Consider the following 57032-nt stretch of genomic DNA (forward strand, 5'->3'; position numbering starts at 1 on the left):
GCCACGATCTTATCCACAGCCTTGGTCGCCGCGACCATGCCAAACGTCGCCGTGACCATCATCACCGCACCAAACCCACCGGCGCAGTCGAGCTTGACGCCGTCGCCGACAAAACTCTTCTGCAGGCAAATGCTGCCGTCCGGCTTCGGATAACGCAGTTGCTCGGTGGAGAATACGCAGGGCACGCTGTAGTGGCGGGTCACGGTGCGGGAGAAACCGTAGTCGCGGCGCAAGGTGGAGCGCACCTTGGAGGCCAGTGGATCGTTGAACGTACGGTTGAGGTCGCAGACCTGGATCAGCGTCGGATCGATCTGCCCGCCCGCGCCGCCAGTGGTGATGATCTGGATCTTGCGGCGCTTGCACCAGGCGATCAGCGCAGCCTTGGCGTTGACGCTGTCGATGCAGTCGATCACGCAGTCGATGTTCGGCGTGATGTACTCGGCCATGGTGTCGCGGGTGACGAAGTCCGCCACCGCGTGCACCGTGCAGTCGGGGTTGATCCCCCGCAGCCGCTCGGCCATCACTTCGACCTTGGGTTTGCCTACGGTGCTGTCCAGGGCGTGCAACTGGCGGTTGGCGTTGCTGACACAGACATCGTCCAGGTCGAACAGCGAGATCTCGCCCACGCCGCAACGGGCGATGGCTTCCGCCGCCCAGGAACCGACGCCACCGACGCCGACGATCGCCACATGGGCCGCCCGCAGGCGTTCCAGGCCCTCAATGCCATACAAACGGGCGATGCCGGCAAACCGTGGATCTTCTGTACTCATGACCATTACCCCAAAAACCGGCGCGCATTATAGGGCTTTGTCTCGGCAATTTAAGCAAAACCTCTGTGGGAGCGAGCTTGCGCGCGATGGCGGTGTATCAGTCGACATCGATGCTGGCTGATCCAGCACCATCGCGAGCAAGCTCGCTCCCACAAGTTTTGTGTCACACACCGTCGGCATACTTGGGCCAATAGTGGTCGTTTTGCTATAAGATAACCGCCATTTTGCGCGAGCCAGCCCGCGCCTGCACAAGCCTGCGTTCACACTATATTCCCGGAGTTTCCATGACGGCCCACGCCGACCTCTCGCCGACCCTGCAACTCGCCTGCGACCTGATCCGCCGTCCGTCCGTGACGCCCGTGGATGCCGATTGCCAGAAACTGATGATGCAGCGCCTGGGCAACGCGGGCTTCACGCTCGAGCCGATGCGCATCGAGGATGTGGATAACTTCTGGGCCAGCCATGGCAAGCATGACGGCCCGGTGCTGTGTTTCGCCGGGCACACCGATGTGGTGCCGACCGGTCCGGTAAAGGCCTGGCAGCTCGACCCGTTCGATGCGGTCATCGACGAACAGGGCATGCTCTGCGGCCGTGGCGCGGCAGACATGAAAGGCAGCCTGGCGGCGATGGTCGTGGCGGCCGAACGGTTCGTCGCCGACTACCCGGACCACAAGGGCTCGCTGACCTTCCTGATCACCAGCGATGAAGAAGGCCCGGCCCACCACGGCACCAAAGCCGTGGTCGAACGCCTCAAGGCCCGCCAGGAACGACTGGACTGGTGCATCGTCGGCGAGCCGTCGAGCACCACCTTGGTGGGCGATGTGGTCAAGAACGGCCGGCGCGGCTCCCTCGGCGCAAAACTGACCGTGCGCGGCAAGCAAGGCCACGTGGCTTATCCACACCTGGCGAAGAACCCGATCCACCTGGCCGCGCCCGCCTTGGCCGAATTGGCCGCCGAGCATTGGGACCACGGCAACGATTTCTTCCCGCCGACCAGTTTCCAGATCTCCAACCTCAATTCCGGCACCGGCGCGACCAACGTGATCCCCGGAGACCTGGAAGCGGTCTTCAACTTCCGCTTCTCCACCGAGTCCACCGTCGAAGGCCTGCAACAGCGCGTCGCCGCCATCCTCGACAAGCATCAACTGGACTGGCACATCGACTGGGCCTTGTCCGGCCTGCCGTTCCTCACCGAACCGGGCGCACTGCTCGATGCGGTGTCGTCGAGCATCCGGGATGTCACCGGGCGCGAGACCCAGGCGTCCACCAGCGGCGGCACGTCCGACGGTCGCTTCATCGCCACCATGGGCACGCAAGTCGTGGAACTCGGGCCGGTCAACGCGACCATCCACCAGGTCAACGAGCGCGTGCTGGCCGCCGATCTCGACGTGCTGACCGAGATCTACTACAAGACGCTGATCAAGTTGCTCGCCTGATGCTCGCCTGCCCGATCTGCAGTGAACCGCTGAACGCGGTGGACAACGGCGTGGTGTGCCCCGCCGGTCACCGCTTCGACCGCGCGCGGCAGGGTTACCTGAACCTGCTGCCGGTGCAGCACAAGAACAGCCGCGACCCCGGTGACAACCAGGCGATGGTCGAAGCCCGCCGCGACTTTCTCAACGCCGGGCACTACGCCCCGGTCGCCCGGCGCCTGGCGGAACTGGCCGCCGAGCGCACACCCGGGCGCTGGCTGGACATCGGCTGCGGCGAGGGTTACTACACCGCACAGATCGCCGAGGCGTTGCCCCAGGCCGATGGCTATGCCCTGGACATTTCCCGCGAGGCGGTCAAGCGCGCCTGCAAACGCAACCCGCAACTGACCTGGTTGATCGCCAGCATGGCCCGAGTGCCGTTGGCGGACGGTTGCTGCCAGTTCCTGGCCAGCGTGTTCAGCCCGCTGGACTGGCAAGAGGCCAAGCGCCTGCTCAGCCCCGGCGGCGGCCTGATGAAGGTCGGCCCCACCGCCGGCCACCTGATGGAGTTGCGCGAGCGCCTGTACGACGAAGTACGCGCCTACACCGACGACAAGCACCTGGCCCTGGTGCCGTCGGGCATGGTGCTGGATCACAGCGAAACCCTCGAATTCAAGCTGACCCTCGACAATGGCCAGGATCGCGCCAACCTGCTGGCCATGACGCCCCACGGTTGGCGCGCCAGCGCCGAACGCCGCGCCAGCGTGATCGAGCAGGCCGAGCCATTCGAGGTCACGGTGTCGATGCGCTACGATTATTTCGTTCTTCAATAACCTTTTTGATTCCGGGCCCCGGGCAACCGTTCGGGGCCAGTTAAATCCGCGAATGGATTTTTCAAGACCGCAGCGAGGACATCCATGCGCCAACCCGATATCGAGATTTACCTCAAAGACGCCGACGTCGACCACAAGGCCATCGCCGCCTGGCTCGGCCAGGCCCTGGGCCCGTGCAGTGACTGGGTACAGAAAGGCCAGACCTACAAGTGCAAGGCCGGCAGCATCCCAGTGACCTGGCTGCCCAAGGCCGTGGGCAAATGGAACAGCCTGTACCTGGAAAGCGACCAGACCCCGTGGGAAGACGACATCGCCTGCGCCCGCGCCGCCTTCGCCGCACTGAACGTCGAAGTGCGCTGCGCGCCTGGATCATGGGTGGAGGAAGAAGGGGAAGAATCGGCGGACCGCTGGATTCGCATCAGCGCCGATGGGGAAGAAGAGATTACCTGGAAGACGGCGTGACACCCGTCTCAGGCCCGGCCTATACCCAATGCGTGGGAGCACTGTGGGAGCAAAGCTTGCTCGCGATGGCTGAGGTACATTCAACATTGATGCAAGCTGACCTGCCACTATTGCGAGCAAGCTTTGCTCCCACAGGGGATCTACTATGGCTTCAAGTGGGTTTACAACCCCACCACATCCTCAGCCTGCAAGCCCTTCTGCCCTTCCACGACCGCGTACTCGACCTGCTGGCCTTCGGTCAGGGAACGGTGGCCTTCACCGCGGATGGCGCGGTAATGCACGAACACATCCGCCCCGCCTTCGCGTTGGATGAAGCCGTACCCCTTGGCGTCGTTGAACCACTTCACACTGCCGGTTTCCCGTGCTGCCATGATGCTCACTCCCATTTTTATCTTATAAGTCGACTTTTCGATGGAAAGCCGTACGAACTTTCACCACCGTCTGGCCGTCCATGGGAGGCCGGGGCGGTAACCTGCCGAGTATATGACACACGGAAAAACTCTCAACTGACTTTACTTCGGCGCTTTTTTGCCGATTTTCGATGAATCCGGCACACTAGCGGGCCCGAGCAGCCGCTCGGTTTTATCCACTCATGCAGAAGCCGTATGACCCGCTCCCCGTTCCGCCGTCTTGTGTTTGGCACCCTGCGCCGACTGTTGTACCTCTGGGTTCGCTCCGAGACCATCAACCAGTCGTCCTTTACCCTCAACCTCGACCGCAGTCGTCCGGTGTTCTACGTCCTGCAAGACCCTTCGCTCACCGACCTGGCGGTGCTCGACACCGAATGCACCAAGGCCGGCCTGCCCCGTCCGGTGCTGCCGGTCTCGGTGGGTAACCTGCTGGAGCCAGCGGCGTTTTTCTACCTGACGCCGGCACCGGACTGGATCGGGCGCCAGGACAAGCGCGGTGCGCCGCCTACCTTGACCCGATTGGTCGACGCCCTGACCCACAATGCCGCCGAAGACGCGCAGATCATCCCGGTCAGCGTGTTCTGGGGCCAGTCGCCCGACAGCGAATCCAGCCCCTGGAAGCTATTGTTCGCCGACAGCTGGGCCGTCACCGGGCGCTTGCGCCGCCTGTTGAGCATCATGATCCTGGGGCGCAAGACCCGCGTGCAATTCTCCGCACCGATCCACCTGCGCGAACTGATCGAACACGACAAGGGCCACGAACGCACCGTGCGCATGGCCCAGCGGATCCTGCGGGTGCACTTTCGCAACTTGAAAGCGGCAGTCATCGGCCCCGACATCTCCCACCGACGCAACCTGGTCAAGGGTCTGTTGAACCAGCCGCTGGTCAAGCAGGCGATCGCCGAGGAAGCCGAACGGGAAAAGATCTCCCCGGAAAAAGCCAAGGCCCAGGCCCTGCGCTACGGCAACGAGATCGCCTCGGACTACACCTACACCGCGATCCGTTTCCTGGAGGTGGTGCTGAGCTGGTTCTGGAACAAGATCTACGATGGCATCAAGGTCAACCACATCGAAGGCGTGCAGAACGTCGCCCAGGGCCACGAAGTCATTTATGTGCCGTGCCACCGCAGCCACATCGACTACCTGCTGCTGTCGTACCTGCTGTTTCGCAACGGCCTGACGCCACCGCACATCGCCGCCGGCATCAACCTCAACATGCCGGTCATCGGCGGCCTGCTGCGCCGCGGCGGGGCGTTCTTCATGCGCCGCACCTTCAAGGGCAACCCGCTCTACACCGCGGTGTTCAACGAATACCTGCACACGCTGTTCACCAAAGGCTTTCCGGTGGAGTATTTCGTCGAGGGCGGTCGCTCGCGCACCGGGCGCATGCTGCAACCCAAGACCGGCATGCTCGCCATCACCCTGCGCAGCTTCCTGCGCTCGTCGCGCATGCCCATCGTGTTCGTGCCGGTCTACATCGGTTATGAGCGGGTGCTGGAAGGCCGCACCTACCTGGGCGAACTGCGCGGGGCCAGCAAGAAGAAAGAATCGATCTTCGACATCTTCAAGGTCATCGGCGCCCTCAAGCAGCGCTTCGGCCAGGTGGCGGTGAACTTCGGCGAACCGATCAAGCTGGCGGAATTCCTCGACGGCGAACAACCCGGCTGGCGCCAACAGGAACTGGGCCCGCAATTCAAACCGGCCTGGCTCAACGCAACCACCCATCGCCTCGGCGAGCGCGTGGCCCGGCACCTGAACGAAGCCGCGGCCATCAACCCGGTCAACCTTGTCGCCCTGGCACTGCTGTCCACCAGCCGCCTGGCCCTGGACGACCGCGCCATGGCGCGAGTGCTCGACCTGTACCTGGCGTTGCTGCGCAAAGTCCCGTACTCGCCCCACACCACCCTGCCCGAAGGCGATGGCCAAGCGCTGATCGAACACGTGAAGGGCATGGACCTGCTGTCGGAACAGAGCGATGCCCTGGGCAAGATTCTGTACCTGGACGAGCAGAACGCGGTGCTGATGACCTATTACCGCAACAACGTGCTGCACATCTTCGCCCTGCCGGCGTTGCTGGCAAGCTTCTTCCAGAGCAGCTCGCGCATGAGCCGCGAGCAGATCCTGCGCTACACCCATGCGCTGTACCCGTACCTGCAATCGGAGTTGTTCATTCGCTGGTCGCTGGCAGAGCTGGACGGCGTGGTCGACCAATGGCTCGACGCGTTTGTCGAACAGGGCCTGCTGCGTTTCGAAAACGACCTGTACCTGCGTCCGGCGCCGAGTTCACGGCACTTCGTGCTGCTGACCCTGCTGTCCAAAAGCATTGCCCAGACCTTGCAGCGCTTCTACATGACCGTCTCGCTGCTGCTCAACAGCGGTCAGAACAGCGTCAGTGCCGAAGAACTGGAGGATCTCTGCACCGTCATGGCCCAGCGCCTGTCGATCCTCCATGGCCTGAACGCACCGGAATTCTTCGACAAGAGCCTGTTCCGCCACTTCATCCAGACGATGTTGGACCTGGATGTGCTGCGCCGCGACGAGGCCGGCAAACTCAGCTACCACGAATTGCTGGGCGAACTGGCCGAAGGCGCGGCCAAGCGGGTGCTGCCGGCGGAGATTCGCCTGTCGATTCGCCAGGTGGCGTTGCATCGCAGCGAAGATGCGGCGGAGATCGCCGTCAGCCCCGACCTTTGACATTTGCCGATCACTCACCCTGAACATGGAACGGTTCTGGTGAGTGTTTCGGTCAATCGGCAGGCGTACTCCGACGCTGCGCAGCGGCCAAGGCGACGTCAAACGAAGAAAAGACCTACAGAGAACTTTGGAGCAGGCCTCTAGGATGAGCCCACGTCAATGTCGACGTATTGAAAAGGAATTCAACATGAACATCATCACCCTCACCCTGCAACTGCCCGCAGGCTACGAACTCCCGGAAGCCGGCCGTGCCGAAATCAGTGTTCGAAATGCCGACGGTGTGCAGATCAGCACCAGTGGCGGCCAAGGCTCCAACATGGCGCCAAGGGAGCCGCTCCAGCAGCCTTGGCAATATCGCTTCCAGATCAATTCCGAGAGGGCGTCCGTCGGCGATAAGCTCTCGGTAAAGGTGCAAATGTACCAAGGTGATACCGCTCTTTTCCTTGATACCGAACAGGCCTTCACCTGGGATGGCGGCGATCAACACGTTGACATCCCCCTGAGCCTGGCGCCAGCATCGCTGGCTGAAACTGTTCAAGCGCCCGTGTTCGGTTCCTGAGCCGCGACGTTACGCAGGGATGCTTGGACGCAAATCCGCTAAATGCTCGTTGACGCCCATGTGTGGCTGGCGTCAACGAGCCAGGTGCTTCCCCCATGAAAAGACTCGCTCTGCTTGCATCCATGGCCTTGCTGGCCGCCTGCCAATCGACAACACCACCCGCCGCGTCCCTCGACGGCGAAGTCTTCTATCTGCAACGCATCGCCCTGCCGCCCAACGCTACCTTGAGTGTTAGCCTGCAGGACGTTTCCCTGGCCGACGCTCCTGCGGTGGTGCTCGATGAACAGAGCGGCCCGATCAAAGGCCAGGTCCCGCTGCCGTTCCACCTCAGTTATGATCCCGCACAGGTCAAGCCCGGCCATCGTTATGCCGTGAGCGCCCGCATCGAAGTGGATGGCCAGTTGATGTTCATCACCACCGAACAACACGCCGTGCAACTCGATGGCAAGGATCCGCAGCCGTTGAAGATCCGCGTCAACGCCGCACGCTGATTGCTTTTTCCAACTTTTTTCAAGGACGCCATCATGCTCCGCTCTACCCTCCGTTTCACCGGCCTGTGCGCGGGCCTGTTGATCTGCGCCAATGCCATGGCCCTGTCCCTGGGCGACCTGTCGCAACAAGATGCCACGGGCGGCCTCAAGGACGCCTTGACCCAAGGCGCGCAGGTGGCGGTCAAGCAACTGGGCACACCCGGCGGCTTCAGCAACAACCCGGATGTAAAAATCGAACTGCCAGGCAAGCTGGGCAAAGTCGCCAGCAAAATGAAGGCCTTCGGCATGGGTGAACAGGTCGATCAACTGGAAACCAGCATGAACCAGGCTGCCGAGGCCGCCGTGGTCCAGGCCCAGCCGATCCTGGTCAATGCCGTGAAGAACATGAGCATGAGCGATGCCAAGGGCATCTTGAGCGGCGGCAACGACTCGGCCACGCAATACCTGAACAAGAGCAGCCGCGAGCAGATCCGCGCCAAGTTCCTGCCCATCGTCAAGCAAGCCACCGACAAGGTCGGCCTGGCCCAGAAATACAATGCCTTCGCCGGCCAGGCCGCGACGTTCGGCGTGCTGGATGCCAAGAGCGCCAACATCGAGAACTACGTGACCGAACAGGCGCTGGATGGGTTGTTCGAGATGATCGGCAAGCAGGAAGCCACCATTCGCCAGAACCCGGCGGCGGCGGCGACCAGTTTGGCCAAGAAAGTCTTCGGCACCCTCTGAGCCCCACCCCAAAACAATTGTGGGAGCGAGCTTGCTCGCGATAGCGGTATCAGCTTCAACATCTTTGTTGGCTGTTGCACCGCTATCGCGAGCAAGCTCGCTCCCACATTGGATCTGCGCTGGTCGCTGGATCGGTTCAGGTTTTCTTGACCCTGAACCACGCCGCATACAACGCCGGCAGGAACAACAGCGTCAACGCCGTGGCCACGATCAAGCCGCCCATGATCGCCACCGCCATCGGCCCGAAGAACAGGCTGCGTGACAGTGGGATCATCGCCAGCACCGCGGCCAGTGCGGTGAGCACAATCGGGCGGAAGCGGCGCACCGTGGCTTCGATGATCGCCTGCCAGGGCGCCAGGCCAGCCTTGATGTCCTGTTCGATCTGGTCCACCAGGATCACCGAGTTACGCATGATCATCCCCGACAGCGCGATAGTGCCGAGCATGGCGACGAAGCCGAACGGCTGGCGGAACACCAACAGGAACAGCGTGACGCCGATCAACCCCAGGGGTGCGGTGAGAAACACCATGGCCGTGCGGGAAAAACTGCGCAGTTGCAGCATCAGCAACGTCAGCACCACCACGATGAACAACGGCACGCCGGCATTCACCGATTTCTGGCCGCGGGCCGAATCCTCTACCGTACCGCCCACCTCCAACAGGTAACCGTCCGGCAGTTCGGCACGAATCGGCTCCAGGGTCGGGAAGATCTGCTGGACCAGGGTCGCCGGTTGTTCCTTGCCATAGATATCAGCCCGCACGGTTACGCTCGGCAGGCGGTTGCGGTGCCAGATCACGCCCTCTTCGAAACCGTACTCCAGGGTTGCGATCTGCGACAGGGCCACGCTCTGGCCGTTGTCGGTTGGCACCGCCAGGCTCGGCAGCAACGACAGCTCGGTGCGTTCATGCACCGTACCGCGCAGCAGGATTTCGATCAGTTCGTTGTCTTCCCGGTACTGGCTGACGCTGGAGCCGGTGAGGGAGCTGCGCAGGAAACTCGCCAGGTCGGTGGTGCTGACACCCAGGGCCCGGGCGCGGTCCTGATCGACGTTCAAGTACACCACCTTGCTCGGTTCTTCCCAATCCAGGTGCACATTGACCACGTAGGGGTTTTCGCGAACTTTCGTCGCCACTTTCCGCGCCAGGGCCCGGACTTCTTCGATGTGCTCACCCGTGACGCGGAACTGCACCGGATAGCCGACCGGCGGGCCGTTTTCCAGGCGCGTGACCCGCGAGCGCAGGGTCGGGAATTGTTCGTTCAGGGTGGTGATCAACCAACTGCGCAACGGCTCGCGGTCTTCGATGGTCTTGGCCAGCACCACGAACTGGGCAAAGCTGGAAGCCGGCAGTTGTTGATCCAGCGGTAGATAGAAACGCGGTGAACCGGTACCGACGTAGGCCACATAGTTGTCGATGCCTGCATGGTCCTTGAGCAGCGCTTCCAGGCGCTTGACCTGCTCGGCGGTATTGCTCAGGGAGGCGCCTTCCTGGAGCTTCAAGTCGACCATCAACTCCAGCCGCCCCGATGCCGGGAAGAACTGTTGCGGCACGAACCGGAACAACACCACCGAGCCGACGAACAACAGCACGGTCAGCAGGATGACGGTTTTGCGCCGACGCACGCACCATTCCACCATCCGCCGGACACGCTGATAAAACGGCGTGCCATAAGGGTCGGTCTGGCCGTCAGTCGTGCCGTGTTTGGCCGCATGAATTTTCGCCAGGTCTGGCAGGAGCTTTTCCCCCAGGTACGGCACGAACACCACGGCGGCCACCCAGGACGCCAGCAACGCCAGGGTCACCACCTGGAAAATCGAACGGGTGTATTCGCCAGTGCCCGATTGCGCGGTGGCGATCGGCAGGAAGCCCGCCGCCGTGATCAACGTACCGGTGAGCATCGGGAATGCGGTGCTGGTCCAGGCGAAGCTGGCGGCCTTGATCCGGTCGAAGCCCTGCTCCATCTTGATCGCCATCATCTCCACCGCAATGATCGCGTCGTCCACCAGCAGCCCCAGGGCCAATACCAGCGCGCCGAGGGAAATCTTGTGCAGGCCGATCCCCAGGTAATACATGGCGGCGAACGTCATCGCCAGCACCAGCGGGATCGCCAGGGCCACCACCATCCCGGTGCGCAACCCCAGGGAGAAGAAGCTCACCAGCAACACAATCGTCAGCGCTTCCACCAGCACTTGGACGAACTCTCCGACCCCGGTCTTCACCGCCGCCGGCTGGTCCGAAACCTTGCGCAATTGCATGCCGGCCGGCAGGGTGTTCTGGATACGGGCAAAGTCGGCTTCAAGGGCCTTGCCCAGAATCAGGATATCCCCGCCTTCCTTCATCGCCACGGCCAGGCCGATGGCGTCCTCGCCCATGAAGCGCATGCGTGGCGCGGGCGGGTCGTTGAAACCACGGCGCACGTCCGCCAGGTCGCTGATGCGGAACGTACGATCGCCGACCCGGATCGGGAAGTTGCGGATCTCTTCCACCGTCTGGAAATTCCCCGAAACCCGCAGTTGCAAGCGCTCGCTGCCAGTTTCGAAGAAACCGGCAGTGGAAACCGTGTTCTGCTCTTCAAGGGCCTGCTGGACCGCGGCCAAGGGCAGGCCGAGGGTCGCCAGCTTCACGTTCGACAATTCGATCCAGATCTTCTCGTCCTGCAAGCCGAGCAGCTCGACCTTGCCCACGTCCTTGACCCGCTGCAGCTGGAGCTGGATGCGATCGGCGTAGTCCTTGAGCACGGCGTAGTCGAAGCCGTCGCCGGTCAGTGCGTAGATATTGCCGAAGGTGGTCCCGAACTCGTCGTTGAAGAACGGCCCCTGGATACCAGGCGGCAAGGTGTGGCGGATATCGCCGACCTTCTTGCGCAACTGGTACCACAGCTCGGGAATCTGTGCCGAATGCAGGGAGTCGCGGGCCATGAAGGTGACCTGGGATTCCCCGGGTCGGGAGAACGAGACGATTTTCTCGTAGTCACCGGTTTCCATCAGTTTCTTTTCGATGCGCTCAGTGACTTGCCGCGAAACTTCCTCGGCCGTGGCGCCTGGCCAGTTGGTGCGGATCACCATGGCCTTGAAGGTGAACGGCGGGTCTTCGCTCTGACCGAGCTTGGTGTAGGAAAGCGCGCCGACGATGGCCAGCAACAACATCAGGAACAGTACGATCTGGCGGTTACGCAGCGCCCATTCGGAAAGATTGAAACCCATCGCGGATTACTCCTTGGCCGTCAGGTTGACCACGCGGTTGGAGCGATCCACCGGCCGCACCTGCTGGCCGTCGAGGAGCACATGCACGCCAGCAGCCACCACCCAGTCATCGGGACTGAGGCCTTCCAGCACCGGCACCGTCTTTTCGCCGAAGGCACCGACCCGCACCGGGACTTTTTTCAAGGTGTTGTTGGCGTTGACCACCCAGACATACGTCGCGCCGTTTTCAGCCGTCAGGGCCGACAAGGGCACCGACAGCGGCACCTTGTCGGCGGTCTGGATAAACACCCGCGCGCTCTGGCCCAACTCGGCCGGAACGCTGCCGGCGGTGAAGGCCACGCGGGCGGCGAAGGTACGGGACTTGGGGTCCGCGGCGGGTGACAGTTCGCGAATACGCCCGCTGAAACGCTGGTCGGGCTGGCTCCACAGTTCGACCGAGACCGGCTGGCCGATCTTGAACCGGCCAAACCCCTGTTCCGGCAGACTGATCAGCACCTCACGCTCACCGTCGGTGGCCAGGGTGAAGACGGTTTGCCCGGCCGAGACCACCTGCCCGACTTCCACCGAACGCCGGGCCACCACGCCATCCTGGGGCGCACGCAACACCGAATAGCTGGCCTGGTTGTTGGCGACATCGAACTCGGCCTTGATCTGCTTGAGCCGTGCGGTGCCGGAGCGATAAAGGTTTTCGGCGTTGTCGTACTGGGAGCGGCTGACCATCTGCCGCTCCATCAAGGTTTTATAGCGGTCACGCTCGGCACGGACCAGGTTCAGGTTGGCCTCGGCGGCGGCGACCTGGGCACGGGTCGCTTCCAGTTGCAGGCGCACATCTTCGGGATCGAGCTCGGCCAACGGTTGATTGGCCTTGACCCGCTGCCCCTCTTCCACCAGTCGCCGGCTCACCTTGCCGCCAATGCGAAAGGCCAGGTCGGGCTCGAAACGCGCCCGCACTTCGCCAGGGTAACTGTCCATCGCCTGGGCCGACGGCTCGGGCTTGACCACCATGGCGGGGCGCACGGCGACGGGCACCGGCTCGTCATGACCGCACGCAGACAATAAAAAAACCAGGGCGACTGGCACGGCGAGGGGCAGGGCATAGCGGAACATGACGAGTGACCTTTCGCTAATGGTGCTTGGAATAATTATACTGGCGAGTATGTTATTAATAGCAAACTCACCAGTCCAGTATTAAAGCGAAGAAATGTCGAACAATCCGTCACCCTCCAGCGGCCCTGGTCGCCCCAAGGATCTGGCCAAGCGCCAGGCCATTCTCGACGCGGCGAAACGCCTGTTCCTGAGCATGGGTTATGCCAATACCAGCATGGACGCCGTGGCCACCGAGGCCGGGGTTTCTAAACTGACGGTCTATAGCCATTTCAACGACAAGGAGACGCTGTTTTCCGCTGCCGTGATGGCCAAATGCGAAGAGCAGGTGCCACCGCTGTTTTATGAATGGCCCGACGGCGTTCCGATCGAACGGGTGTTGTTGAACATCGCCCGCGGGTTCAACCAATTGATCAACAGCGACGAATCCCTGAACCTGCATCGACTGATCATGGCCCTGGGCAGCCAGGACCCGAACTTGTCGACGATTTTCTACGAAGCAGGCCCACAGCGGATGCTCTCAGGCATGGAGCGGCTGCTGACCAAGGTCAACCAGAGCGGTGCCCTGAGTATCGATAAACCGCGCAATGCCGCCGAGCATTTCTTCTGCCTGATCAAGGGCGCGGCGAATTTCCGGTTGTTGTCTGGCTGCGGCGAACCCCAGGAACCGGAAGCGGCCGAGGCTCATGTGCAGGAAGTGGTGGGGTTGTTCATGCGGGCTTATCGGCCGTAGCTCGACCGGTAGCTTTTCGCGGGCTGGAAGGGCCTCATCGCGAGCAAGCTCGCTCCCACAGGGTTTGATGTGCACCACAGTTCCAATGTGGGAGCGAGCTTGCTCGCGATGCAGGCGACCCGGCCTCAGGGCTTGAGCGCTTTCTTCGGGTAGATGTCGTAGCGACTGGATTTGCCATCGAGCCCATGGCTCGGCTTCGGCCCTTCGATGCACGGGGCTTTGCGCGGGCGCTTGACCACCACCCGGTGCGTCGCCAGGGCCAGGGCCGCGGCGAGCAGCGCCGGGGCGTCCGGGTCATCGCCCACCAGGGGGCGGAACAGGCGCATTTCTTTTTTCACCAGGGCGGTTTTCTCACGATGAGGGAACATCGGGTCGAGGTAGATCACCTGGGGCGGTTCGCCTTCCCAGTTGCGCATCACCTCGATGGAATTGCCCTTGAGCAAACGCATGCGCGCCACAATCGGCGCCACCTCGAAGTCCTCGGCCCCACGGGCCAGTCCATCCTCCAGCAAGGCGCCAATCAGCGGCTGGCGCTCGATCAGGCTCATGTCGCAGCCCAGGCTGGCCAGCACAAACGCATCCTTGCCCAACCCGGCCGTGGCATCCAGCACCCGCGGACGCACGCCCTGGGCGATGCCGACCGCCTTGGCGATCATCTGGCCGCTGCCGCCGCCGTACAAGCGCCGATGGGCCGCACCGCCTTCGACGAAGTCCACGCGCACCGGCCCGGGTGCATCCGGGCCCAACTGCTGCAATTGCAACCCCTGCTCACCGACCTGCAAGGCAAACTCGCCATCGTCCCCTTGCAAAGGCAGGCCAAGCCGCTCGGCCCAGTGTTCGGCCTGCGGTTGGAAGGCCGGGGCCAGGGCCTCGACATGGATGCGACAGGCCGCGGGTTGTTCATTCATGGAAACATGCTCAAAAAATTAAGGATCGGCAAAAACGGCCGATAACAACGGTGAACGGCATTTTGCCAGAGCTGAGCGTCGACCGAGAAAAATGTCAGACATTCAATCCACATCGATAGGCGTTATCTCCCCTTACGGCGATTACAGCCTGCGTAACACCCAAGCGCTGAGCGGCGTCAGTCACCTGTGGCAGGACTTTTTTGCCCGGGCCCTGGCCGATCAACTGGGTGATAACGCACCGGCGCCTGGCAGCTACCAGCCAGTGCCCCTCGATGAGGCTGTTGAACCGACCCTCGGCGCCGAGCTGCTGGCGCACATCGTCAGCCAGCGCACCTGTGAAGTGACCGACACGCCGGTCAAGCCGCCTGAACCGCTGTTCCTGCCGATCGCCGAGTTCGAACTCGACCTGCTGGACAAACCGTTCCCACCTTTCCCGGAAGAAGAACGGGTGGCGCAACAGAAACAACTGGACTTCGACACCCGCTGGGCGCGTCCGATCGTGCTGCAGAACCTGCGCATCGCCGCCTGAATCAGCGACAGATCCACCATGGCCCCACGTCCAGATGAAAATGGTTGCGGTGCGCCGCGTTGTAATCCGGACTCAAGACCACACTGAACATATCGCAGGCGCCGTCCCGTGCCTGACGCAGAAAGCGCGCATCGGCATTGTCCTTGGGCCAGTCCCTGAGCACGCTGATCGTGCGCCCATCGGCCAGGCGAAACCCGGCGATATCCAACGCACTGGCGGTGGCGTGCTGGCTACGCGCACCGCTCTCACGACCGTACATGTTGCGACAGGCGAAACTGCCGAGGTGATCGACCCGCGTCACTCTCTGCCCGTAGGCCGCCACTGCCGCCGGCTGCAACCCATGGCGCTCGAACAGCGCGAACGCCACCGCCAGCGGGCAACTGGCGAGGAAACTGCTGCTCAACGCCACCTCACCGCCCTGCACCCTCAACACGTTGGTCAACGGGCACGTCGTATTGGCACCGCTGTCGGCCTGGCGCGCGGTGCGCAGCCCCGAGGTGGCGAGGGCCTGGTCACACAACTGCGGATCATTGCGCAGGGCCATGAGTTTGAAGCGGGTCAGCAGGTTGGGCGCGAGATTGACGTCCAAGGGCGCCCAGGGATTCCATTGGGGCGGCAGCGCCACCCAGCCACGCCATACCGCCAGCACGGCAACGCCAACGAGCAGTGCCACGATCGCAAGAGCTTTCAAAAACCGCACGACAATGCCTCGGGCATCAACCCTTGAATAATTGGTTGGCCTGCTTGAACGGCATCGAGCGGCGCGTGAAGGTGAACGTGCCCTGCTCCTGGATTTCCTCGGCGGCGCGGAAGAACTCGCCATACGCGGCCAGGGCCAGCGCCGACCCGACACTGATGCGCTTGACGCCCAACTCGCTCAACTGCGCGACGGTCAGGTCCAGCGCCCCGGACATCAGTACATTCACCGGTTTCGGTGCCACGGCCTGCACCACTGCGAGCACTTGCCCGGCGCTGCTCAGCCCCGGGGCGTACAGCACGTCGGCCCCCGCCTCCGCGAAAGCCTTCAAGCGGCGAATGGTGTCGTCCAGATCCAGATTGCCGTGCAGGAAGTTTTCCGCCCGGGCCGTCAGCAGGAAGGGATACGGCAAGCTGCGCACGGCCTCGGCGGCGGCCTTGACCCGCGCCACGGCGTGGTCGAAGCAATAGATCGGACTGTCTTCGCGACCCGTGGCATCCTCGATCGAACCACCCACCGCACCGGCCTGCGCCGCACGGAGCAGGTTACGCGCACAATCCTCGGGGGCATCGGCAAAACCGTTCTCCAGGTCGACGGCCACCGGCAGGTCAGTGGCCGCCACAATCGCCCGTACGTTAGCCAACGTGTCCTCCAGACCCAGCGCGCCGTCGGGTCGGCCCAAGGAAAAGGCATGACCGGCACTGGTGGTCGCCAAGGCTTCGAAGCCGAGGCTGGCCAGCATCTTGGCCGAGCCGGCATCCCACGGGTTGGGAATGACAAAGGCCCCTTCGCGTTCGTGCAAGGCCTTGAACGCCTGGGCTCGACGAGTTTGCGCATCCATGTAGTTCGCTCCTGAGCAGAGAGGAAGTGGGCCTCAGAGCAAACCCAGTTGCTCGGCGGCGGGCTCTCTGTATAGCGCAGGCAGGGCCGGCAAGCCAGGCAATCGACTCATCAAACGTTCGTGAAAGCGTTGCGCGAGCCGGGCCGCCAGCCGGTTGTCGGCAGTGTGCAGGAAGATGTAAGGCGTGCGCCCCTCTTCGATCCAGTCGGCGATTTTCTCCACCCAGGGCGTCAGGAACGGCTCGTTGGCTTCCAGCACCGGATGGCCGATGAAGCGCACTTGCGGGCATTGCGTGAACGCCGCCGGCCGGGGTGGCACGCGGGGCTTTTTCGATTGCGCGTGAAGCACCGCGGGATCAAGGGAGGTGCAACTGAACAAGGCCCGGGGATCGAGGCAGATGCGTTCGACGCCGCGATCGAGCAACAGCCGATTGAGGCGCCGCTCGGCGTCGCCCTTGGCAAAGAACTCATCGTGACGGACTTCCACGGCCAAAGGGCGCTGCAAGGCGTCGATGAACCCTGCCAGTTCCGTTAACCGGTTCGGGGTGAAGGCCTTGGACAGTTGCAGCCAGTACGGCGCGACGCGCTCGCCCAGGGGGCTGAGCAGTTGCAGGAAGGTGTCGGTGGCCGTCAGGCGCTCGCGCAAGTCGCCATTGTGGCTGATGTCACCGGGAAACTTGGCGGTGAAACGAAAGTGCTCGGGCATGATGTCGGCCCAGCGCTGGACCGTGGCCGCAGACGGGCTGGCGTAGAAAGTCGTATTGCCTTCCACGGCATTGAACACTTGGGAATAGAGATTGAGGAAGTCGGTGCTTTTGGCGTCCTGGGGATAAAGGTAATCGCGCCAGGCGTTTTCGCTCCAGGACGGACAGCCCAGGTAGTAAGGCAAGACCATCAGATGTAGAGATCGAGTCCCAGCACTTCCATATCCCAATCGACGAAACCGGCGGTGCTCAGGTAGCTCGCCAGGGCCGTGGCGACACTGCGGCTCATCGCACGGTGATAAATCATGTCTTGCTGACGGGCAGGAAGATTGCTCAGGCGTTGCGCCGAAGCTTTGGCGGCGCGAGCGGCCAGTTGCTCCTCGGACGGAAACTCCAGGTCGCCTTCGATATCATCGAAGTTTTCCGGCTCAGTGGCTTTACCCGCACGAGGCCGACGCTTGATGGGGTAGGACTGGGATGGAAAGCCGTCTATACGCATAACAGAATGCTCGGTATCAATGATGGCAATTTAGCGGCACTTTTGCAGCCGCGCAAATGCGCAAGTGATAACTAGAACACATAAAGTCAAAAAGGTTTAAAAACGGGCCGAAAAAGTGACGACTGGCAATATTGAGTGTGACTTCTGGAGGCGCAAATGACTTTGTGGCGAGGGAGCTTGCTCCCGCTGGGCTGCAAAGCAGCCCCAATACCAGGACCAGAATGGTGCGAATGAGACTTTAGGGCCGCTTCGCGCCCCAGCGGGAGCAAGCTCCCTCGCCACAACGGTGTTCGCTTGAATACCCGTCGCTGTCGAGTTACCGCTCGGACTTGGGCGTTGCCACCTTGTCCCTCAGGTACACCGGTTGCGCATCATCGGCGGGAATGGCTTCTCCCCGTGCCCAGGCGAAACGGGCCAGGGCCAGCAAGTCTTCGGCGTGAGGCAGCAGGGTGGCGTCCTGGCCGGTCAGGCTGACGGCGATGCGCTCGCCGTAACCCCAACCGGTGCCGGCGCCGAACCACTCACCGTCGGCCCCGCTTGGCAACGCCGCAGCCTCGGGTGGCAATACCGCCTCAGAACCCACCAGGCGCATCTCGCCGTCGGTTTCGCAGTAGCAGCCCCAGTACACCTCGTCCATACGCGCATCGATGGCCGCCGCCACCTGGCGGGCGCCGTGCTCACGCATCGCCCGCTGGGCCAGCACCGCCAGGTTCGAGACCGGCAACACCGGCCGCTCCAGGGCAAAGGCCAGCCCCTGCACTACACCGATGGCAATGCGCACGCCAGTAAAAGCCCCTGGCCCGCGCCCGAAGGCAATCGCGTCCACCGCCTGCAAGCTCGTTCCGGCGTCGCTCAACAGTCGCTGGATCATCGGCAACAATTTCTGCGCATGCAGGCGCGGGATCACCTCGTAATGGCTCGTGACCTTGCCGTCGTGCAGCAAGGCAACGGAGCAAGCTTCGGTCGCGGTGTCCAGGGCCAGCAAGGTGCTCATCGATGTGTCCGTAAATCAGGTGGGAAAAAAGTGCGCCAGTATAAACAACTACGGCCCGCAAGCGGGCCGTAGTTGATGCAGCTGATCAGACTTTTCAGCTCAAGGCTGCAAGCACCTTGGCCGTGATCGCTTCAACCGAACCGACACCTTCGATGTGGCTGTACTTCGGCTTGCCATTGGCAGCCGACAGTTTCTGGTAGAAATCCACCAGCGGCTTGGTCTGGGAATGGTAGACCGACAGGCGGTGACGCACGGTTTCTTCGGTGTCGTCCTTGCGCTGCACCAGGTCTTCACCCGTCACGTCGTCCTTGCCTTCGGTTTTCGGCGGATTGTAGACGGTGTGGTAAACGCGACCGGAAGGCTCATGAACGCGTCGACCGGCAATGCGCTGGACGATTTCCTCGTCTTCGACGGCAATTTCAACCACCGCATCCAATTCGACACCAGCCGTCACCAGGGCTTCAGCCTGGGGAATGGTGCGCGGGAAGCCATCGAACAGGAAGCCATTGGCGCAGTCGGATTGAGCGATGCGATCCTTGACCAGGGCGATGATCAGGTCATCCGACACCAGGCCGCCGGCATCCATGATGCTCTTGGCTTGAACGCCCAGTGGAGTGCCCGCCTTGACCGCGGCGCGCAGCATGTCGCCAGTGGAGATTTGCGGGATACCGAATTTTTCGGTGATGAACTTTGCCTGAGTACCTTTACCGGCCCCGGGAGCTCCCAGCAGAATGACGCGCATCGATGTGCTCCTCAATTTTTTTATGTAAAACGCTCGGATTCGCCTCGTGGGGCCAATCTTCGAAAAACAGGATCGTGACCGCCCAAACGGCCAAAGGCTGATCAAGATACACAGCAGGCCCGACCCACACAAGCCGCCGAAAGTCGGAGTAACCCGCGCCCGATACGACCTTCGGAGGGGGTGGCGAGCGTCGCAACCGAACAACAAACTGTCGCCTGCTCGACCTGCGCCCTCCCCTGGCGGACAGCGCCCGGGAACGCCGGACGAGCCGTTTCGGTGCGCTGCCTGATGTTAGCCGGTATTGCGCAAACCGGCGGCAATTCCCGCCACAGACACCAGCAACGCCTGTTCCACGGGGCTGCCCTGGGCCACATCCTGCTGCCGCGAGCGCGCCAACAGCTCGGCCTGCAACAGGTGCAACGGGTCGAGGTAGGTGTTGCGCAGGCGAATGAATTCCAGCGTGGCTGGGCTATGTGCCAGTAGCTGCGACTGACCGGTCAAGCCAAGGACCACCGAGCAAGCCTGCGACAATAGGTCGCGTAAATGCGCACCCAAAGGCAGCAGCCCAGGTTCCACCAAACGCTCGTCGTAAGAGCGCGCGATATCGGCGTCGGCCTTGGCCAGCACCATCTCCAGCATATCGATGCGGGTCCGGAAGAATGGCCATTGCTCGCGCATCTGCCCCAGCAACTCACCTTCGCCGCGCTCCAGGGCCTTGCTCAGCGCGGTTTCCCAGCCGAGCCAGGCCGGCAGCATCAGGCGGGTCTGGGTCCAGCCGAAGATCCACGGGATCGCCCGCAGGCTTTCGATGCCGCCGGCCCGACGCTTGGCCGGACGGCTGCCCAGGGGCAGGCGCCCGAGTTCCTGCTCGGGGGTGGACTGGCGGAAGTACTCGACGAATTGCGGGTTCTCCCGCACCACGGCGCGGTAGGCACTCACGCCGTCGGCCGCCAGTTCATCCATCAAGTCCCGCCACTGCGGCGTGGGCGGCGGCGGTGGCAGCAACGTCGCTTCAAGCACCGCGGCGAGGTAAAGATTGAGGTTCTGTTCGGCGATGTCCGGTAGGCCGAATTTGAAACGAATCATTTCGCCTTGTTCGGTGGTGCGGAAACGCCCGGCCACCGAACCGGGTGGCTGGGACAGGATCGCCGCGTGCGCCGGACCGCCGCCACGGCCCACGGTGCCGCCACGCCCGTGGAACAACAGCAGTTCGACTTGCTGCTCGCGGCAGATGTCCACCAGCCGCTCCTGGGCCCGATACTGTGCCCAGGCCGCCGCCGTGGTCCCGGCATCCTTGGCCGAGTCGGAATAGCCGATCATCACTTCCTGGGGGCCTTGCAGCCGTGAGCGATAGCCGGGCAGCAGCAACAGCCGCTCGATCACCGGCCCGGCGTTGTCCAGGTCGGCCAGGGTTTCGAACAGCGGCACCACGCGCATCGGCCGCAACACGCCGGCGTCCTTCAACAACAACTGCACGGCGAGGACATCGGAAGCCGCACCAGCCATGGAGATCACATAGGAACCCAGGGACGCCGCCGGCGCCGCCGCCACTTCACGGCACGTCGCCAACACTTCCGCGGTGTCGGCCGAGGGCTTGAAATGGGCCGGCAGCAGCGGGCGCCGGTTGTTCAGTTCCTCGAGCAGGAAGCTGATGCGTTGCTCCTCGTTCCAATCCTCATAGCGGCCCAGGCCCAGGTAGTCGGTTATTTCCGTCATGGCGGCGCTATGACGCGTCGAGTCCTGGCGCACATCGAGGCGCACTAGGAACAAGCCGAAGGTCACCGCCCGGCGCAGACAATCGAGCAACGGCCCGTCGGCAATCACGCCCATGCCGCACTCGTGCAGGGAGTGGTAGCACAGCTCCAAGGGGTCCAACAGTTCGCGGTTGTGCTGCAGCACCTCGGCGCTGGCTGGCGTGGCGGCACTCAAGGAGGCGTGGGCCCAGTTGCGGGTGGCGCGCAGGCGTTCACGCAGTTGCTTGAGCACGGCGCGATACGGTTCGGCGCTGTCGCCGGCCTGGGCACGCAAGGCCTCACTGGCGTTTTGCATGGACAGCTCGGCCGCCAGTTGGTCGACGTCACGCAGGTACAGGTCCGCCGCCATCCACCGCGCCAGCAACAGCACCTCGCGGGTCACGGCGGCAGTGACATTCGGGTTGCCGTCACGGTCGCCGCCCATCCACGAGGCAAAGCGGATCGGCGCGGCCTCCAGCGGCAGACGCAAGCCGGTGGCGGCATGCAGGGCCTGGTCGGCCTTGCGCAGGTAATTGGGGATGGCCTGCCACAGCGAATGCTCGATCACCGCGAACCCCCACTTGGCTTCGTCCACCGGGGTCGGCCGGGTGCGGCGGATCTCTTCGGTGTGCCAGGCTTCGGCGATCAAGCGCTGCAGTCGTTCGTGAATCTGCGCGCGCTCGGCGCTGGTCAGGTCGCGGTGATCCTGGCCGGCCAATTGCGCGGCGATGGCGTCGTATTTCTGGATCAGCGTACGGCGAGCCACTTCCGTGGGGTGGGCCGTGAGGACCAGTTCGATCTCCAGGCGCCCCAACTGCCGAGCCAGGGCCTCGGCGCCATGGCCCTCGGCCCGCAACCGGGCGAGCAGCTCGGGCAGGACCCGTGCCTCGAAGGGCGCCGGTTGCGACTCGTCGCGACGGTGGATCAGTTGGTACTGCTCGGCAATGTTGGCGAGGTTGAGAAACTGGTTGAACGCGCGCGCCACCGGCAGCAACTCATCCTCGCTCAGTTGGTTGAGGCTGGCGCTGAGTTCGGCGTCCACGGAGCCGCGTCGATCAGCCTTGGCCCCCTTGCGGATCTGCTCGATCTTGTCGAGAAACGTGTCCCCATACTGTTCGCGGATGGTATTGCCCAGCAGTTCGCCGAGCAGGTGGACATCCTCGCGCAAGCGGGCATCGATATCGGTCATCAGCATTTCTCCAGCAAAAAAGTCCGGACAGCTCTTGGCTTAGAAGAGTGCCGATGCCCGTCGCTTATGACAAGCGACGAAGGGACTTTAAACCTTGTCCAACAAAGCTAGTCTCATGAGTAAGCCACACAACGGCTTGTCACTCACCGCGCCTGCCACGAGCAGGCTGATTGAGGTCATCATGAAAATTCGTGAGCTTGCCCAGCATTGGGAAGAAAACGCCAAGGGTCGCCTGACCCAGACCGGCTACACGATCCATCTGGACGTGGAAGCCGCCGCGCGCCTGGCAGCGATCTGCGACATGTACCCCAAGCGCCAGCCCGAGGAGCTGCTGGGCGAGCTGATCGGGGCGGCGCTGGAAGAGCTGGAAGCGAGCTTCCCCTACATCAAGGGTTCGCAAGTCGTGGCGACCGATGAAGAGGGTGACCCGCTGTACGAAGATGTGGGCCCGACCCCGCGATTCCTAGCGTTGTCCCGTCGCCATCTGCACGAACTTTCCTCGCAGAACGACAAATCCAAACACTGATTTCCCTACAGCCCAAATCTTGTAGGAGCTGCCGAAGGTTGCGATCTTTTGATCTTTCGCTTGAGACTCAAGCGGCAGGGGAAAGATCGCAGCCTTGCTTCGCTCGGCAGCGCCTACGCGCGCGCCCTCCCCAAAAACGCACGTCTCCCTACGCCGGGAATACCGCTGCGCGCCCTGAAAGTTCAGCTTTTCTGCCACTGACCGATCAGTCAGTAATTCTTTTGGCGAATGGCCATCCTCGCTGAACTTTTGAAAAACGCCTCGGGTCACACCGAGTAACCATACTGGAACGGTTGTTTAAATAAACGCGCCTTGGCGCCAACGCCAAACCAGACGTCACGGTTTCGGTCCCAGCATGGATTTGTCGTTTTCTCAGGAGTTTTCCAATGGAGTTGAAGCCTATGAATACCTGCACTGCCAAACCCTCATCCACTGGCCTGCGCGGCTTGAAGTTGGCTGCCCTGGCGATCGGTAGCAGCTTCATTCTCGCCGGTTGCGCCGGTAATCCACCGTCCGAGCAGTACGCGGTGACCCAATCGGCGGTCAACAGCGCGGTCAGCGCCGGCGGCACCGAATTCGCCGCTGTGGAAATGAAATCGGCCCAGGACAAACTGAAGCAAGCCGAAATCGCCATGCATGACAAGAAGTACGACGAAGCCAAGCGACTGGCCGAACAGGCCGAGTGGGATGCCCGCGTCGCCGAGCGCAAGGCCCAGGCCGCCAAGGCCGAACAAGCACTCAAGGATTCTCAGAAAGGGGTTCAGGAACTGCGTCAGGAAGGCATGAACAAGGTTCAGTAAACCGTTCACGCCACGACGTACTTCTCATTGATAAAAGGACGACAGACTATGATGCACAAACACTTGATGATGCCCGCCCTGCTCGCTGCCTGCGTAGCCCTGGCCGCTTGCTCCCATGACCCGAACGCGAACCTGGAACAGGCTCGGACCAACTACAACGGCCTGCAGGCCGACCCGGCGGCGACTAAAGTGGCGGCCCTGGAGACCAAAGACGCGGCGGACTTCCTGGCCAAGGCCGACAAGGCCTACCTGGACAAGGAAGACGAGGCCAAGGTCGACCAGTTGGCCTACCTGACCAACCAGCGCGTCGAAGTGGCCAAGCAGACCATCGCCCTGCGCAACGCCGAAGCCGAGCTGAAAAACGCCGGCGACGAACGTGCCCGTGCGCTGCTCGACGCTCGCAATGCGCAGATCAAGCAACTGCAGGACAGCCTGAACGCCAAGCAGACCGAACGCGGTACCCTGGTGACCTTCGGCGACGTACTGTTTGCTACCAACAAGTCCGACCTGCGCTCCAGCGGCCTGGTCAATGTGAACAAACTGGCCCAGTTCCTCCAGGAAAACCCGGACCGCAAGGTGATCATCGAAGGCTACACCGACAGCACCGGTTCGGATTCCTACAACCAGTCGCTGTCGGAACGCCGCGCGGGCTCCGTGCGCACCGAGCTGGTGAAGATGGGCGTCGACCCAGCCCGTATCGTGACCCAGGGTTACGGCAAGGAGTTCCCGGTGGCCGACAACACCAGCGTCTCGGGCCGCGCCATGAACCGTCGCGTGGAAGTGACCATCTCCAACGACAACCAGCCAGTGGCCCCGCGCTCGACCATGAGCGCCAACTGATCGGCTGAATGCAACAAAAAAGCCCCGCCTGACTTCAATCAGGCGGGGCTTTTTAATGAGTTGAGCCGGTCGTATCCCCCTGTGGGAGCGAGCTTGCTCGCGATGGCGGCAGGCCAGTCGACATAGGTGCTGACTGATCCACCGCTATCGCGAGCAAGCTCGCTCCCACAGGGATCACCGACATTCAGGGCATTACGGCTGAAGCTTCTGCGGCGTCTCCTGGCCCATGCAGCGCACCGCGCGCTTCTTCTCGTTGATCAGCACACCGGTCAGGCCTTTCTGCTCGGTGTCGAACAACACCAGTACACCGTCGATGCATTGGGCGACCTGAGGGGCCGGTTCCAGGGACACTTTGTAGTCCTCTCCCGGCACGGTCTTGAGCATGGTGAACTGGTTGAGCAGCAATGCGTCCTCGGGCTTGGCGAAGTGCAGGTAGCCGTAGTACCACAGCACAGCAACGGTGCCGAGGATGCTGCAGATACCGGTGATGATCAGGGGGATGGCGTTACGTTCTTCGCTCATTGCGGGTTCTCTGGTGATTCAACGGGGGATTTCGGGTAGTTCGGGACTTCGCCCAGGCGGCGCAGGCCGTCGAAGTGCTGGGGGTCGTCGAGGTAGCGCAGCATCACGGTGCGCCAGGTCGGGTCGGCGAATGTCTGCACATGGCCGCCGCGGGTCAATTGCAGGACCCGCGGTGGCGGCGCAGCTTGATACAGGCGGATGCCGTTGGAAAGAGGCACGATGGGATCGTCCAGGCTGTGGTAGATCAATTTCGGCACGCCATTCAATTGCGCCACGGAACTGATCGCGCTGTCACCGTCCGGCACCAGCCACGACAACGGCACCTGGAGCGGCCAGGTCAGCCACGATGTGCTCAGGGCAAACCGCCCGACGTCGCGGTAACTGGCGGGCACGCCATCGAGCACCAGGGCCTTGAGCTGCCGTTGCCGCTGGGGATGTTCCACCAGGTAATGCACCGCCAGCGCACCGCCCAGGCTCTGGCCGAGCAGCACCAGCGGCTTGCCCTGGACCTCGGGCGACTGGTCGAGCCATTGGAACGCGGCGTCGATGTCCTGGTAAATCGCCGGCAGGCTCGGCTCGCCTTCGGACACGCCGTACCCCCGGTAATCGACCATCAACACCTGGTAACCCTGCTCCGGCAACCACCAGCTCCCGCCCAGGTGCCAGGCCAGGTTGCCGCCGTTGCCGTGCAAATGCAGCACCGTGCCCTTGACCTCCACGCCTGGCTTGACGGGCAGCCACCAGCCTCGGAGCTTGAGGCCGTCAGCGGTGGTCAGGGTGACGTCGCGGTACTCGAGCTTGGCCCGCTCGGGGGTAAACGGCAGGCCGCGCTCGGGGTAGAACAGCAGTGAGCTGCAACCGCTCAGGGCCAGCAACAGGCACATGATGCCGAGGGTTCGCATCCGGTGAAACCTCGCAAGATCAGGGTTGAAACATAACCCCCTTGTGGGAGCGAGCTTGCTCGCGATAGCGGTATGTCAGTCACGGCTGTGTTGACTGTCCTGATGCTATCGCGAGCAAGCTCGCTCCCACAGGGGGTAGGTATTGTGTTCAAAGGATATTGGAATAATCCGCTTCGATCCGATCCAGGCTCAGGTGATTCAGGAAGTTGGAGAAACACATCCAGGCCGACAGGGCGTTCATGTCGCGGAACTGCTCGGGCAGGTACTTGGGCGGCACCACCAGGCCTTCGTCCACCAACTGGCGCAACGTGCGCATGTCCTCAAGAGTGGTCTTGCCGCAGAACAGCAGCGGCACCTGCTCCAGCTTGCCTTTGCGCACGGCCAGCTGAATGTAGTTGTAAACCATGATGAAGCCCTTGAGGTAGGACAAGTCTTTGGTGAATGGCAGCCCGGTCGGCACCGAGCCACGGAACACCCGGCTGGCGTTACCGTAGCTTTCGGCCATTTCAAAACCCTGCTCGCGGAAGAACTCGAAGACCTGCAGGAAATCGGCGCCCTCCTCCACCATGTGAATGGCCCGGGTGCGGTTGGTCAGCTTGCGCAGGCGACTGGGGTAGGAGGCGAAAGTGATGATTTCCATCAGGATCGCCAGGCCTTCCTGGGTCACCGTGGACGAGGGCGGGCCCTTGGACAGGAAGGTGCAGATCGGCTGGTTCAGGCCGTTGAGGGTGGTGCCGACGTGCACCAGCCCTTCATGGACCTCCAGCGCCCGCACATCGCGTTCGTTGAACATCGCATCGGTGCGGATCTTGATGTAGTCCGCGCCCGCCGCCGCGTCGGCCACGATGCCATCGGACTCGAACACCCGGATGGTTTCCTCGGCTTCGCCGAACACCCGGTTGAGACGGTGTTGCAACAGGCTGACGGCTTCCTTGGCGCTGAGGACTTTCGGCTCGTCCTTGAGGTCGCCACGGCCATCGATGTTGTTCAGGTAATCGGAAAGCATCAGGCCCAGGTCGGCCAAGGTCGGGTCGCCGGCGTGGAAGGCATCGGAGGCGGCGCCATAGAGTTCCTGGGAGATCAGCCCGAAATCCTCGGTGCCACGGGCTTCGAGCATGCGCACCACCATGCGGTATTCCTTGCACATGCGGCGCATGATCTGGCCAACCGGGTTGAACTGCCCCAGTTGTCGGGTAATGTCGCGCTCGATGTTCTGGAACTCCAGCTTCACCTTGCTGGAATCGAAGGACAGTGGCCGGTTGAGGTAATAGTCGCGATCCACCGCAGGCATTTCCTTGCCTTTGGCCTTGAGAAATCCTTTACGGATGCTCTCGTCCCACTTCACCGCATCGAGGATGCGAATCGGCGTTTGCGCCAGCACAATGCGATCGGACAAGGTGCGTATCGTCTGCTGGTAATCGTCCACCCGGAACTCCTGTGAAAAAACGTCCGCTTGTAGCAATTATTGGGATTTGGCCAGTCGCTGGTAACGCACGGCTTCCGAGAACACATCGGAATTGGCCGGGTCGTCGAGGTAGCTGAAAACCTTGTTCATGTCGCTGTCCACCAACACGCCTTCGCCCTCCTCGCTCTGGTTCGGCTGGCCGCTGAGGAGCTTCTGGCCGATGGCCTGGTTGATCTGCTCCAGGTCCAGGTTGTAGACCACCAGTTCCTGTTTATCGGTCAATTCGAAACCGGCAATCAGGAAATGGCCGCCATAGCGGGCCGGCACCTTGGCCGACAGGTACCAGCGGCTGCCGTGACGGGAGACGGTCAGGGGAATGGCTTCGCGCTCATGGGGCCTGGCCCTGAAGTAGCTGATGGCCTGGTAGCGGTGCTTGCCGACCTGCGTCAGCTCCAGGTTCAACGGTTCGCCCCAGGCATTGGTGCTGGTCCAGTGGCCGAGCAGGCCCGCGGGCGCGGCCTCGCTGTCAGGCAACGGCGCCTTGAACGACACCAGGCAGCCACTGAGCAGCAGCAACGACACGGCCAGTACAACGGCACGCCAGGCTTTCATTTGAACTCCCTATGGCAGGTGGCGCCTCGCCACAAGAGCTGTGGTGAACCCGTCGGGATTACACCGACGCCAGTACCAGGTGCATGTAGCGGGTCAGGATGCCGAGCATATCTTCATCGGCGACCGGCTCGGCGCCATTGAGCAAGCCCTGATATTCCATCCGTCCGATAATCGCCGTCAACACTTTGGCATCCTGTTGCGGCTCGCGGGAGCCTAATACCTGGAAAAACTGACACGTGCCGTGCAACAAAATCTGCTGGTGGGAACGCACCAACTCCGCCAGGCGCGGGTTGAGCAGGGCTTCCTGGCGAAAGGCCTGCTCGGCCATCAGGTAGTCACGACGACTGTCCAGCTGATGCCGCACGTAGTCGGCGGTCATCCGGGCAATGTCGTCCGCCAGTTGCGAGCGCGATTGGGCGCTGCCGTCACCATAGGCGACCATTTCCCGCAGCAGGCCTTCGTTGTTGGCCCACAGCTTGCCCATGAACGCCGCGCTACGTTCCACGTACTGGGCGAAGGTGTCGGTGAGCAGGTCATCGATGTCCTTGAAATAATACGTGGTGGCCGACAGCGGCACGCCCGCTTCAGCGGCCACCGCGCGGTGACGCACCGCACGCACGCCATCGCGCACGACAATGCGCATGGCCGCATCGAGAATCTCCTGGCGACGCTGCTCACTGCCCTGTCGGCTGGCCTTGCGGCCCTGGTACTGAACACTTTCAGCGACAGCCGTGGCGACGCCCGCTGCACCTTCTGAAGCCATTGCACGATTCACGACAGGTCTTCCTCGCTCTTTGAAAAACTAACCAATTGATACGTTTGTACCAGACAGGCAATAAAAAGCCGCCCTTCCAGGCGGCTTTTTAGTTGAAGCACTTACGCTTGAGGCCGCATGTGCGGGAAGAGAATCACATCCCGGATCGACGGTGAGTTGGTCAACAACATCACCAGGCGATCGATGCCGATGCCTTCGCCGGCGGTCGGCGGCATGCCGTACTCCAGGGCGCGCACGAAGTCGGCATCGTAGTGCATGGCTTCGTCGTCGCCGGCGTCCTTGTCGGCCACCTGGGCCATGAAACGCTCGGCCTGGTCTTCGGCATCGTTGAGCTCGGAATAGGCGTTGGCGATTTCACGCCCACCGATGAACAGCTCGAAACGGTCGGTCACGCTTGGGTTCTCGTCGTTGCGACGGGCCAGCGGCGACACTTCGAACGGGTACTGGGTGATGAAGTGCGGCTGTTCCAGCTTGTGCTCGACCAGTTCTTCGAAAATCATCACTTGCAGCTTGCCCAGGCCTTCGAAGCCAAGCACCTTGGCGCCGGCCTTCTTGGCGATGGCACGGGCCTTATCGATGTCCTGCAGGTCGGCGGCGGTGATCTCAGGGTTGTACTTGAGGATCGAGTCGAACACCGACAGGCGCACGAACGGCTCGCCGAAGTGGAACACCTTGTCGCCGTACGGCACGTCGGTAGTCCCGAGAACAAGCTGCGCCAGCTCGCGGAACAGTTCTTCGGTCAGGTCCATGTTGTCTTCGTAGTCGGCGTAGGCCTGGTAGAACTCGAGCATGGTGAACTCGGGGTTGTGCCGGGTCGAAACACCTTCGTTACGGAAGTTGCGGTTGATCTCGAAGACTTTCTCGAAGCCACCGACCACCAGCCGCTTGAGGTACAGCTCCGGCGCGATGCGCAGGAACATTTCCATGTCCAGGGCATTGTGGTGGGTTTCGAACGGCTTGGCCGCCGCACCGCCAGGGATGGTCTGCAGCATCGGCGTCTCGACTTCCAGGAAGTCACGCTTCATCAGGAAGCTGCGGATGTGGGCGATGACTTGCGAGCGCACGCGGAACGTCTGGCGCACGTCTTCGTTGACGATCAGGTCGACGTAGCGCTGGCGATAGCGCTGCTCGGTGTCGGTCAGGCCGTGGTGCTTGTCCGGGAGCGGGCGCAGGGACTTGGTCAGCAGGCGCACGCTGGTCATCTCGACGTACAGGTCGCCCTTGCCGGAACGAGCCAGGGTGCCTTCGGCGGCAATGATGTCGCCCAGGTCCCAGGTCTTGACGGCAGCCAGGGTTTCTTCCGACAGGGTCTTGCGGTTGACGTAGACCTGGATGCGCCCGGTCATGTCCTGGATCACCATGAACGAACCACGATTGAGCATGATACGACCGGCCACCTTGACTGGAATCGCCGCCTCGGCCAGCTCTTCCTTGGTCTTGTCCGCATACTGCTTCTGCAAGACGTCGCAGTAGGCGTCGCGGCGGAAGTCGTTGGGGAAGGCCTGGCCCTTGGCGCGCTCGGCAGCAAGCTTTTCCTTGCGCAGGGCGATCAGGGAGTTTTCTTCCTGTTGCAGGGCTTGCGGGTCGAGTTCTAGGTCGCTCATGTCTTTAAGGATTCCATCACAGGTTCGTTGCCCCCGGCCCGGGCCGGAGTTTGCGAGCGAGCCGCGCTTCTTGATGGAAGCGTGCCCGCCCGCCGCATGGGTGTCGCGTTACAGCCCTTGTTTGAGGCTGGCGATCAGGTATTCATCGATATCGCCGTCGAGCACCTTGTCGCAATCGCTGCGTTCGATGCTGGTACGCAGGTCCTTGATCCGCGAGGCGTCGAGCACGTACGAACGGATCTGGTGACCCCAGCCGATGTCCGACTTGGTGTCTTCCAGCGCCTGGGACGCCGCGTTGCGTTTCTGCACTTCCTGCTCGTACAGGCGGGCCCGCAGCATCTTCATCGCGGTGTCTTTGTTGGCGTGCTGGGAACGCTCGTTCTGGCAGCTGACCACAGTGTTGGTCGGTACGTGGGTAATCCGTACCGCCGAGTCGGTGGTGTTGACGTGCTGGCCACCGGCCCCGGAGGAACGGTAGGTGTCGATACGCAGGTCCGCCGGGTTGATCTCGATTTCGATGTTGTCGTCGATTTCCGGCGAAACGAACACGGCCGAGAACGAGGTGTGGCGACGGTTGCCGGAGTCGAACGGGCTCTTGCGCACCAGGCGGTGCACGCCGATCTCGGTCCGCAGCCAGCCAAAGGCGTATTCGCCCTTGATGTGCACGGTGGCGCCCTTGATCCCGGCGACTTCACCGGCCGACAGTTCCATGATGGTGGCGTCGAAACCGCGCTTGTCAGCCCAGCGCAGGTACATGCGCAGCAGGATGTTGGCCCAGTCCTGGGCCTCGGTGCCGCCGGAACCGGCCTGGATGTCCAGGTAGGCGTTGTTCATGTCCATCTCGCCGCTGAACATGCGGCGGAATTCCAGCTTGGCGAGGTTCTCGTCGAGGCGTGTCAGCTCGGCGACGACATCGCCGACCGCGCCTTCATCGTTCTCTTCGACAGCCATGTCCAGCAGGTCGCGGCAATCGGCCAGGCCGCTGGACAACTCGTCCAGGGTCTCGACGATCTGCGCCAGCGCAGAACGCTCGCGGCCCAGTTCCTGGGCGTACGAAGGGTTGTTCCAGACATTCGGATCTTCAAGCTCGCGATTGACTTCGGTCAGGCGCTCATGCTTTTGATCGTAGTCAAAGATACCCCCGAATAGTTTCGGAGCGCTCGGACAGGTCCTTGATGGTGTTAAGGATCGGGTTGATTTCCATGGCGGGCAGCACTCGTTGGCGAACTTTTGAAAGCCGGCGAGTATAACGTAATCAAGCGCCAGCGGCAGCCCGCCTGGCGGCTTTAGAGGATTGAGGCTTGCTCAGCGCAGATCGCTCGTAACAAGTGAGCTGTGGGAGCAAGGCTTGCCCGCGATGAAGTCGGTGCGGTTTCAAGTGGAAATAAGGTGCCTTCATCGCGGGCAAGCCTTGCTCCCACAAGCTTATCCCTCACCACAAAAGCCAACTCGCCCAGCTGTATTATTCGACCCCCACCCGATTACGCCCATTGTGCTTGGCCAGGTACAGCCCCTTGTCCGCCGCCGAGATCAGTTGCCGGCAATCGCCACCTTGCTGCGGCGTGACGGTCGAGACACCAATGCTGATGGTCAGGTTCTCGCCGCCGTCGGGCGTGGTGTGGGGGATTTTCAGGGCGACGACGCTCTGGCGCAGTTTCTCGGCCATCAACCGGGCGCCGCCCGGCGAGGTGCCGGGCAGCACCAGGGCGAACTCCTCGCCGCCGTAGCGGGCCGGCAAGTCGGACGGACGGCTGCACGCCTCGCGGATCGCCGTGGCGACCTTGCGCAGGGCTTCGTCGCCCTCCAGGTGACCGAAGTTGTCGTTGTAGGCCTTGAAGTAGTCCACGTCGATCATCAGCAGCGACAGTTGGCTCTGGTCGCGCATCGCCCGGCGCCATTCCAGCTCCAGGTACTCATCGAAATGCCGGCGATTGGACAGCCCGGTCAGGCCGTCGGAGTTCATCAACCGTTGCAGCACCAGGTTGGTGTCGAGCAGCTGCTGCTGGCTAACCCGCAGTGCGCGATAGGCCGCGTCGCGCTGCAACAGCATCATGTAGGAACGCGAGTGATAGCGGATGCGCGCCACCAGTTCGATGTTGTCCGGCAACTTGACCAGGTAGTCGTTGGCCCCGGCGGCGAACGCCGCGCTCTTGACCAGCGGGTCCTCCTTGGTGGACAGGACAATGATCGGAATATCGCGGGTGGCGGGATGGTTACGGTACTCGCGCACCAGGCTCAGGCCGTCGAGGCCGGGCATCACCAGGTCCTGGAGAATCACCGTCGGCTTGATACGAATCGCCTGGGCGATGGCCTGGTGGGGGTCGGAGCAGAAATGGAAGTCGATGTTTTTTTCATTCGACAGCCCGCGCCGCACCGCTTCGCCGATCATCGCCTGATCGTCGACGAGCAAGACCATGGCGGCGTTCTCATCGCGCTTGAAATCGTCGAGCTGCAGGTCATTCATCATGGTGGCTTACCTGGGTACGGCCCGGGGCAAGGCTCGCGGGGTTCTTCATGGGGTCACAATCTCCAACAGCCGTGGCGCGATGGCGTCCAGGGCAAGAATATGGACGGCGGCATCGATGGCGGCCGCGGCTTTGGGCATGCCATACACCGCGCTGCTGCGCTGGTCCTGAGCGATGGTCACGTAGCCCTGCTGGCGCATGAGTTTAAGCCCTTGCGCACCGTCGCGGCCCATGCCGGTGAGCAATACGCCCACCGCGTCACCGCTCCAGTACTGGGCGACACTTTCAAAAAACACGTCGATGGAGGGCCGGTAGATCTCGTTCACCGGCTCGGCGGTGTAGGCCAGTGTGCCGTCCTTCAACAAACGCAGATGATGGTTGGTCCCGGCCAGCAACACCGTGCCACTTTGCGGCGTCTCGCCGTGCCGGGCCAGGCTCACCGTGTGGCCCGACACGCTGCCCAGCCACTCGGCCATGCCCGCGGCGAACACCTCGTCCACATGTTGGACCAGCACGATCGCTGGGGCAAAGTCCCGCGGCAACGCCTTGAGCAGCACTTCCAGCGCCGCCGGCCCGCCCGCCGATGACCCGATGGCCACCAGGCTCTTGCGCGACACCGCCGTACGCTGCGCCGCTGGCGCGGGGCGTTCATGCCTGTTGCGCTCACCGATCAGCCAGCCGATGTTGGCGATCTTGCGTAGCAGCGGCGCAGCCGCGTCCGCCGGATTACCAACACCCAGGGCCGGGGTATCGACCACATCCAGCGCGCCATGGCCCATGGCCTCGAACACCCGGTGGACGTTCTGCTGGCTGTCCCCGGTGACAATCACGATAGCGCAGGGGCTGTCGGCCATGATCCGCCGGGTGGCCTCCACGCCATCCATGATCGGCATGAGCAGGTCCATCAGGATCAGGTCAGGGGTGTATTCGGCGCAACGCTGCACCGCCTCGGCCCCGTTGACGGCCACCCAGACCAGCTGATGCGCCGGCTCGAACGCCAAGGCGCGACGCAGGGCCTCGACCGCCAGGGGCATGTCATTGACGATGGCGATCTTCAAGCGCGCGCCCCTCCGATCAGTTCAACCACGGCGTCGAGCAAGGCGTCGTCGTGGAAGCTCGCCTTGGCCAAATAATAGTCGGCGCCGGCGTCGAGGCCACGGCGACGATCTTCTTCACGATCCTTGTAGGACACCACCATCACCGGCAGCGACTGCAAGCGGTTGTCGCGCCGTAACAACGACACCAGCTCGATACCGTCCATGCGCGGCATGTCGATATCGGTGATCAACAAGTCGAAATCCTCTGAGCGCAATGCATTCCAGCCATCCATGCCATCCACCGCCACCGCCACGTCATAGCCGCGATTGAGCAGCAACTTGCGTTGCAGCTCGCGCACGGTCAGGGAATCGTCCACCACCAGGATCCGCTTGCGCGGGGCCTGGGCCTGGTTCTGCCGGGCGATGCGCTCCAGGCGCCCGGTATCGAGCAACTTTTCCACCGAGCGCAGCAGGTCTTCGACATCGATAATCAACACCACCGAGCCATCGTCGAGCAGGGCCCCGGCGGAAATGTCCTGGACCTTGCCCAGGCGTTCGTCCAGGGGCAGGACCACCAGGGTTCGCTCGCCGATGAACCGCTCCACCGCCACCCCGTAGATCGTCTCGCGCTCGCGGATCACCACAACCTTGAGGGTCTGGCCGCCGTTCTGCGTCGACGGGCGATCGAGCAACTGGCTGGCGGCGACCAAGCCGATATGCCGGCCTTCGTGCCAGAAATGCTGACGCCCTTCGACCTGGACGATGTCTTCCGGCGCCAGGTCGCACATGCGTTCAATGTGAGCCAGGGGAAAGGCGTACGCCTCACTGCCGACTTCCACCACCAGGCTGCGCACCACCGACAGCGTCAGCGGCACCTCGAGATGGAAACGACTGCCCTCCCCCGCCGTCTGCTCCAGCACCACCGCCCCGCGCAACTGCCGGACCATGTGCTGGACGGCGTCCAGGCCGACGCCGCGCCCGGATACTTCGGTGACTTTGTCGCGCAGGCTGAAACCGGGCAGGAACAGGAAGGTCAGCAGTTCCTCTTCGCTCAGGCTGGCGGCGGTTTGCTCAGGGGAAAGACCGCGCTCGACGATGCTGCGGCGCACCCGCTCCAGGTCCACCCCGGCGCCGTCGTCCACCAACTCCAAGACCAGCAGGCCAGCCTGATGAGAGGCGCGCAGGCGGATCAGGCCTTCGGCGGGCTTGCCGGCCAGTATCCGTTGCTCCGGTGCTTCGATGCCGTGGTCCACGGCGTTGCGCAGCAAGTGGGTCAGTGGCGCTTCGAGCTTTTCCAGCACATCGCGATCGACCTGGGTTTTCTCGCCTTCGATCTCCAGGCGTACCTGTTTGCCCAGGCTGCGGCCCAGGTCACGGACCATACGCACCTGGCCCGAAAGCACATCGGCGAACGGCCGCATGCGACAGGCCAGCGCCGTGTCGTACAGCACCTGCGCCCGTTGACTGGCCTGCCAGGCGAATTCATCCAGCTCGGCGGCTTTCTGCGCCAGCAACTGCTGGGTCTCGGCGAGCAAGCGGCGGGCATCGCCAAGGGCTTCCTGGGCCTGCAGGCTCAGGGCATGGTCCTTGAGGTGCACGTTCAACTCTTCAAGGGCGCGCAAGCCAGTGCCTTGCTGGCGCTTGAGCCGTTGCAGCGTCGCCAGCCAGGGCTTGAGGCGCTGGGTCTCGACCAAAGACTTGCTCGACAGGTCGAGCAAGCTGTTGAGACGTTCGGCCGTGACCCGCAAGACCCGCTCGCCGCCTTCGGTGACCCGTTTACTCTTCGAAGCCGGCTCCGCTGTCGCGAACGGTTCCGGAACGAGCAGCTCGACACCGATGGGGTCGACAGGCACCTCGATGCTTGTCGGTACCGGCGCTGGCAGTTGTGCAGCGTTGGGGTCGAGCAATCGCCCCATCAACGCCACATAGGCATCGATATCCGGGGCGCCGACGTTGTTGCCCGGCGTGGCGATGCGCGTCAGCAGGTCGGTGCCTTGCAGCAAGGCGTCGATGTGCTCGGCCCCCAGCACCAGGCGCCGCTCCTGGGCACCGACCAGGCAATCCTCCATGACGTGGGCCACGCTGACGCCAGCGTTCACCCCGACGATCCGTGCCGCGCCCTTGAGGGAGTGCGCCGCGCGCATGCACGACTCGAGGTATTCGGCCTGGGTCGGATCGCGCTCCAGCGCCAGCAAGCCGGTGCTCAGCACCTGGACCTGGGCTTCGGCTTCCAGGCTGAACAGTTCCAGCAATGAGGCGTCGCGCATCTGGTCAGGGGTCATGACAGGCTCCGGGCCACGGCGGACAGCAGCTGTTCTTCATCCAGCCAGCGCAGGCTGCGGCCTTTGTAGGGCAACACGCCACGGGTGTATTTGCCCGCCGATGGCGAAGCGCTCGCCAGGATGCGTTCATCGATGGCGTGGATGCCGTCCACCTCATCCACCGGCACCACCACCGGCCCACCCTTGGCCGCGACAATCAACATGCGCGGCATGACCCGTGTACCGGTAACCGCCGCGCCGGGCTCCAGGTCCAACAGCTCCACCAGCGACAGGCAGGCCACCAGTGCCCCGCGCACATTCGCCACCCCCAGCAAGGCCCGTGAGCGTTGGTGGGGCAACGAGTGGATCGGCTGCAACGGAGCCACTTCCACCAGGCTGCGCGTCGTCAGGCCCAGCCATTCCTCGCCGAGGCGGAACATCAGCAGCGAGCGCGTGACCACCTCGTTGTCCACCGGGGCCAGGGACAAGTCCCGTTGATCCTGCGGCAAGGTGTAACGGTCGAGCAGCCGGGTGGCGGCCGCCGAATACACCGAGCAATTGCGGCAGTGGATATGCTCGACCAACAGTGGACAGGATTTATCGCCATGCACCCCGATGCGATTCCAGCAATCATCGATTGCCTGGGCATCGTCATGGGTGACGTTGTAAGAAGCCGAACCGCTCATCGTTTGTGCTCACTGTCTACCGTGCGCCCGCTACGGGCGGCGCGTTCCTGCAATCGACGGGCTCCGGCCGCGTCTCCCTGGGAAGCCAGCAGCGCCGCCAGATGCACCAGGGCCTCGGCGTGTTGCGGTTCAAGATAAAGCGCCTTGCGATAAAAACCCTGGGCTTCAAGCGCGCTGCCGGCCATGTCGCTGAGCAGGCCCAGCCAATAGAACACCTGGGCGTTCGGCGCATGGCTGCGCAAATACTCTTCGCACGCCGCACGGGCCTCGGCGCTTTTGCCACCGTTGGCCAGGGCGGCGATATTGGCCAGCAAGGTCGCGGCGTCGCTGCTCTTGGGTGGAGCAATCGGCGTGACGTTCGCGGCAAACGGCCGCGGCCGAATCACCGGCGCAACGACCCGGGGCGGCGGCTGACGAACCGGCAACGGCGGCGGCATCAACGCTGGCAACGGTTGAGGCTCCGCAGCCCCGTGGCGGCTGAAGGCGAACGATTGGGCTATCCCGATCGAGCGCATGCCCAGGCGTCCCAGCAAGCTGCCCTCGGCGGGGCCGATAAACAGCACGCCGTCCTGATGGGTCAGGCGCTTGAGCACCTCGAACACCTGCTGCTGGGTCGGCTGGTCGAAATAGATCAGCAAGTTGCGACAGAACACAAAATCGTAAGGTGCCTCGTTCACCAACAAGGCCGGATCCAGCAGGTTGCCCACCTGCAAGCGCACCTGTTCACGCACCCGTTCACTGAGGCGGTAACCCTCGTCTGCGACGTCGAAATGCCGTTCGCGAAAAACCAGGTCGGCGCCACGGAAGGAGTTTTTGCCGTAGCGCGCGTCCTTGGCCCGTGCCACCGACAGCGGGCTGACGTCCAGGCCATCGACCTTGAACTGATGGGGCCCCAGGCCCGCGTCGAGCAAGGCCATGGCGATGGAATACGGCTCTTCGCCCGTGGAGCACGGCAAGCTGAGGATCCGCAGCGCACGCAGGTGCTTGATCTCGGCCAGGCGCTTGACGGCCAGCCTGGCGAGGGTTGCGAAGGATTCGGGGTAGCGGAAGAACCAGGTCTCCGGGACGATCACCGCTTCGATCAGCGCCTGCTGCTCCGGGGCCGAATGCTGCAGGGCCTGCCAGTATTCATCGGCGGTTCGCCCGGGCACGGCACTGATCCGTTGGCGCACGGCCCGCTCGATGATCGCGGTGCCGACGGAGGTCACGTCGAGGCCAATGCGCTCCTTGAGAAAATCGAAAAAACGTTGATCGTCGTTCATGGCGTTGGCCCGAGGTCGTCGAGGTCCAGCGGCGGCGCAGGAAACAGCAGCGCCCGAACGGATTCATCGAGCAGGTCATTGACCCGCACCCATTGCAGCAACCCGTGGGCATCCTCGCGTACGGGGCCGAGGTACGGCGCCTGCCGATTGTCCAGGCCATAGGGTTTGAAATCGGCCGGATCACAACGCACGGTGTCGGTCGCCTGTTCCAGGATCAATCCCAGCACGTGCCCAGCTTGTTGCCCGTCGCTTCGATAACGCACCAGCACCAATCGTGTGCTGGTCCGGGCCTCGGCATTCTGGCCGAACGTCAGGGCGCACAGGTCGATCACCGGCACCATCGTGCCGCGCCAGGCAAGCACCCCCGCCACCCAGGACGGCGCCCGGGCAATCGGTTTGAGGGGCAAGCGCGGCAGCACCTCCACCACATCGATGGCCTGCAGGGCGTACCGTTCGTTGCCGATGCAGAACACCAGGAACAACGACTGGCGGGCCGTCGGTGCGGCGCCGCGCCGGGGATCGATTTCGCCCATCAGACTTTGAAACGCGAGACGCCGCTGCGCAGCCCCACGGCGACCTGGCTCAGCTCGTCGATGGCGGAACTGGCCTGGCGCAGGGAATCCACGGTCTGGCTGCTGGCATCGCCCAGTTGCACCAAGGCGTGGTTGATCTGCTCCGCGCCGGTGGCCTGGGCCTGCATGCCTTCGTTGACCATCAACACCCGCGGGGCCAGGGCCTGGACCTGATGGATGATCTGCGACAGTTGCTCGCCGATCTGCTGCACTTCGGCCATGCCCCGGCGCACTTCTTCGGAGAACTTGTCCATGCCCATCACACCGGCCGACACCGCGGACTGGATCTCGCGCACCATCTGCTCGATGTCATAGGTCGCCACCGCGGTCTGGTCGGCCAGGCGCCGCACTTCCGTGGCCACCACGGCGAAACCGCGCCCGTACTCACCGGCCTTCTCGGCCTCGATGGCCGCGTTGAGGGACAGCAGGTTGGTCTGGTCGGCCACTTTGACGATGGTCACCACCACCTGGTTGATGTTGCCGGCCTTCTCGTTGAGGATCGCCAGCTTGGCGTTCACCAGGTCGGCGGCGCCCATCACCGAATGCATGGTTTCCTCCATGCGCGCCAGGCCCTGCTGGCCGGAGCCGGCAGCCACCGAGGCCTGGTCGGCGGCGGTGGAGACTTCGGTCATGGTGCGCACCAGGTCCCGGGAGGTGGCAGCGATTTCCCGGGACGTCGCGCCGATCTCGGTGGTGGTGGCGGCGGTTTCGGTGGCCGTGGCCTGTTGCTGGCGCGAGGTGGCGGCGATCTCGGTGACCGAGGTGGTGACCTGCACGGAAGAGCGCTGGGCCTGGGACACCAGCGAGGTCAGTTCAGCCATCATGTCGTTGAAGCCGGTTTCCACGGCGCCGAATTCGTCTTTGCGCGCCAGGTTCAGGCGCCCGCTCAGGTCGCCGCTGCGCATGATCGCGAGGATCTCGACGATGCGGTTCATCGGCGCCATGATCGCCCGCATCAACAACAACCCGCACAGTACGGCGACGATCAGCGCAACCAGGAACGACAGGCCCATGGCGACCTTGGCCGCCGTCACCGCGTCGCCAATGGTCTGGGTGGCGCTTTCCGCCAGCTCGCGATTACGCTCGATGATTTGATTCAAATGCCCGCGGCCGTCGAGCCACGCCGTCGTCAGCTCTGTGTTCAGCGCCAGTCGCGCCCCTTCGTAATCCTTGCGCTGATACAGGTCCAGGACCTTCGCCAGGGCCTTGTTGAAGTCCTGGTGATTGACTTCGAACTCGTCAAAAGAGACTTGGTCGGCCGGGTTCTGGATCAACTTCTGGTAGTTCTGTATCTCTTCGCGCAGGTGCTGCTCGAAACCCTGGTAGCGGGCCTTGTCCTCGGCGGTGATTTCCCGGTTCCCCGAGAGGCCGACGATCTGTTGGGTCAGGACATAGCTGTCGACCCAGCCACCGCGGATCATCGAACTGAAATACACCCCTGGCACCGCATCGGTCCGGACCTTTTCTCCACTGTCCTGGATCTTCAACAACCGTGAATAAGAGACAACCACCATCAGCAGCATAATGGCGATGATCACCGCAAAACTCGCCAGGATGCGTTGGCGCAATGTCCAATTCTTCACAGTAAAACCTCGGGCACTTGAAATGCTGGGGAGTATAGCCGAGGGCGGCGTGGCGTCTGTATGGCGGCGTGGGAGGATTTTTGACAGGCCGAGGTTCGCGATGGAGTCCATCCCTGTGGGAGCGAGCTTGCTCACGATAGCGGTGTACCAGTCAAAAACGCTGCGACTGACCGGGCCTCATCGCGAGCAAGCTCGCTCCCACAGGGAATAGCGTTGGGACACAGGGCTGCCAAACACCCCAAAACCACTGTGGGAGCGAGCTTGCTCGCGATAACGGTGTATCAGTCAAAAATGCTGCGACTGACCGGGCGCCATCGCGAGCAAGCTCGCTCCCACAGGGAATAGCGTTGGGGCTGTTTAGGCGGTCGCCTGGCGCACCTGTTTTTCCAGTTCCACCTTCAACCCCGGCTCCAGCTTGAGTTGGCGCGCCAGTTCGTCGAGGTAGGACTTCTCCATGAAGTTTTCCTCGTCCACCAGCATCACACTGGCGATGTACATTTCCGCGGCTATTTCCGGGGTGCTGGCGGCGCGGGCGACGTCGGTGGGGTCCAGGGGTTTGTTGAGTTCGGCGTGCAGCCAGTGTTGCAGCTCCTGGTCGTTGTCGAGCTTGGTGAATTCACCTTCGATCAACTGCCGCTCCCGCTCGTCCACATGACCATCGGCCTTGGCCGCCGCCACCAGGGCCTTGAGGATCGCCTGGCTATGCTGTTCCACCTGCGCCGGGGGCACGCGGTCGAGGGTCTGCGGTTCGGTTTTCGGCGCGGTGCCCTGTTGGGCCTGCCAGTTGCCATAGGCTTTGTAGGCGATCACGCCCAAGGCAGCCAAACCACCGTAGGCCAGGGCCTTGCCACCGAAGCTGCGGGCTTTCTTGTTGCCCAGCAACAGGCCCATGGCCCCGGCGGCCAGGGCCCCGCCGCCCGCGCCGGAAAGCATCCCGCCCAGGTTGCCGGAGCCGCCGAGCAACCCGCCCAGGCCGCCGGACGACTTGCCCTGTGAGCCGCCAGCCTTGTTCTGCAACATTTCCTGGCCGGACTTGAGAAGCTGATCGAGCAATCCACGGGTGTTCATTTGTTGCCTCCACATTGTCGGGTCAACGTAAGGCCCCCAGCCTAGATCGAAAGTGCCCTGACGCCGCAGGCGAGATTGCTTCCAGATGTTGCCTGGCTCATTCAAAGACGCACTCACCTACCCTTCTAAAAAAACGATATACACTCCAGCACATCGATAAAAATCACCCACCGGGTATACGCCCATGATGACCCTGCGTCAGATCCGCCACTTCATCGCCGTGGCCGAAACCGGTTCCATCTCCGCTGCTGCGCAAACGGCGTTCATTTCCCAGTCCACCCTGACCCTGGCGATCCAGCAACTGGAGCAGGACATCGGCGTCAGCCTGTTCAGCCGCCATGCCAAGGGCATGACCCTGACCCACCAGGGCCATCAATTCCTGCGCCAGGCCCATGTGATCCTGGCCACCGTCGACAACGCCAAGCGCAGCCTGCAACAAAGCACCGATCAGGTGGCCGGCCAAGTCACCATTGGCGTCACCAGCCTGGTCGCCGGCTATTACCTGGCGGACCTGCTCACCCGTTTCCAGCGTGCCTACCCCAACGTGGAGATCCGCGTGATGGAGGACGAACGGCCGTACATCGAGCATTTGCTGGTCAGCGGCGAAATCGATGTCGGGGTGCTGATCCTGTCCAACCTGGAAGACCGCCACGCGTTGCAGACCGAAGTCCTGACCCATTCGCCACACCGCTTGTGGTTGCCGGCGCAGCACCCACTGCTGGAGCACGACAGCATCAACCTGGCCGACGTGGCCCGCGAACCACTGATCCAGCTGAACGTCGATGAAATGGACCGCAACGCCCAACGCCTGTGGCGCGGCGCCGGCCTGCAACCGAGGGTCACCCTGCGCACCGCCTCGACCGAAGCGGTGCGCAGCCTGGTGGCGGCGGGATTGGGTGTGTCGATCCAGCCGGACATGACCTACCGCCCTTGGTCGCTGGAAGGCGACATCATCGAAGCCCGACCGATCGCCGACCTCAACCAGACCCTCGACGTAGGCCTGGCCTGGCGCCGGGGCACGGCGCGACCGGCGTCGGTCGACCCGTTCCTGGCCGTCGCCCGGGAACAACCTCATGGCGGGCGCAAGCCATCTATTTAATCGAATGCAGCCTTGAGTATTTCGAATTTGTCGGCCTCGGGGCTGAGCCCTAATCTGATTACGCCCCCCTTCCTGTGGGAGCTGAGCTCGCTCGCGATAGCGGTGGGTCAGGCAAAATTGATTCAACTGACAGACCGCTATCGCGAGCAAGCTCAGCTCCCACAGGGACTATTTTTAACTGGCAGTAGTCATCACCCTTAAATGAGAAATCGGACATGGCTGGCACGCAAACCCCGTTGTGCACCGCGTTGCTGATCGACGGAGAGTTCGTTGCCGGCGAAGGCCTTGTCGAACCGATCCTCAACCCGGCCACCGGTGAAGTGGTGGCTCACGTCGCCGAGGCCAGCACCGAACAGGTGGAAGCCGCGATCCTCGCCGCCCATCGCGCCTTCGACGGCTGGTCGCGCACCACGCCGCAACAACGCTCGAACCTGTTGCTGGACATCGCCAGCGCCATCGAAAAGAACGCCGATGAGCTGGCCCGCCTCGAATCCCTGAACTGCGGCAAGCCGCTGCACCTGGCGCGCCAGGATGACCTGAGCGCCACGGTGGACGTGTTCCGTTTCTTCGCTGGCGCCGTGCGCTGCCAGACCGGCCAGCTCAGTGGCGAATACCTGCCCGGCTACACCAGCATGGTGCGCCGCGACCCAATCGGCGTAGTGGCGTCCATTGCACCGTGGAATTACCCGATCATGATGGCCGCCTGGAAAATCGCCCCGGCCCTGGCCGCCGGCAATACGCTGGTGTTCAAGCCCTCGGAACACACGCCGCTGTCGATCCTGGCCCTGGCCCCGGCACTGGCCAGGATCCTGCCGCGAGGCGTCATCAATATCATTTGCGGGGGCGGCGAAGGTGTGGGCAGCCATCTGGTCAGCCACCCGAAAGTGCGCATGGTCTCGCTGACCGGCGACATCGTCACCGGGCAGAAGATCCTCCAGGCGGCGGCGAAAACCCTCAAGCGCACGCACCTGGAACTGGGCGGCAAGGCGCCGGTGATCGTGTGCAACGACGCCGACATCCAGGCCGTGGTCGAAGGCGTGCGCACCTACGGCTATTACAACGCCGGGCAGGATTGCACCGCAGCCTGCCGGATCTACGCCCAGGACGGGATTCACGACCGCCTGGTGGCCGAGCTCGGCGCGGCGGTCAGCAGCCTGCGCTTTGCCGGCAAGCGCGACGCCGACAATGAGATCGGCCCGCTGATCAGCACCCGCCAGCGCGACCGCGTGGCCAGTTTTGTCGAGCGCGCCCTCGGCCAGCCGCACATCGAACGCATCACCGGCGCGGCGGTGCATTCCGGCGCCGGTTTCTATTACCAACCCACGCTGCTGGCCGGCTGCAAGCAAAGCGATGAAATCGTCCAGCGCGAGGTGTTCGGCCCGGTCGTCACCGTGACCCGTTTCGACGAACTCAGCCAGGCGGTGGACTGGGCCAACGATTCCGAATACGGCCTGGCCTCCTCGGTGTGGACGCAGAACCTGGACAAGGCCATGCAGGTGGCGGCGCGGCTTCAATACGGCTGCACCTGGATCAACAGCCATTTCATGCTGGTCAGCGAAATGCCCCACGGCGGCCTGAAACGTTCGGGTTATGGGAAAGACCTGTCCAGCGATTCGCTCCAGGACTACAGCGTGGTGCGCCACATCATGGCCCGCCACGGCCAGCATCTGTAGCTAACAGAACTACTCTAATAACAGGCCAGCCATGGCGCTTCACCCGGTTCGAACACTGCCCCGACCATAATTAAAGCAAGAGGGATTTCCATGTACGCGCACAAGACCGTATTGCTCAGTGCACTCACCACGGCGCTGCTGACCAGCGTCAGCCTCCAGGCCGCCGAACCGCTCAAGGCCGTCGGTGCCGGCGAAGGTCAACTGGATATCGTTGCCTGGCCGGGTTACATCGAACGCGGCGAAAGCGACAAGGCCTACGACTGGGTCAGCGGTTTCGAGAAGGAAACCGGCTGCAAGGTCAATGTGAAAACCGCCGCCACGTCCGACGAAATGGTCAGCCTGATGACCAAGGGCGGCTATGACCTGGTCACCGCCTCCGGCGACGCCTCGTTGCGGCTGATTGCCGGCAAGCGCGTGCAGCCGATCAACACCGCGCTGATCGCCAACTGGAAGAATCTCGACCCGCGCCTGAAGGATGCGCCGTGGTACGTGGTCAACCAGCAGACCTACGGCACCCCCTACCAATGGGGCCCGAACGTGCTGATGTACAACACCGACGTGTTCAAGCAGGCGCCCACCAGTTGGAGCGTGCTGTTCAATGCCCAGGACCTGCCCGACGGCAAGCCGAACAAGGGGCGCGTGCAAGCCTACGATGGCCCGATCTACATCGCCGACGCGGCGCTGTACCTCAAGACCGCCAAGCCTGAACTGGGCATCAAGGACCCGTACCAACTCGACGAAGCCCAGTACAAGGCCGTGCTGGAATTGCTGAGGGCTCAGCAGCCGTTGATCCACCGCTACTGGCACGACACCACTGTGCAGATGAGCGACTTCAAGAACGAAGGCGTGGTGGCGTCCGGTGCCTGGCCGTATCAGGTCAACGGCCTGATGAACGAGAAGCAACCGATCGCCTCGACCATTCCGAAAGAAGGCGCCACCGGCTGGGCCGATACGACGATGCTCCACGCCGAGGCCAAGCATCCCAACTGCGCGTACAAGTGGATGGACTGGTCGCTGCAACCGAAAGTCCAGGGTGACGTGGCCGCGTGGTTCGGTTCCTTGCCTGCGGTGCCGGCAGCGTGCAAGGGCAGCGAACTGCTGGGCGCCGAAGGCTGCAAGACCAACGGCTTCGATCAGTTCGACAAGATCGCCTTCTGGAAAACCCCACAGGCCGAGGGCGGCAAGTTCGTGCCGTACAGCCGCTGGACCCAGGACTACATTGCGATCATGGGTGGGCGCTAAGCCCAATCAGCCGGTGTAGTTTGCTGTGTGGGAGCAAGGCTTGCCCGCGATGAAGAGGACGCGGCTTCTTGGAAAACCGAGACGCCCGTATCGCGAGCAAGCTTTGCTCCCACCAAGCCCCTCGCCCGACGATTCAGCCATGTTCAACACAAGCCCCGTTTTTGGAGCCCCGCACCATGACGCTTGCAGTCCAGTTCACCCAGGTATCCCGTCAGTTCGGCGATGTGAAAGCCGTTGACCGGGTCTCCATTGATATCCAGGACGGCGAGTTCTTTTCCATGCTGGGCCCGTCCGGCTCGGGCAAGACCACCTGCCTGCGGCTGATCGCCGGGTTCGAGCAACCCAGTGCCGGCTCGATTCGCATCCACGGCGAAGAAGCCACCGGGCTCGCGCCGTATCAGCGGGACGTGAACACCGTTTTCCAGGATTACGCCCTTTTCCCCCACATGAACGTACGTGACAACGTGGCCTACGGCTTGAAAGTCAAAGGCGTCGCCAAGGCCGAGCGCATCCAGCGCGCCAACGAAGCCCTGGAAATGGTGGCCTTGGGTGGCTATGGCGAACGCAAGCCGGTGCAGCTCTCCGGCGGTCAACGCCAACGCGTGGCCCTGGCCCGGGCGCTGGTCAACCGTCCGCGGGTGTTGTTGCTCGATGAACCCTTGGGCGCCCTGGACCTGAAGCTGCGCGAACAGATGCAGGGCGAATTGAAGAAGCTGCAACGCCAGCTGGGCATCACCTTCATTTTCGTCACCCACGACCAGACCGAAGCGCTGTCGATGTCCGACCGCGTGGCGGTGTTCAACAAGGGGCGCATCGAACAGGTCGATACCCCACGCAACCTGTACATGAAACCGGCGACCACCTTCGTCGCCGAATTCGTCGGCACCTCCAACGTGATTCGTGGCGAGCTGGCCCGGGAACTGAGCGGTTATCCACAGCCGTTCTCGATCCGCCCGGAACACGTGCGTTTCGCCGAGGGCCCGTTGGCCAGCGATGAGATCGAGGTCCACGGCCTGCTGCACGACATCCAGTACCAGGGCAGCGCCACACGCTACGAATTGAAACTTGCCAACGGCCAGACCCTGAACCTCAGCCAGGCCAACACCCAGTGGCTCGACAACGCAGCCCAGCACCAGACCGGCCAACCCCTCAGTGTTCGCTGGGCCCGTGAGGCGATGGTCGCGCTGCACGACACCGTCAGTGGCGAGGTGTGAGATGAACACCCTGGCCATCACCCAAGCGCCTGCGCCCGGTTCGCCGCTGCGGCGCTTTGCCAACCTGCTGTACCGACGGCCCAACCTGTACCTGTCGATGTTGCTGGTGCCGCCGCTGCTCTGGTTCGGCGCGATCTACCTCGGCTCGCTGCTGACCTTGCTGTGGCAGGGGTTCTACACCTTCGATGACTTCACCATGGCGGTCACGCCGGACCTGACCCTGGCGAACTTCGCGGCGCTGTTCCAGCCCTCGAACTTCGACATTATTTTGCGCACCCTGAGCATGGCGATTGCCGTGTCCATCGCCAGCGCCATCGTCGCGTTCCCGATCGCCTACTACATGGCGCGCTACACCCGCGGCAAGACCAAGGCGTTTTTCTACATCGCGGTGATGCTGCCGATGTGGGCCAGCTATATCGTCAAGGCCTACGCCTGGACGCTGCTGCTGGCCAAGGGCGGCGTGGCGCAGTGGTTCGTCCAGCACCTGGGCCTGGGGCCGGTGTTGCAGTTCGTGCTGGGGATCCCAGGCGTGGGTGGCAGCACCTTGTCCACCTCGCACCTGGGGCGTTTCCTGGTGTTCGTCTACATCTGGCTGCCGTTCATGATCCTGCCGATCCAGGCGTCCCTGGAGCGCCTGCCGCCCTCGCTGCTGCAAGCCTCGGCGGACCTGGGCGCCAGGCCACGCCAGACGTTCACGCAGGTGATCCTGCCGCTGTCGATCCCGGGCATTGCCGCCGGCTCGATCTTCACCTTCTCGCTGACCCTGGGGGATTTCATCGTGCCCCAGTTGGTGGGCCCGCCGGGTTACTTCGTCGGCAGCATGGTCTACGCCCAGCAAGGCGCCATCGGCAACATGCCCATGGCCGCGGCGTTCACGCTGGTGCCTATCGTGCTGATCGCGGTCTATCTATCCATCGTCAAGCGACTGGGAGCTTTCGATGCGCTCTGACTCTCAAGACCGAGCCTCGTGGGGCTTGCGGATCGCAGCGTGGGGCGGGCTGCTGTTCCTGCATTTCCCGATCCTGATCATCTTCCTCTATGCCTTCAACACCGAGGACGCGGCCTTCAGTTTCCCCCCCAAGGGCCTGACCCTGAAGTGGTTCAGCGTCGCCTTCTCGCGCCCGGATGTGCTGGAGGCGATCAAGCTGTCGTTGCAGGTCGCGGCCATCGCCACGCTGATCGCCATGGTGCTCGGCACCCTGGCTTCGGCGGCGCTGTACCGTCGCGACTTCTTCGGTAAACAGGGCATTTCGCTGATGCTGATCCTGCCGATTGCCTTGCCGGGGATCATCACCGGCATTGCCCTGCTGGCGACCTTCAAGACCCTGGGCATCGAACCGGGAATGTTCACCATCGTCGTCGGCCACGCCACCTTCTGCGTGGTGATCGTCTACAACAATGTGATCGCCCGCCTGCGCCGCACCTCCCACAGCCTGATCGAGGCCTCGATGGACCTGGGTGCCGACGGCTGGCAGACCTTTCGCTACATCATCCTGCCTAACCTGGGGTCGGCACTGCTGGCCGGCGGGATGCTGGCCTTCGCCCTGTCGTTCGACGAAATCATCGTCACCACCTTCACCGCTGGCCACGAACGCACCCTGCCGCTGTGGCTGCTCAACCAGCTCAGCCGCCCGCGCGACGTGCCGGTGACCAACGTAGTGGCGATGCTGGTGATGATGGTCACGATGTTGCCGATATTGGGCGCGTACTACCTGACCCGTGGAGGTGAGAGCGTGGCCGGTAGCGGCGGGAAATAATCAACAGTGATCGCTCACTGGGGAACCGCAATCCTGTGGGAGCGAGCTTGCTCGCGAAGGCGTCGAGTCAGTCGCTGCAAAGGGTGAATGACCACCGCTATCGCGAGCAAGCTCGCTCCCACAGGGGATTTGGGAAACATTCAAGAGGACTTGGACATGCAAACCAAACTGCTGATCAACGGCCACCTGGTAGACGGCGAAGGCCCCGGCCAGGCCGTGTTTAACCCCTCGCTGGGGCGAGTGCTGGTGGAAATCAACGAGGCCAGCGAAGCCCAGGTCGATGCCGCCGTGCGTGCGGCCGACAGCGCCTTCGACAGCTGGTCGCAGGTTGCGCCCAAGGACCGTTCCCTGTTGCTGCTCAAGCTGGCCGACGCCATCGAAGCCCACGGCGAAGAACTGGCGAAGCTGGAGTCGGACAACTGCGGCAAACCCCTTAGCGCCGCGCTGAACGACGAGATCCCGGCGATTGCCGACGTGTTCCGCTTCTTTGCCGGTGCCAGCCGCTGCATGAGCGGCTCGGCGGGCGGCGAGTACCTGCCGGGGCACACGTCGATGATCCGTCGCGACCCGGTGGGCGTCATCGCCTCCATCGCGCCATGGAACTACCCGCTGATGATGGTCGCCTGGAAAATCGCCCCGGCCCTGGCCGCCGGCAATACCGTGGTGCTCAAGCCGTCGGAGCAAACCCCGCTCACGGCCCTGCGCCTGGCGGAACTGGCGTCGGAGATTTTCCCGGCTGGCGTGCTCAACGTGATCTTCGGCCGTGGGCAGACCGTCGGCAACCCGCTGGTCACCCACCCGAAAGTGCGCATGGTGTCGCTGACCGGCTCCATCGCCACCGGCTCGAACATCATTTCCAGCACGTCCGACAGCGTCAAGCGCATGCACATGGAACTGGGCGGCAAAGCCCCGGTGATCATCTTCAACGATGCCGACATCGACGCGGCCGTGGAGGGCATCCGCACCTTCGGCTTCTACAACGCCGGCCAGGACTGCACCGCCGCCTGCCGCATCTATGCCCAGCAAGGCATCTACGAGCAGTTCGTCGAGAAACTCGGCGCCGCGGTGGGCAGCATCAAGTACGGCCTGCAAACCGCGTCCGACACCGAGATGGGCCCGCTGATCACCGCCCAGCACCGCGACCGCGTGGCCGCTTTCGTCGAGCGGGCCATCGCCCAGCCGCATATCCGCCTGGTCACCGGTGGCAAGGCCGTGGACGGCAACGGGTTCTTCTTCGAACCGACGGTGCTGGCCGACGCCCAGCAGGATGACGAAATCGTCCGGCGGGAAGTCTTCGGGCCGGTGGTGTCCGTCACCCCGTTCCTCGACGAAGCGCAAGTGCTGGCCTGGGCCAACGACTCGGATTATGGCCTGGCTTCATCGGTCTGGACCGCCGACATCGGCCGCGCCCATCGCCTGTCGGCACGCCTGCAATATGGTTGCACCTGGGTGAACACCCACTTCATGCTCGTCAGTGAAATGCCCCATGGCGGTCAGAAACGTTCCGGCTATGGCAAGGACATGTCCATGTATGGGCTGGAGGACTACACGGTGGTGCGGCATGTGATGTTCAAGCATTGACGACAAGACAACGTTGGCAACACATGCTCGCGCCTGCCCGGCGTTCGTCCTGCTAAGGTTTTCGTCGATCGGTGCACGCCCGCCGGTTGACGGAAATCCTGGCAGCACCTAGGGTGTCTACAACGTATACACCTTGGAGATCAGCCATGGCCTCGCCCGTTTTGTCCTTTCGTGTGGAAGAAGGTCTGGCCCAACAGCTGGACTTGCTGGCTGCCGCCACCGACCGCGACCGCCAATATCACCTCAAGCGTGCACTGGTTCGATATGTGGAAGCCGAATCCTGGCATCTGCAAGCCATCAGCGAAGGCATGGCCGATGCCGACGCTGGAAACCTGACCGATCTGGACGCCGTGAAGGCTAAGTGGGCAAAGCGTGCCGAGCATCGTACTGACCGACAAAGCACAGAGTGACCTCGACTCGATCCACGGACATTACCAAAGCGCTATCGGCGCAGAAGGCGCCGATGAGGTCATCCTCGCCATCCTGGAGACATTGCGCCAACTGCAACGCTTTCCCGGCTCGGGCCGTCCTTCGGTCGTTCCCGATATTCGAGAGCTGGTGCTGACACGCTACCCGTTCGTTGCCCCGTACCGGCTCGAGCAGGGACAACTGCAAGTCCTGCGGATACTGCACCAGCGCACCGAACGTCCCCAGGACTGGTCGGTGGAGTGATGTCGGCCGGCGCGCCTGCCCCGACCGCTCACCTGCGCCACGCTTCAAAACCGCGAAACACTCCTCATCGCATCCACCAGATAGCGCATGGCGATGCGGTCGTTTTCCGACAACTCCCGATAGCGCTCCACCAGTCTCAATTCTTCAAGGCTGAGCCGGCGTGTCCTGCGCGGGTTGGTCAGGCCTGGAAAGATCCCCAGCATTTCGGTAATGCCCTGTATTTTTGTCATGAGTTGTCCTTCTTTACGTCGAGGTTGACCTGATAGCGCCGTCTGAACCCGGGTTAGATCGTCTATCACGCTAAAGAATAGGGAGGATTCAAAGCGTGAAAAGGGAGTTTTAGAGTAATTAGTCAAAAAATGCCGCAATCCTTATAAAAAAAGAAATAACTGTAAGAAAATTTGACCAAGCCACGCTTTCCTTGCTCTCAAAGCCTGTATTTCCCCTATGATTTTGCGCCTCGGTGAACCGATCCAGCTCTCAGGTATCTGTTCTAACGTTCGTCGCGTTTGGCCAAAGGCATGTCCGAACTCTTTTATCAGTCTTTGTTGCCAGGATCGGCGCGGGATTGTTTCGAGAAAGGTTGTATTTATGCACCGCAGGAATCTGCTCAAGGCCTCCATGGCCTTCGCCGCCTACACCGGGCTGTCGGCCTCCGGGCTCATGGCCGCTCGCGCCTGGGCCGCCGATCAGACTGCCGACGGCGAAGCCCGTCCCTTCGATTTCAACGGTTTGAAGGATCAGGCCCGGCGGCTGGCCGAAAGCCGCTACGTCGACACCAAGCAAGTCCTGCCACCCACCCTGGCGCAAATGTCGCCACTGCAGTTCAACGCCATCCAATACGACGTCAATCACTCGTTATGGAATGACCTGGAAGGGCGGCAACTGGATGCACAGTTCTTCCACGTCGGCATGGGTTTCAAGCAGCCGGTGCGCATGTACAGCGTCGACCCGAAGACGCGTATGGCCCGTGAAGTGCACTTCCGTCCGGAACTGTTCAACTATGAGAAAACCACGGTCAACACCTCGCAACTGACGGGTGACCTGGGCTTCGCCGGCTTTCGTGTCTTCAAGGCGCCGGAGCTGGATCGACACGACATCGTTTCGTTCCTGGGGGCCAGCTATTTCCGCGCCGTGGATGCCAGCGGCCAGTACGGGCTGTCGGCTCGCGGCTTGGCCATCGACACTTATGCCAAGAAGCGGGAGGAATTCCCGGACTTCACCAAGTTCTGGTTCGAAACCCCGGACAAGAACAGCACCCGTTTCGTGGTCTACGCCCTGCTCGACTCCCCCAGCGCCACCGGTGCCTATCGGTTCGACATCGATTGCCAGCCGACCCGGGTGGTGATGGAGATCGACGCGCACATCAATGCCCGTACCGCCATCGAGCAACTGGGTATCGCCCCCATGACCAGCATGTTCAGCTGCGGCACCGTCGAACGGCGCATGTGCGACACCATTCACCCGCAAATCCACGACTCCGACCGGCTGGCCATGTGGCGCGGCAATGGTGAGTGGGTCTGCCGTCCGTTGAACAACCCTGCCACCCTGCAATTCAATGCCTTCGCCGACAACAATCCGAAAGGTTTCGGCCTGGTGCAGACCGACCACGACTTTGCCAGCTACCAGGACACCGTGGACTGGTACAGCAAGCGCCCAAGCCTGTGGGTCGAACCGACAACGGCGTGGGGCGAAGGCTCGGTGGACTTGCTGGAAATTCCTACCACCGGAGAGACCCTGGACAACATCGTCGCGTTCTGGACGCCGAAAAAACCGGTGGCCGCCGGTGATTCGCTGAACTATGGCTACAAGCTCTACTGGAGCGCGTTGCCGCCGGTCAGCACCGACCTGGCCCACGTCGACGCCACCCGTTCAGGCATGGGCGGTTTCATCGAAGGCTGGGCACCGGGCGAGCATTACCCGACCGTCTGGGCACGTCGTTTCGCCGTGGACTTCAGCGGCGGCGGCCTCGATCAACTGCCGCCGGGCACCGGCATCGAACCGGTGGTGACCTGCTCCCACGGCGAAGTGAAGGACTTCAATGTGTTGGTGCTGGATGCGATCAAGGGCTACCGCATTACCTTCGACTGGTACCCGACCGACGACCGGGTGGACCCGGTGCAGATGCGCCTGTTCATTCGCACCAAGGACCGCACCTTGAGCGAGACCTGGTTGTACCAGTACTTCCCGCCGGCACCGGATAAGCGCAAGTATCCCTGACAGGGATCGGGTGCCTGGACTGGCCCTATCGCGAGCAAGCTCGCTCCCACAGTAGATTGATGTTCTACCCTGTGGGAGCGAGTTTGCTCGCGAAGGCGGCAGCACAAGCACCAGCGATTTTAGAGATGAAAAAGCCCCGGCCAATGACGACCGGGGCTTTTTGTTTTATCGGGCACTCAATCGCGCAAATCCGACTCATGAATCGGCTGGTCCCGATGCGTGGCCCGCTGGTACTGCGCCGGCCACGTGGCCTTGCGGCCGCCCAGGTCATCATCGGCATGCAGGGCCCAGTACGGATCGCGCAACAATTCGCGGGCCAGGAAAATGATGTCGGCCTGGCAGGTGCACAGGATGTGTTCGGCCTGGGCCGGTTCGGTGATCATGCCGACGGTGCCGGTGGCGATTTCCGACTCCTTGCGCACCCGCTCGGCGAAGCGTGTCTGGTAACCCGGGCCGGTGGGGATTTCCGCATTGGCGGCCGTGCCGCCCGATGACACATCGATCAGGTCCACCCCCAGCGCCCTGAAGCGCCGCGCCAGCTCCACGGTTTCATCCGGGTTCCAACCGTCCTCGACCCAATCGGTGGCGGAGACGCGAACGAACACCGGCAGCTCTTGCGGCCATACGGCCCGGATCGCTTCGGTGACTTGCAGCACCAGGCGGATGCGGTTCTCGAACGAGCCGCCGTATTGATCGCGCCGCTGATTGCTCAAGGGCGAGAGGAACTGATGCAGCAGATAACCATGGGCCGCGTGGACCTCGACCACCTTGAAACCGGCCGTGAGGGCGCGCTTGGCCGAATCCACGAAGGCCTGGATGACTCCGGCGATCTGCCCTTCGTCCAACTGCACCGGCTGGGTGTGTTGCGGGTCGAAGGCAATCGGCGACGGACCGACCGGCACCCAGCCGCCATCCGCCGGTTTGACGCTGCCATGCTTGCCCAGCCAAGGTCGCCAGGTGCTGGCCTTGCGCCCGGCATGGGCCAGCTGTATGCCCGGCACGGCGCCTTGGGCGGTGATGAACCGGGTGATGCGTTGCAAGGGTTCGATCTGTTCATCGTTCCACAGCCCCAGATCCTGGGCAGTGATACGACCGTCGGCGGTCACGGCGGTGGCTTCGGTGAACACCAGGCCGGCACCGCCCACGGCGCGGCTGCCCAAGTGCACCAGGTGCCAATCGTTGGCCAGGCCATCGGTGCTCGAATACTGGCACATCGGCGATACCGCGATGCGATTGGGCAGGGTCAATTGGCGAAGGGTATAGGGTTCCAGCAGCAGACTCATGGGGCACCTCTCGAATCAGTGGGCAGGCTCCAGGGTTCTGTTTGAAAAGTCGACGAGTGACAAGAAGGTGCAACACCCGCCCCCGCGGGCAAAAAAATCGACAAGACGTCACAAGGGCTATCAAGCAGTGCTTAGAGCCTAGTCGACAACCCGGGAGGCGGGAGGGTTCAGAACTTAAAAACCGACGGTGTGACCAGATTACTCTCGATCGGGCCTATGACTTTGTGGCGAGGGGATTTATCCCCGTTCGGCTGCGAAGCAGCCGTGAACCCGGCCAATGCCGTTTGGCTGAAGAAATTCGGGGCTGGGATATTTTGGGGGCTGCTGCGCAGCCCAGCGGGGATAAATCCCCTCGCCACACATCATCACTTGATCGATAGCATTTGTGCCTACCGCGGTTCGATATGGGCAATCATCAACTGCACCGTTTCCTGGCCGCGGAACTCGTTGAGGTCGAGCTTGTAGGCCAGTTCCACCCAGCGCACGGTAGGGTTTGGCCAGATCTCGCGGTCGATGCCGAAGGCGATGCCGTCGAGCCTCACCGAGCCGCACTCGCTCTTGAGAATGACCTTCAGGTGCCGTTCGCCCACCACGCGTTGTTCGACCAACTGGAACACGCCATGGAACATCGGTTCCGGGAAATGCTGGCCCCAGGGACCGGCATGGCGCAATGCCCGGGCCAGTTCGAGGTGGAACTCCTCCACCGCCAGGGTGCCATCCGACAACAACCGGCCGGTCAGGTCTTCTTCGCGCAACTGCCGGCGCACTTCCGCGTCGAACGCTTCGGCGAACAACGGAAAATTCGCTTCCGGCAACGTCAATCCCGCCGCCATGGCGTGACCGCCGTACTTGCTGATCAGGGTCGGATGCTGCGCCGCCACCACGCTCAGCGCATCGCGAATGTGAAAGCCCGGTACCGAGCGCCCCGAGCCCTTGAGCAAACCGTCCCCGGCATCGGCAAAGGCGATGGTCGGGCGGAAATAGCGCTCTTTCATCCGCGAGGCGAGAATGCCGATGACCCCTTGGTGCCACTGCGGGTCGAACAGGCACAAACCGAATGGCATCGACTCCACCGGCAGGTCCTTGAGCTGAGCCAGGGCTTCACGCTGCATGCCCTGCTCGATGGACTTGCGGTCCTGGTTCATGCCGTCCAGTTGCGCCGCCATCTCCCGCGCCAGGGCCGGGTCGTCGGTGAGCAGGCATTCGATGCCCAGGCTCATATCGTCCAGGCGCCCTGCCGCATTCAGACGCGGCCCGAGGATAAATCCGAGGTCGGTGGAGGTAATCCGTGAAGCGTCGCGCTTGGCCACTTCCAGGATCGCCTTGATACCGGGCCGGGCGCGTCCGGCGCGAATCCGTTCCAGGCCCTGGTGCACCAGGATCCGGTTATTCGCGTCCAGGGGCACCACGTCGGCCACGCTGCCCAGGGCCACCAGGTCGAGCAATTCGCCGATGTTCGGCTGAGGGGTGCTGGCATACCACCCCAGGCTGCGCAGACGCGCCCGCAGGGCCATCAGCACATAAAAAATCACCCCGACACCGGCCAGGGCCTTGCTCGGGAATTCGCAACCCGGCTGATTCGGATTGACGATGGCATCAGCCGCCGGCAATTCGAGGCCAGGCAGGTGGTGGTCGGTGACCAGCACCTGGAGCCCCGCCGCTTTCGCCGCCGCCACGCCTTCCACGCTGGAGATGCCATTATCCACGGTGATCAGCAACTGCGGTTCGCGGGCCAGGGCGACTTCGACGATTTCCGGGGTCAGCCCGTAGCCATATTCGAAGCGATTGGGCACCAGGTAATCGACATGGGCTGCACCGAGCAGGCGCAACCCGAGCATCCCCACGGTGCTGGCGGTCGCGCCATCGGCATCGAAGTCACCCACGATCAGGATGCGCTGGCGCTGCTCCAATGCCGTCACCAACAGATCCACCGCGGCGTCGATCCCCTTGAGCTGCTGAAAGGGAATCAGGCGCGCCAGGCTCTTGTCCAGTTCAGCCTCGGACTGTACGCCGCGTGCCGCGTACAGGCGCGTCAACAGGGGCGGCAGGTCACCGAGAAATGGCAGGGTGTCGGGCAGTTGGCGGGGTTCTATGCGCATGGGGTGACGACATTTCTCTGGATAATCGTGAAAATTCTGGCAGGGAGCTTGTGTGGGAGCGAGCTTGCTCGCGAAAGCGGCGGCACATTCAACATAAATGCAAACTGATCTACCGTATTCGCGAGCAAGCTCGCTCCCACAATGAGTTCACTTGATGCCGGGGCGGCTCAACCACGCTCGCCCAGCAACCATTGCAGCTGGACTTCATGCTGGCCACGGTCGTCGGTCACGAAAATCGTGCCCTCGCTGATCATCACATCCCACTTGATCACCCGGGGCATGTCCTGGGCCAGGGTTTCGAGCACGTCCTGGGGCACGGCGGCGATGTTGACGTTCTTCAGGTTCTTGACCGCCGGGATCACCTTGCCTTCCCACACCCGCAGGCTGCCATAGGCCAGCAGGCTGGTGCGCTCGGTCCGGCGCGAGCACCAGGTCAGGCGATCGGCATCCGGCTGGCCGACTTCGATCCAGTGCAGCACACGGTCATCCAGGCTTTTTTCCCACAGCGCAGGTTCATCGACGTCTGACAGACCACGACCAAATGCCAGCAGCTCGTTGTACCAGAACGCGTAGGCCAGCAGGCGCACGGTCATGCGCTCTTCGGTTTCCGAAGGGTGGCGGGCGATGGTCTGCTTCACATTCTCGTACACATTGCGGTCGAGGTCGGTGAGGTTCAGTTCAAACTTGTAGGTCGTGGACGGCTGGGCCATGAACGGGCTTCTTGATACGAGGAAAGGCGGCAAGTCTAACCGATGACGCAGGCAATCCACGAATTGCCGACCATCAACCTGCGGCGACCGGCCCTGGCCTATGATAAAACGCTCTATTCGTTCTGCCTTTGTCCTACAGGATCCGTCATGTCGCTTACTGCCAAACCCCTTGCCGGCGTCAAAGTCATCGAACTGGGTACCTTGATCGCCGGGCCCTTCGCCTCGCGCATCTGCGGCGAATTCGGTGCCGAAGTCATCAAGGTCGAATCGCCCGACGGCGGTGATCCGCTGCGCAAGTGGCGCAAGCTGTACGAAGGCACCTCGTTGTGGTGGT

53 protein-coding genes and 1 pseudogene (1 of these 54 running past the window's edge) are annotated in these 57032 nt (G+C 62.8%); 23 read left to right on the forward strand and 31 right to left on the reverse strand.

The genetic code is table 11. The features are described 5' to 3' along the window. On the reverse strand, positions 1-776 hold a 776-nt coding region (gene tcdA, locus J4E53_RS00665), incomplete at its 3' end, for a tRNA cyclic N6-threonylcarbamoyladenosine(37) synthase TcdA (RefSeq protein WP_409077840.1). A gap of 278 nt (positions 777-1054) precedes the next feature. Here tcdA and dapE point away from each other — a divergent pair. The 3 genes from dapE (at position 1055) to J4E53_RS00680 (ending at position 3477) form a co-directional block, all read left to right on the forward strand. Then, positions 1055-2206: a succinyl-diaminopimelate desuccinylase gene (gene dapE / locus J4E53_RS00670; protein WP_060739010.1), complete on the forward strand. Its 1152-nt coding sequence runs from the start codon at positions 1055-1057 to the stop codon at positions 2204-2206. After that, positions 2206-3015: a putative RNA methyltransferase gene (locus tag J4E53_RS00675; protein WP_060739011.1), complete on the forward strand. Its 810-nt coding sequence runs from the start codon at positions 2206-2208 to the stop codon at positions 3013-3015. The genes dapE and J4E53_RS00675 overlap by 1 nt, the downstream gene beginning before the upstream one ends. Positions 3016-3099: 84 nt before the next feature. Then, positions 3100-3477, forward strand: coding sequence for a hypothetical protein (locus tag J4E53_RS00680; protein ID WP_053182357.1), 378 nt, complete (start codon positions 3100-3102; stop codon positions 3475-3477). A 161-nt stretch (positions 3478-3638) separates the two neighbouring features. On the opposite strand, the gene J4E53_RS00685 is transcribed toward J4E53_RS00680, so the two are convergent. Next, positions 3639-3848 carry a cold shock domain-containing protein gene (locus J4E53_RS00685; protein WP_003198198.1) on the reverse strand — a complete coding sequence of 70 codons (210 nt, stop codon included), beginning with the start codon at positions 3846-3848 and terminating at the stop codon, positions 3639-3641. Positions 3849-4082: 234 nt separating this feature from the next. On the opposite strand from J4E53_RS00685, the gene plsB reads away from it, so the two are divergent. The 4 genes from plsB (at position 4083) to J4E53_RS00705 (ending at position 8354) form a co-directional block, all read left to right on the forward strand. Then, on the forward strand, positions 4083-6581 hold the full coding sequence (gene plsB, locus J4E53_RS00690; RefSeq protein WP_060739012.1) for a glycerol-3-phosphate 1-O-acyltransferase PlsB: 2499 nt from the start codon (positions 4083-4085) through the stop codon (positions 6579-6581). A 187-nt stretch (positions 6582-6768) separates the two neighbouring features. Continuing rightward, positions 6769-7140, forward strand: a complete 372-nt coding sequence (locus tag J4E53_RS00695; protein WP_103307888.1) for a hypothetical protein — start codon at positions 6769-6771, stop codon at positions 7138-7140. Between the two features lie 95 nt (positions 7141-7235). Next, positions 7236-7631: a YbaY family lipoprotein gene (locus tag J4E53_RS00700; RefSeq protein ID WP_103307889.1), complete on the forward strand. Its 396-nt coding sequence runs from the start codon at positions 7236-7238 to the stop codon at positions 7629-7631. 33 nt (positions 7632-7664) lie between these two features. Further along, entirely contained in the window at positions 7665-8354 is a 690-nt protein-coding gene (locus J4E53_RS00705) for a DUF4197 domain-containing protein (protein WP_103307890.1), read from the forward strand. 136 nt (positions 8355-8490) lie between these two features. Here J4E53_RS00705 and J4E53_RS00710 read toward each other — a convergent pair whose 3' ends face one another. Next, positions 8491-11556, reverse strand: coding sequence for an efflux RND transporter permease subunit (locus J4E53_RS00710; protein ID WP_060739015.1), 3066 nt, complete (start codon positions 11554-11556; stop codon positions 8491-8493). A 6-nt stretch (positions 11557-11562) separates the two neighbouring features. Next, positions 11563-12663 (reverse strand): efflux RND transporter periplasmic adaptor subunit, encoded by a 1101-nt coding sequence (locus tag J4E53_RS00715; RefSeq protein WP_103307891.1) that lies wholly within the window; start codon positions 12661-12663, stop codon positions 11563-11565. 94 nt (positions 12664-12757) lie between these two features. Between J4E53_RS00715 and J4E53_RS00720 the strand changes: the two genes are divergently transcribed. Continuing rightward, on the forward strand, positions 12758-13393 hold the full coding sequence (locus tag J4E53_RS00720) for a TetR/AcrR family transcriptional regulator (RefSeq protein WP_060739017.1): 636 nt from the start codon (positions 12758-12760) through the stop codon (positions 13391-13393). A 125-nt stretch (positions 13394-13518) separates the two neighbouring features. Here J4E53_RS00720 and J4E53_RS00725 read toward each other — a convergent pair whose 3' ends face one another. Next, entirely contained in the window at positions 13519-14301 is a 783-nt protein-coding gene (locus J4E53_RS00725) for a class I SAM-dependent methyltransferase (protein WP_060739018.1), read from the reverse strand. Positions 14302-14392: 91 nt separating this feature from the next. On the opposite strand from J4E53_RS00725, the pseudogene J4E53_RS00730 reads away from it, so the two are divergent. Further along, positions 14393-14806: pseudogene (locus J4E53_RS00730) on the forward strand (energy transducer TonB); the annotation flags it as partial. A 25-nt stretch (positions 14807-14831) separates the two neighbouring features. On the opposite strand, the gene J4E53_RS00735 reads toward J4E53_RS00730, so the two are convergent. The 7 genes from J4E53_RS00735 to ppc form a co-directional block, all read right to left on the reverse strand. Beyond that, complete coding sequence (locus tag J4E53_RS00735) at positions 14832-15530, reverse strand: extensin family protein (RefSeq protein WP_103307893.1); 699 nt, start codon at positions 15528-15530, stop codon at positions 14832-14834. 16 nt (positions 15531-15546) lie between these two features. Next, positions 15547-16368, reverse strand: a complete 822-nt coding sequence (locus J4E53_RS00740) for an oxaloacetate decarboxylase (protein WP_060739021.1) — start codon at positions 16366-16368, stop codon at positions 15547-15549. A gap of 33 nt (positions 16369-16401) precedes the next feature. Continuing rightward, positions 16402-17262, reverse strand: a complete 861-nt coding sequence (locus J4E53_RS00745; RefSeq protein WP_103307894.1) for a DUF72 domain-containing protein — start codon at positions 17260-17262, stop codon at positions 16402-16404. Then, positions 17262-17570 carry a hypothetical protein gene (locus J4E53_RS00750; RefSeq protein WP_060739023.1) on the reverse strand — a complete coding sequence of 103 codons (309 nt, stop codon included), beginning with the start codon at positions 17568-17570 and terminating at the stop codon, positions 17262-17264. The genes J4E53_RS00745 and J4E53_RS00750 overlap by 1 nt, the downstream gene beginning before the upstream one ends. A gap of 316 nt (positions 17571-17886) precedes the next feature. Next, positions 17887-18564: a tRNA (adenosine(37)-N6)-threonylcarbamoyltransferase complex dimerization subunit type 1 TsaB gene (tsaB, locus tag J4E53_RS00755; RefSeq protein ID WP_060739024.1), complete on the reverse strand. Its 678-nt coding sequence runs from the start codon at positions 18562-18564 to the stop codon at positions 17887-17889. 94 nt (positions 18565-18658) lie between these two features. Further along, entirely contained in the window at positions 18659-19306 is a 648-nt protein-coding gene (gene adk, locus J4E53_RS00760; RefSeq protein WP_060739025.1) for an adenylate kinase, read from the reverse strand. 291 nt (positions 19307-19597) lie between these two features. Then, on the reverse strand, positions 19598-22228 hold the full coding sequence (ppc, locus tag J4E53_RS00765) for a phosphoenolpyruvate carboxylase (RefSeq protein WP_103307895.1): 2631 nt from the start codon (positions 22226-22228) through the stop codon (positions 19598-19600). 181 nt (positions 22229-22409) lie between these two features. Between ppc and J4E53_RS00770 the strand changes: the two genes are divergently transcribed. The 3 genes from J4E53_RS00770 (at position 22410) to J4E53_RS00780 (ending at position 24394) form a co-directional block, all read left to right on the forward strand. Next, the gene (locus J4E53_RS00770; RefSeq protein ID WP_003198166.1) at positions 22410-22754 is read left to right on the forward strand and encodes a hypothetical protein; all 345 of its coding nucleotides are present in this window, start codon (positions 22410-22412) and stop codon (positions 22752-22754) included. Positions 22755-23140: 386 nt separating this feature from the next. Next, positions 23141-23554: a DUF4398 domain-containing protein gene (locus J4E53_RS00775; RefSeq protein WP_003198164.1), complete on the forward strand. Its 414-nt coding sequence runs from the start codon at positions 23141-23143 to the stop codon at positions 23552-23554. 51 nt (positions 23555-23605) lie between these two features. Further along, positions 23606-24394 carry an OmpA family protein gene (locus tag J4E53_RS00780; protein WP_060743077.1) on the forward strand — a complete coding sequence of 263 codons (789 nt, stop codon included), beginning with the start codon at positions 23606-23608 and terminating at the stop codon, positions 24392-24394. Positions 24395-24586: 192 nt separating this feature from the next. On the opposite strand, the gene J4E53_RS00785 is transcribed toward J4E53_RS00780, so the two are convergent. From J4E53_RS00785 to J4E53_RS00855, 15 genes are all read right to left on the reverse strand, one after another. Next, positions 24587-24916, reverse strand: coding sequence for a hypothetical protein (locus tag J4E53_RS00785; RefSeq protein ID WP_030139524.1), 330 nt, complete (start codon positions 24914-24916; stop codon positions 24587-24589). Next, positions 24913-25818, reverse strand: coding sequence for an alpha/beta hydrolase (locus tag J4E53_RS00790; RefSeq protein ID WP_103307896.1), 906 nt, complete (start codon positions 25816-25818; stop codon positions 24913-24915). The genes J4E53_RS00785 and J4E53_RS00790 overlap by 4 nt, the downstream gene beginning before the upstream one ends. A 148-nt stretch (positions 25819-25966) precedes the next feature. Further along, positions 25967-27244 carry a flavohemoglobin expression-modulating QEGLA motif protein gene (locus J4E53_RS00795; RefSeq protein WP_014336757.1) on the reverse strand — a complete coding sequence of 426 codons (1278 nt, stop codon included), beginning with the start codon at positions 27242-27244 and terminating at the stop codon, positions 25967-25969. A gap of 36 nt (positions 27245-27280) precedes the next feature. Next, complete coding sequence (locus tag J4E53_RS00800) at positions 27281-27835, reverse strand: hypothetical protein (protein WP_103307897.1); 555 nt, start codon at positions 27833-27835, stop codon at positions 27281-27283. Between the two features lie 58 nt (positions 27836-27893). Beyond that, complete coding sequence (locus J4E53_RS00805; RefSeq protein WP_103307898.1) at positions 27894-28610, reverse strand: TetR/AcrR family transcriptional regulator; 717 nt, start codon at positions 28608-28610, stop codon at positions 27894-27896. A gap of 101 nt (positions 28611-28711) precedes the next feature. Then, positions 28712-30214: a lysine--tRNA ligase gene (gene lysS / locus J4E53_RS00810; protein WP_060739030.1), complete on the reverse strand. Its 1503-nt coding sequence runs from the start codon at positions 30212-30214 to the stop codon at positions 28712-28714. A 108-nt stretch (positions 30215-30322) separates the two neighbouring features. Further along, positions 30323-31418 (reverse strand): peptide chain release factor 2 gene (prfB, locus tag J4E53_RS00815; RefSeq protein WP_095963568.1). Its coding sequence is split into 2 segments (ribosomal slippage): positions 30323-31345 and positions 31347-31418, totalling 1095 coding nucleotides; the frame shifts between segments, so codons are not numbered across the junction. A gap of 258 nt (positions 31419-31676) precedes the next feature. Next, positions 31677-32678: a PleD family two-component system response regulator gene (locus tag J4E53_RS00820; protein WP_060743078.1), complete on the reverse strand. Its 1002-nt coding sequence runs from the start codon at positions 32676-32678 to the stop codon at positions 31677-31679. 48 nt (positions 32679-32726) lie between these two features. Further along, positions 32727-33737: a chemotaxis response regulator protein-glutamate methylesterase gene (locus J4E53_RS00825; RefSeq protein WP_103307899.1), complete on the reverse strand. Its 1011-nt coding sequence runs from the start codon at positions 33735-33737 to the stop codon at positions 32727-32729. After that, positions 33734-35998, reverse strand: a complete 2265-nt coding sequence (locus tag J4E53_RS00830; RefSeq protein ID WP_103307900.1) for a hybrid sensor histidine kinase/response regulator — start codon at positions 35996-35998, stop codon at positions 33734-33736. Before J4E53_RS00830 ends, J4E53_RS00825 begins: the two co-directional genes overlap by 4 nt. Further along, a complete protein-coding gene (locus J4E53_RS00835) occupies positions 35995-36663 on the reverse strand; it encodes a chemotaxis protein CheW (protein ID WP_060739033.1) in 669 nt (222 codons plus the stop codon). The genes J4E53_RS00830 and J4E53_RS00835 overlap by 4 nt, the downstream gene beginning before the upstream one ends. Further along, positions 36660-37925 carry a protein-glutamate O-methyltransferase CheR gene (locus tag J4E53_RS00840; protein ID WP_103307901.1) on the reverse strand — a complete coding sequence of 422 codons (1266 nt, stop codon included), beginning with the start codon at positions 37923-37925 and terminating at the stop codon, positions 36660-36662. The genes J4E53_RS00835 and J4E53_RS00840 overlap by 4 nt, the downstream gene beginning before the upstream one ends. Continuing rightward, positions 37922-38458, reverse strand: a complete 537-nt coding sequence (locus J4E53_RS00845; RefSeq protein WP_103307902.1) for a chemotaxis protein CheW — start codon at positions 38456-38458, stop codon at positions 37922-37924. The genes J4E53_RS00840 and J4E53_RS00845 overlap by 4 nt, the downstream gene beginning before the upstream one ends. Beyond that, positions 38458-40080, reverse strand: a complete 1623-nt coding sequence (locus tag J4E53_RS00850) for a methyl-accepting chemotaxis protein (RefSeq protein ID WP_103307903.1) — start codon at positions 40078-40080, stop codon at positions 38458-38460. The genes J4E53_RS00845 and J4E53_RS00850 overlap by 1 nt, the downstream gene beginning before the upstream one ends. A 357-nt stretch (positions 40081-40437) precedes the next feature. Then, positions 40438-41148, reverse strand: a complete 711-nt coding sequence (locus J4E53_RS00855; RefSeq protein ID WP_060739037.1) for a tellurite resistance TerB family protein — start codon at positions 41146-41148, stop codon at positions 40438-40440. Between the two features lie 184 nt (positions 41149-41332). Here J4E53_RS00855 and J4E53_RS00860 point away from each other — a divergent pair, with 184 nt between their 5' ends. The 9 genes from J4E53_RS00860 to J4E53_RS00900 all read left to right on the forward strand — a co-directional run bounded on the left by J4E53_RS00860 (position 41333) and on the right by J4E53_RS00900 (position 50386). Continuing rightward, a complete protein-coding gene (locus J4E53_RS00860) occupies positions 41333-42247 on the forward strand; it encodes a LysR family transcriptional regulator (protein ID WP_060739038.1) in 915 nt (304 codons plus the stop codon). Between the two features lie 215 nt (positions 42248-42462). Further along, positions 42463-43920 carry a gamma-aminobutyraldehyde dehydrogenase gene (locus J4E53_RS00865; protein WP_103307904.1) on the forward strand — a complete coding sequence of 486 codons (1458 nt, stop codon included), beginning with the start codon at positions 42463-42465 and terminating at the stop codon, positions 43918-43920. Between the two features lie 90 nt (positions 43921-44010). After that, a complete protein-coding gene (gene ydcS, locus J4E53_RS00870) occupies positions 44011-45162 on the forward strand; it encodes a putative ABC transporter substrate-binding protein YdcS (protein ID WP_060739040.1) in 1152 nt (383 codons plus the stop codon). Positions 45163-45338: 176 nt separating this feature from the next. Then, positions 45339-46376, forward strand: a complete 1038-nt coding sequence (locus J4E53_RS00875; protein WP_060739041.1) for an ABC transporter ATP-binding protein — start codon at positions 45339-45341, stop codon at positions 46374-46376. 1 nt (position 46377) lies between these two features. Beyond that, complete coding sequence (locus J4E53_RS00880) at positions 46378-47325, forward strand: ABC transporter permease (RefSeq protein WP_072408186.1); 948 nt, start codon at positions 46378-46380, stop codon at positions 47323-47325. After that, entirely contained in the window at positions 47315-48133 is an 819-nt protein-coding gene (locus J4E53_RS00885) for an ABC transporter permease (RefSeq protein WP_060739043.1), read from the forward strand. The genes J4E53_RS00880 and J4E53_RS00885 overlap by 11 nt, the downstream gene beginning before the upstream one ends. 156 nt (positions 48134-48289) lie before the next feature. After that, entirely contained in the window at positions 48290-49714 is a 1425-nt protein-coding gene (locus J4E53_RS00890) for a gamma-aminobutyraldehyde dehydrogenase (RefSeq protein WP_060739044.1), read from the forward strand. A 146-nt stretch (positions 49715-49860) separates the two neighbouring features. Next, positions 49861-50124 carry a CopG family ribbon-helix-helix protein gene (locus tag J4E53_RS00895; RefSeq protein ID WP_063322816.1) on the forward strand — a complete coding sequence of 88 codons (264 nt, stop codon included), beginning with the start codon at positions 49861-49863 and terminating at the stop codon, positions 50122-50124. Beyond that, positions 50087-50386, forward strand: coding sequence for a type II toxin-antitoxin system RelE/ParE family toxin (locus J4E53_RS00900; protein WP_103307905.1), 300 nt, complete (start codon positions 50087-50089; stop codon positions 50384-50386). Before J4E53_RS00895 ends, J4E53_RS00900 begins: the two co-directional genes overlap by 38 nt. 44 nt (positions 50387-50430) lie before the next feature. Here the strand turns inward: J4E53_RS00900 and J4E53_RS00905 are convergent, their stop codons facing one another. Then, complete coding sequence (locus J4E53_RS00905) at positions 50431-50616, reverse strand: hypothetical protein (RefSeq protein ID WP_003198116.1); 186 nt, start codon at positions 50614-50616, stop codon at positions 50431-50433. Positions 50617-50977: 361 nt separating this feature from the next. On the opposite strand from J4E53_RS00905, the gene J4E53_RS00910 reads away from it, so the two are divergent. Continuing rightward, entirely contained in the window at positions 50978-52606 is a 1629-nt protein-coding gene (locus tag J4E53_RS00910) for a glucan biosynthesis protein D (protein ID WP_060739047.1), read from the forward strand. Positions 52607-52782: 176 nt separating this feature from the next. Here J4E53_RS00910 and J4E53_RS00915 read toward each other — a convergent pair whose 3' ends face one another. From J4E53_RS00915 to J4E53_RS00925, 3 genes are all read right to left on the reverse strand, one after another. Next, complete coding sequence (locus tag J4E53_RS00915; RefSeq protein WP_103307906.1) at positions 52783-53889, reverse strand: NADH:flavin oxidoreductase/NADH oxidase; 1107 nt, start codon at positions 53887-53889, stop codon at positions 52783-52785. Between the two features lie 389 nt (positions 53890-54278). Further along, the gene (gene recJ / locus J4E53_RS00920) at positions 54279-55988 is read right to left on the reverse strand and encodes a single-stranded-DNA-specific exonuclease RecJ (protein ID WP_103307907.1); all 1710 of its coding nucleotides are present in this window, start codon (positions 55986-55988) and stop codon (positions 54279-54281) included. A 167-nt stretch (positions 55989-56155) separates the two neighbouring features. Beyond that, the gene (locus tag J4E53_RS00925) at positions 56156-56698 is read right to left on the reverse strand and encodes a YaeQ family protein (protein WP_060739050.1); all 543 of its coding nucleotides are present in this window, start codon (positions 56696-56698) and stop codon (positions 56156-56158) included. Positions 56699-56845: 147 nt separating this feature from the next. On the opposite strand from J4E53_RS00925, the gene J4E53_RS00930 reads away from it, so the two are divergent. Continuing rightward, on the forward strand, positions 56846-57032 hold the 5' end (the start) of the coding sequence (locus J4E53_RS00930) for a CaiB/BaiF CoA-transferase family protein (RefSeq protein ID WP_103307908.1). It continues 1013 nt past the right edge of the window; 187 of the gene's 1200 nt are visible here — the first part of the coding sequence; the start codon lies at positions 56846-56848; its stop codon lies off the right edge, out of view.

The organism is Pseudomonas sp. FW305-28 (assembly GCF_017351395.1).
GTDB lineage: Bacteria > Pseudomonadota > Gammaproteobacteria > Pseudomonadales > Pseudomonadaceae > Aquipseudomonas > Aquipseudomonas fluorescens_AA.

Coding starts and splice junctions, on each gene's coding strand:
- J4E53_RS00820 (WP_060743078.1), bottom strand. CDS start 32,678: ATGAATGACCTGCAGCTCGACGATTTCAAGCGCGATGAGAACGCCGCC.
- ydcS (WP_060739040.1), top strand. CDS start 44,011: ATGTACGCGCACAAGACCGTATTGCTCAGTGCACTCACCACGGCGCTG.
- J4E53_RS00695 (WP_103307888.1), top strand. CDS start 6,769: ATGAACATCATCACCCTCACCCTGCAACTGCCCGCAGGCTACGAACTC.
- J4E53_RS00720 (WP_060739017.1), top strand. CDS start 12,758: ATGTCGAACAATCCGTCACCCTCCAGCGGCCCTGGTCGCCCCAAGGAT.
- J4E53_RS00890 (WP_060739044.1), top strand. CDS start 48,290: ATGCAAACCAAACTGCTGATCAACGGCCACCTGGTAGACGGCGAAGGC.
- J4E53_RS00880 (WP_072408186.1), top strand. CDS start 46,378: ATGAACACCCTGGCCATCACCCAAGCGCCTGCGCCCGGTTCGCCGCTG.
- J4E53_RS00785 (WP_030139524.1), bottom strand. CDS start 24,916: ATGAGCGAAGAACGTAACGCCATCCCCCTGATCATCACCGGTATCTGC.
- J4E53_RS00925 (WP_060739050.1), bottom strand. CDS start 56,698: ATGGCCCAGCCGTCCACGACCTACAAGTTTGAACTGAACCTCACCGAC.
- plsB (WP_060739012.1), top strand. CDS start 4,083: ATGACCCGCTCCCCGTTCCGCCGTCTTGTGTTTGGCACCCTGCGCCGA.
- ppc (WP_103307895.1), bottom strand. CDS start 22,228: ATGACCGATATCGATGCCCGCTTGCGCGAGGATGTCCACCTGCTCGGC.
- J4E53_RS00715 (WP_103307891.1), bottom strand. CDS start 12,663: ATGTTCCGCTATGCCCTGCCCCTCGCCGTGCCAGTCGCCCTGGTTTTT.
- J4E53_RS00700 (WP_103307889.1), top strand. CDS start 7,236: ATGAAAAGACTCGCTCTGCTTGCATCCATGGCCTTGCTGGCCGCCTGC.
- J4E53_RS00835 (WP_060739033.1), bottom strand. CDS start 36,663: ATGAGCGGTTCGGCTTCTTACAACGTCACCCATGACGATGCCCAGGCA.
- J4E53_RS00860 (WP_060739038.1), top strand. CDS start 41,333: ATGATGACCCTGCGTCAGATCCGCCACTTCATCGCCGTGGCCGAAACC.
- recJ (WP_103307907.1), bottom strand. CDS start 55,988: ATGCGCATAGAACCCCGCCAACTGCCCGACACCCTGCCATTTCTCGGT.
- J4E53_RS00790 (WP_103307896.1), bottom strand. CDS start 25,818: ATGCGAACCCTCGGCATCATGTGCCTGTTGCTGGCCCTGAGCGGTTGC.
- J4E53_RS00675 (WP_060739011.1), top strand. CDS start 2,206: ATGCTCGCCTGCCCGATCTGCAGTGAACCGCTGAACGCGGTGGACAAC.
- J4E53_RS00710 (WP_060739015.1), bottom strand. CDS start 11,556: ATGGGTTTCAATCTTTCCGAATGGGCGCTGCGTAACCGCCAGATCGTA.
- J4E53_RS00750 (WP_060739023.1), bottom strand. CDS start 17,570: ATGCGTATAGACGGCTTTCCATCCCAGTCCTACCCCATCAAGCGTCGG.
- J4E53_RS00905 (WP_003198116.1), bottom strand. CDS start 50,616: ATGACAAAAATACAGGGCATTACCGAAATGCTGGGGATCTTTCCAGGC.
- J4E53_RS00725 (WP_060739018.1), bottom strand. CDS start 14,301: ATGAATGAACAACCCGCGGCCTGTCGCATCCATGTCGAGGCCCTGGCC.
- J4E53_RS00865 (WP_103307904.1), top strand. CDS start 42,463: ATGGCTGGCACGCAAACCCCGTTGTGCACCGCGTTGCTGATCGACGGA.
- J4E53_RS00740 (WP_060739021.1), bottom strand. CDS start 16,368: ATGGATGCGCAAACTCGTCGAGCCCAGGCGTTCAAGGCCTTGCACGAA.
- J4E53_RS00745 (WP_103307894.1), bottom strand. CDS start 17,262: ATGGTCTTGCCTTACTACCTGGGCTGTCCGTCCTGGAGCGAAAACGCC.
- dapE (WP_060739010.1), top strand. CDS start 1,055: ATGACGGCCCACGCCGACCTCTCGCCGACCCTGCAACTCGCCTGCGAC.
- adk (WP_060739025.1), bottom strand. CDS start 19,306: ATGCGCGTCATTCTGCTGGGAGCTCCCGGGGCCGGTAAAGGTACTCAG.
- J4E53_RS00840 (WP_103307901.1), bottom strand. CDS start 37,925: ATGAACGACGATCAACGTTTTTTCGATTTTCTCAAGGAGCGCATTGGC.
- J4E53_RS00915 (WP_103307906.1), bottom strand. CDS start 53,889: ATGAGTCTGCTGCTGGAACCCTATACCCTTCGCCAATTGACCCTGCCC.
- J4E53_RS00705 (WP_103307890.1), top strand. CDS start 7,665: ATGCTCCGCTCTACCCTCCGTTTCACCGGCCTGTGCGCGGGCCTGTTG.
- lysS (WP_060739030.1), bottom strand. CDS start 30,214: ATGAGCGACCTAGAACTCGACCCGCAAGCCCTGCAACAGGAAGAAAAC.
- J4E53_RS00885 (WP_060739043.1), top strand. CDS start 47,315: ATGCGCTCTGACTCTCAAGACCGAGCCTCGTGGGGCTTGCGGATCGCA.
- J4E53_RS00780 (WP_060743077.1), top strand. CDS start 23,606: ATGCACAAACACTTGATGATGCCCGCCCTGCTCGCTGCCTGCGTAGCC.
- J4E53_RS00800 (WP_103307897.1), bottom strand. CDS start 27,835: ATGAAAGCCTGGCGTGCCGTTGTACTGGCCGTGTCGTTGCTGCTGCTC.
- tsaB (WP_060739024.1), bottom strand. CDS start 18,564: ATGAGCACCTTGCTGGCCCTGGACACCGCGACCGAAGCTTGCTCCGTT.
- J4E53_RS00680 (WP_053182357.1), top strand. CDS start 3,100: ATGCGCCAACCCGATATCGAGATTTACCTCAAAGACGCCGACGTCGAC.
- J4E53_RS00775 (WP_003198164.1), top strand. CDS start 23,141: ATGGAGTTGAAGCCTATGAATACCTGCACTGCCAAACCCTCATCCACT.
- J4E53_RS00685 (WP_003198198.1), bottom strand. CDS start 3,848: ATGGCAGCACGGGAAACCGGCAGTGTGAAGTGGTTCAACGACGCCAAG.
- J4E53_RS00830 (WP_103307900.1), bottom strand. CDS start 35,998: ATGACCCCTGACCAGATGCGCGACGCCTCATTGCTGGAACTGTTCAGC.
- J4E53_RS00770 (WP_003198166.1), top strand. CDS start 22,410: ATGAAAATTCGTGAGCTTGCCCAGCATTGGGAAGAAAACGCCAAGGGT.
- J4E53_RS00845 (WP_103307902.1), bottom strand. CDS start 38,458: ATGGGCGAAATCGATCCCCGGCGCGGCGCCGCACCGACGGCCCGCCAG.
- J4E53_RS00875 (WP_060739041.1), top strand. CDS start 45,339: ATGACGCTTGCAGTCCAGTTCACCCAGGTATCCCGTCAGTTCGGCGAT.
- J4E53_RS00895 (WP_063322816.1), top strand. CDS start 49,861: ATGGCCTCGCCCGTTTTGTCCTTTCGTGTGGAAGAAGGTCTGGCCCAA.
- J4E53_RS00855 (WP_060739037.1), bottom strand. CDS start 41,148: ATGAACACCCGTGGATTGCTCGATCAGCTTCTCAAGTCCGGCCAGGAA.
- J4E53_RS00910 (WP_060739047.1), top strand. CDS start 50,978: ATGCACCGCAGGAATCTGCTCAAGGCCTCCATGGCCTTCGCCGCCTAC.